Source organism: Streptomyces sp. A0642 (assembly GCF_004795105.1).
In the GTDB taxonomy this organism is placed as follows: domain Bacteria; phylum Actinomycetota; class Actinomycetes; order Streptomycetales; family Streptomycetaceae; genus Streptomyces.
Map to the genome: position 1 here is coordinate 1 of NZ_SSBL01000028.1, position 57,671 is coordinate 57,671.

Sequence of the window (57,671 nt, forward strand, 5' to 3'; positions counted from 1 at the left end):
TTCGCACCTCTTCGGCGCAGAATACGAATTACCACTGTTCAACGTGCTTGTGTGACTTGTCCGTTCCCGCCGGTGGGCGCTTTCCCCGGGATTCCCGCGGGAGGGGGAAGCCGTCCGGACGGGGCCGCCGCCGCGGTCCCGGGGACCGTGGCGGCGGCAACCCGACGGGTCCGGACTCACACGTTCGGGGGTGTTCCCTCCTTCGGGCGCCCGAGGACCCCGGGGCGCCGCTGCGAGGGCAACGGGCCGCCCGGCGGCCGGTACTCGACGCCGAGCGCGTCAAGTCGCGCGTAGTGCGCGGCCATCCGGCGCTCGAAGTCCGCGAAGTCCCGTTCCCCGGAGGCCGGCAGGGCGGACCAGGCGACCTCGGCGAACGCCGCGAGGCGGGGGAAGGTCTGGTAGTCGACCCGGGACCGGTTCTGCATGACCTCGGTCCAGACGTTGGCCTGGGTGCCGAGGACGTGCCGGACCGCGTCCTCGGAGAGGGCCGGCGGCACGGGCTCGAAGCGGTAGACGTCCTCCAGGGTGCGGACGTACCCGATGGGCATCGGCTCGTCGGGGCCCCCGTCCTGACGGTGGTCCAGATACACCTGCTGCTGCGGGCACATCACGACGTCGTGCCCCGCTTCGGCGGCCGCGATGCCGCCCGCGTACCCCCGCCACGAGGAGACGGCCGCGCCCTCGGCCAGTCCGCCCTCCAGGATCTCGTCCCAGCCGATGAGGCGCCGGCCCCGCGCGGTGAGCCAGGTGTCGAAGTGCCGGATGAACCAGGACTGCAGCTCGTCCTCGTCGGCGAGGCCGAGTTCCCTGATGCGGGCCTGGGCCGCCGGCGACTGCTTCCACTGGTCCTTGGGGCACTCGTCGCCGCCGATGTGGATGAACGGCGAGGTCTGCGCGGGGAACAGCTCCAGCAGTTCCTCGAAGACGCCCTCGAAGAAGCGCAGGGTGTGGTCGGAGGGTGCGAGCACGTTGGGGTTGACGCCCCAGTCGTCCCAGACGGACAGCGCGGCGGTGTCGACGACGTCGGTGTTGCCCAGCTCCGGATAGGCGCTGATGGCGGCCTGCGAGTGGCCCGGGATGTCGATCTCGGGGACGACCCGGATGTGCCGCTCCGCCGCGTACGCCACGATCTCGCGGATGTCGTCCTGCGTGTAGTAACCGCCGTGCGGGGTCTCGTCCCAGAGCTCGGACGCCCCGTGGCCGTACCTGCTCCGCGCACGCCACGCGCCGACCTCGGTCAGGCGCGGGTGGCGCTTGATCTCGATGCGCCATCCCTGGTCGTCGGTGAGGTGGAAGTGGAAGACGTTCAGCTTGTGGGCGGCGAGGAGGTCGAGGTAGCGCAGGACCTCGTCCTTCGGCAGGAAGTGCCGTGACACGTCGAGCATCAGACCGCGCCAGCCGAAGCGGGGGCGGTCCTCGATGTCCGTGGCCGCCAGCGCGGTCCCGGTGCGGCCGCCGACGGGCGCCCGGCGGAATGCCTCGGGCCCCAGCAGCTGACGCAGCGTCTGCGCGCCCCAGAAGACCCCGGCGGGGCTGCCGCCCGTGATCACGGCGCTCTCGTCGGGCTCCGTGGTCAGCCGGTAGCCCTCGGACGCCAGGGACGGGTCGACGCGCAGCCGGATGGCGCGCGCGGCGCCCTCACCGCCCGGGGCGAGCGGCAGGCCGAAGGCGGCGCCGAGCGTGGCGCGCAGCCACCGTTCGGTGCTCTCGGTACCGGGGGCCGCGTCGATGGTGGTGGACGGGTCCAGGACGAATCCGCCCCGCCCCTGGTCACCGGCGCTCACGGGCGCCGGGATCAGTTCCATGTCCATGTGGTCAGTCCTTAACCGCTCCGCCCGGCTCCGGCACCGGCGTCGCTGTACGGGTTACGAGGAAGGCACGCTCCGCAGGGAGGCTAGGTCCGGACCAGGGAACCGACAAGTGGCCCGAACTCCTCCCCGCCGGAGGCGGCGCACGAACGGCGGCCGCACAGCAGAGCCCCCGGGGCGCGCGACTGCGCACCCCGGGGGCTCTCCCGGGCTGTTCTTCCGTACGGCAGGGGCTACTTGTCCTTGCCGCCCTTGCCCTTGTCCTTGTCGCCGCCGGCGCCCATGGACTCGTAGATCTCCTTGCACATGGGGCAGACCGGGTACTTCTTGGGGTCGCGCCCCGGTACCCAGACCTTGCCGCACAGTGCGACCACGGGGGTGCCCTCCAGGGCACTCGCCATGATCTTGTCCTTCTGGACGTAGTGGGCGTAGCGCTCGTGGTCGCCGTCGCCGTTCGACACCTGTGGTGTCGGCTCCACGAGGGTTCCGGTGCCTGACCCGCGCTCGGGCTCAAGAGTGCTCATAACCGCCAAGCGTACTGAAAGCCCGGGCATCAGTTCAGCGAAGGGTCGTCCGGATACGTGGCGATCATGGCCAGTTCGCTGCGCTGGCGGCGCAGGACCGCCCGCCACAGACGCTCCGGGCGGGGCGAGGAGACGTCGCCGGGCTCCGACTCGACGACGTACCACGCGCCCTCGGACAGCTCCGTCTCCAGCTGGCCGGGGCCCCAGCCCGCGTAACCGGCGAAGATCCGCAGCGAGCCGAGGGCCGCGGCCAGCAGCTCCGGGGGCGCCTCCAGGTCCACCAGGCCGATCGCCCCGTACACCCGGCGCCAGCCCAGGGGCCCCTCGTCGCCGGGGATCACCGCCACGCCGAGCGCCGAGTCCAGCGAGACGGGGCCGCCCTGGAAGACGACCTCGGGTTCGCCGGTCAGTTCCGCCCAGGACTCGAGGATGTCGGCGACCCCGACCGGGGTCGGGCGGTTCAGGACCACGCCGAGCGAGCCCTCCTCGTCGTGGTCGAGGAGCAGCACCACCGCGCGGTCGAAATTCGGGTCCGCCAGGGCGGGCGCGGCCACGAGCAGCCGCCCTGTGAGCGAGGACACCTCGGTCATGGCAGAAATGATCCCGCATCCAGGCCCTCCGCGGGGGCCAAGTCACCCTCTCGTCGCGCAACGTGCCCGAGCGCAGCTCAGGGCGTACAGGGGCACGAGGAGCGCACGCCGGGAGCGCCTATCCGGACGGTCACGCTCCGCAAGATCGGGGATGCACAGCGTGTTGTGGCGGATCCAGGACGTTCGCACACCCCCCGCGCCCTTACGGAAGGGGGGTGCCGGGCCATTACCCTTTCGGTTGGCCCCCTGCCCGACCACTCCGGAACGCGAGATTCATGACCGGCACAGACGATGTCCTGCTTGTCCACGGCGGAACCCCGCTGGAGGGCGAGATCCGCGTCCGAGGCGCCAAGAACCTGGTGCCGAAGGCGATGGTCGCCGCGCTGCTCGGCAGCGGGCCCAGCCGGCTGCGCAACGTCCCCGACATCCGCGACGTGCGGGTGGTGCGCGGGCTGCTGCAGCTGCACGGCGTGACGGTCCGTCCGGGTGACGAACCGGGTGAGCTGATCCTCGACCCCACTCATGTCGAGAGTGCGAACGTCGCCGACATCGACGCCCACGCGGGCTCGTCGCGCATCCCGATCCTCTTCTGCGGCCCGCTGCTGCACCGGCTGGGCCACGCGTTCATCCCGGGGCTCGGCGGCTGCGACATCGGCGGACGGCCGATCGACTTCCACTTCGACGTGCTGCGCCAGTTCGGCGCGACGATCGAGAAGCGCGCGGACGGCCAGTACCTGGAGGCCCCGCAGCGGCTGCGCGGCACCAAGATCCGGCTGCCGTACCCGTCGGTCGGCTCCACCGAGCAGGTGCTGCTGACGGCGGTGCTCGCCGAGGGCGTCACCGAGCTGTCCAACGCGGCCGTGGAGCCGGAGATCGAGGACCTCATCTGCGTCCTGCAGAAGATGGGCGCGATCATCTCCATGGACACCGACCGGACCATCCGGATCACGGGTGTCGACCGGCTCGACGGATACACCCACCGGGCGATCCCGGACCGCCTGGAGGCCGCCTCCTGGGCTTCCGCGGCGCTGGCGACCGAGGGCAACATCTACGTCCGCGGCGCCCAGCAGCGCTCGATGATGACGTTCCTGAACACCTTCCGCCGGGTCGGCGGCGCCTTCGAGATCGATGACGAGGGCATCCGCTTCTGGCACCCGGGCGGCGCGCTGAACGCCATCGCCCTGGAGACGGACGTGCACCCCGGCTTCCAGACCGACTGGCAGCAGCCGCTGGTCGTGGCGCTGACGCAGGCCGCCGGCCTGTCGATCGTCCACGAGACGGTGTACGAGTCGCGGCTCGGCTTCACCTCGGCGCTCAACCAGATGGGCGCGCACATCCAGCTCTACCGCGAGTGCCTGGGCGGCAGCGACTGCCGCTTCGGCCAGCGCAACTTCCTGCACTCCGCGGTCGTCTCCGGGCCGACGAAGCTGCAGGGCGCGGATCTGGTCATCCCGGACCTGCGCGGCGGTTTCTCGTACCTGATCGCCGCCCTGGCGGCGCAGGGGACGTCCCGGGTGCACGGGATCGACCTGATCAACCGCGGCTACGAGAACTTCATGGAGAAGCTGGAGAAGCTCGGCGCGAAGGTGGAACTGCCGGGCGGTTCGCTGGTCTGAGGAGGGGTTCCCGGGGGCCCGCCCCCGGGAACCCGCCTCGCGGGCCCGCAGCGGCGTTCTGCGGCCCGCACGCCGAAGGGCGGCCACCCTGGTCGGGGTGACCGCCCTTCGGCGTGCTCAGGGGTGTTACTTACCCTTGGCGGCTTCCTTGAGCTTCGAGCCCGCGGAGACCTTCACGCTGTAGCCGGCCGGGATGTTGATCGGGTCGCCGGTCTGCGGGTTACGAGCGGTGCGAGCGGCACGGTGGGTGCGCTCGAAGGTCAGGAAACCGGGGATGGTGACCTTCTCGTCGCCCTTGGCGACGATCTCACCGACGGTCTCGGCGAGCGCGGCCAGCACGGCGTCGGCGTCCTTACGAGTCACCTCGGCACGGTCGGCCAGGGCGGCCACCAGCTCACTGCGGTTCATGTTGTTACTCCCGTGTTCTTCTTGCCTGTGAGGCGTGAGATCGAAGCCGATGCTGCCAGGGCCCTCGGACAGTCCCCGGACCCGGGTCCGTTTTTCAGACCTTCGCGCCCCGTGGGGTCTCCCCCGGACGAAGTCCTTGGGAAAGCATCCTGCCCCCACCTGCGGCGGGAAAGCCAATCCGGCACCCTCCGGAGCCGGACGAAAAGCACCACTGCCTCGTCGTGGTGACGTTCCGTCGACTCCCCAAAAGCGGTCCGCACCTGCTGCGGGGCTCTGCGGGACGCGTCGCCCGCCCACCCTAAAGGGGCGTTTGGGGCGCCGCGACCCGCGACGCGCCGGTTCTCAGATCGACGTGGGGCCCGTCACAGCCGCACCGGCCGCCTTCGCGGCGTCCCGGACGGCTCCCGCGACGGCTCCGGCGACCTTGTCGTTGAAGACCGAGGGGATGATGTAGTTCGCGTTCACCTCGTCCTCGGCGACCACCCCGGCGAGGGCGCGCGCGGCGGCGAGCATCATCTCCGTGTTGACGGTGCGGGACTGAGCGTCCAGCAGACCGCGGAAGACGCCGGGGAAGACCAGGACGTTGTTGATCTGGTTGGGGAAGTCCGAGCGGCCGGTGGCCACGACCGCCGCCGTCCGGCGCGCGATCGCCGGGTCGACCTCGGGGTCCGGGTTCGCAAGCGCGAACACGATGGCACCGTCGGCCATGGCCGCGACGTCGTCGCCGTCCAGGACGTTCGGGGCCGAGACGCCGATGAAGACGTCGGCGCCCACGACGGCCTGCTTGAGGGTGCCGGTGACGGACTCCGGGTTGGTGTTGTCGGCGATCCAGCGCAGCGGCGAGTCGGGCTGCGCGGAGACCAGGTCCTCGCGGCCCGCGTGCACCACGCCGTGGATGTCGGCGACGACCGCGTGCTTGACGCCCGCGGCGATGAGCAGCTTCAGGATGGCCGTGCCGGCCGCTCCGGCACCGGACATGACGACCCGTACGTCCCCGATTCCCTTGCCCACCACGCGCAGGGCGTTGGTCAGGGAGGCCAGGACGACGATGGCGGTGCCGTGCTGGTCGTCGTGGAAGACGGGGATGTCGAGGGCCTCGCGCAGCCGGGCCTCGATCTCGAAGCAGCGCGGCGCGGAGATGTCCTCCAGGTTGATGCCCGCGAAGCCCGGGGCGATCGCCTTGACGATCTCGACGATGGCGTCGGTGTCCTGGGTGTCCAGGCAGATCGGCCAGGCGTCGATGCCGGCGAAGCGCTTGAAGAGGGCCGCCTTGCCCTCCATGACGGGGAGGGCGGCCATCGGGCCGATGTTGCCGAGGCCGAGCACCGCGGAGCCGTCCGTCACGACTGCGACGGAGTTGCGCTTGATGGTGAGGCGCCGGGCGTCCTCGGGGTTCTCGGCGATCGCCATGCAGACCCGGGCGACACCGGGGGTGTAGATCATCGAGAGGTCGTCACGGTTGCGGATGGGATGCTTCGAGGCCATCTCGATCTTGCCGCCGAGGTGCATCAGGAACGTACGGTCGGAGACCTTGCCGAGGACGACGCCCTCGATGTCCCGGAGGCCTTCGACGATCTCGTCCGCGTGCGCGGTGGAGGAGGCGGCGATCGTGACGTCGATCCGCAGCTTCTCGTGACCGGAAGCGGTCACGTCGAGGCCGGTGACCGAGCCACCGGAGGACTCGACGGCCGTGGTGAGCTGGGAGACCGCTGTGCCGCTCGCGGGCACCTCCAGCCTGACCGTCATCGAGTACGAGACGCTGGGCGCCGTTGCCATGGCCGAGTCCTTCGCTTTCCCTAGCTTCATTGCTATGCGTGGCCGGAACTTCTCCCCCGGACACGCCTGACCGATATTCGCACCTACCGACGGGTAGCCGGTAATGACTGCCACGCTTCGGAAAGTTTTTTCCACCATACGAGATATGGAGGGCGGGACGGAACCCCCGCCGGGTCCGTGAACGAAAACAGACCCGCGCCACCGGAGGGTGACGCGGGTCTGTCTTCTTCAGTTGACGGCACCGACCCGCCATGCTCGCCTCGCGGCAAGTGGTCGCTCGAAGCGACGAAGGTTGGGCCCGGGGGCTTGGATCGAGCCGGTGCCGTACACCAGGCTAACAAAGACCCCGGAGAAGTGATTCCCCCAGCGCGGGTTGACCTGAAAAAGGCTCCCCCGGCCGTGCCCCGTCAGTCCCTGAGCAGGTCCGGCACCCCGTCCTCGTCCGGCAGGTCCCGCTCCCCCGAGACGACCGTGAGCTGCTGGGTCGCCCGGGTCAGCGCCACGTACAGCACCCGCAGCCCCGCCGGGGACTCGTCCGCGATCTCCGCGGGCGAGACGACCACCGTGGCGTCGTACTCCAGGCCCTTCGCCTCCAGGCTGCCCAGCGCCACCACACGCTCGCCGAGCTCCGCCAGCCAGCTGCGGGCCTGCGCCCGCCGGTTCATCGCGACGACGACGCCGACCGTGCCGTCCACCTCGCCCAGCAGCCGCCGGGCCTCCTCCCGCACGGTGCCGGCCAGATCTCCGTCCCGCACGGTCTCGAAGCGCGGCTTCACACCGGTGGAGCGGACCGCCGCCGGGGATTCCATGCCCGGCATGGCGAGCGCGAGGACCTTCGCGGCGAGCTCGGCGATCTCCGCCGGGTTGCGGTAGTTGACGGTCAGCGTGAAATTGCGGCGCGGGCGGCTGCCCAGCGCCTCGTCACGGGCCGCCGCCGCCTCGTCCGGATCGGACCAGGAGGACTGCGCCGGGTCGCCGACGATCGTCCAGGTGGCGTGCCGGCCGCGGCGGCCGACCATCCGCCACTGCATGGGCGTGAGGTCCTGCGCCTCGTCGACGATGACGTGGGCGTACTCCGTGCGCTCCGCCGCGAGCCGCTCGGCACGCTCCCACTGGGTCTCCTCCCGCTGCGGCATCAGCTCCTCCAGACCGGTGAGCTGGTCCAGCGGATCGAACTCGCGCTTGCGCTTGGGCCGGTTCGGGGTGCCCAGCAGCGTCTGGAGCTCGTCGAGGATCGCCACGTCGTGGACGGAGAGCGGTCCCCGGCCCTGCGCGTCCAGCCGCTTCAGGGAGCGCGCGAGCCGGCGCACCTCACCCTGGTTGAGGGTGCGGCGCGCCCAGCGGGCGAGGCGCTTCTCGTCGGCCATGGCCGCGAGCACCCCGCGCGGGGTGAGCTCGGGCCACCAGGCGTTCAGGAATTCGATGAACGGCGTCTCGGTCGAGACGTCCTCGTCGAACGACGAGCGCATTTCGGCCGCGAGCTCCTGATCGGTGTAGCGGCCCCGGCCCGACGACCTGTTCCACAGCGCGTCGAGCAGCAGCTTGCGGGCGCGCGGACGCAGCAGGTTGACCGGTGCGGTGCCGCTGAGCACGTTGTTGCGGATGCGCCGGAGCTCGTCCTCCTGCAGCTCGACGCGGGCGCCGAAGGCCACCACCCTGAGCCGGGTGGGCGGGCCGGCCTGCTGAGGAGCCTCGCCCTCCTCCCCGAAGGCCAGCTGGCCCTCCTCCTGGGCGGCCGGGCGGGCGGGCGGCTGCTCCAGCGCCCCGCGGGCCGCCTTGCGCAGCACGTGGAGCATCCGGGAGGAGCCCTTGATCCGGGCGACGGCGGGCTCGTCGTAGGTGGTGGCGCCCTCGGTGCCGGCCGCCTCGTCGGACAGCGAGCCGACCGCACGGATCGCGACCTGGCCCTCCTCGCCGAGCGAGGGCAGCACGCCTTCGGTGTACGCGACCAGCAGCGGCGTCGGCGAGACGACGAGGATGCCGCCCGCGTACCGCCGCCGGTCCTGGTAGAGCAGGTACGCGGCACGGTGCAGGGCGACCGCGGTCTTGCCGGTTCCGGGGCCGCCGGACACCTCGGTGACCGAGGCCGCGGGGGCCCTGATCACCATGTCCTGCTCGGCCTGGATGGAGGAGACGATGTCCCGCATGGTGTGGCTGCGGGCCTGCCCCAGGGCCGCCATCAGCGCGCCGTCCCCGATGACGGGGAGCGTGTCGCCGCCCAGGTACGCGGTCAGCTCGGGGCGCATCAGGTCGTCCTCGACCCCGAGGACCCGGCGGCCCTTGGAGCGGATGACCCGGCGGCGCACGACCCGGCCCGGTTCCTTCGGCGTCGAACGGTAGAACGGTGCGGCGGCCGGGGCGCGCCAGTCGATGACCAGCGGCGCGTAGTCGGAGTCGAGGACCCCGATCCGGCCGATGTGCAGCGTCTCGGCGATATCGGCGGTGCCGTCCTCCCGCACGGCGTCGTCGGCCGGTTCGACGGAGGTGAACGCGCCGTCGGGGCCGCGCTCACCGTCCTTGCCGAGCAGCAGGTCGATCCTCCCGAAGAGGAAGTCCTCGAACTCGCTGTTCAGCCGGTTGAGGTGGATTCCGGCGCGGAACACCTGGGCGTCACGTTCCGCCAGCGCTCCCGGTGTACCCACCTGGCCGCGCTTGACGGCGTCGTTCATAAGAAATTCCGCCTCGTGGATCTTCTCCTCGAGGCGGTGGTACACACGGTCGAGGTGTTCCTGCTCGACACTGATTTCCCGGTCCCGCAACGAATCGACAGCGGCATCCTGCGCGGCCACCGAGGCCCCCTTCTGACGTGCATTGAGCAGCCGTCCAGCGTATGCGAAGGGGGGCCGTCGCGCACCTGCCGCGCGCATCGATCTTGGCGCGCCGGGATATCGATTGCGTGTCGGCGGTGCGGGGAGTGGCCCGGTGGGCTGCGTGTCGGCGGTCCGGGGAGGGGCCCGGCGGACGCCACGGACGGCCTCAGACGCCGACGCTCACCAGCCGTTCGCCGTCGAACGTACGGACCTCGAAGTGGTCGATGTCGGCCCGGTCCATGGCGGCTCCGCCGTGGACGTACAGCGGGTACCTGGCGGTGGGATGGGTGGAGTCCGCGATGCCGTAGCCCCATTTCGGGACGGACCAGGAGGTGACGACCTCCTCCTCGCCGGTCTTCGAGACGGCGACCAGCCGGCACTTCTGCGGACCCTTCACGTTCTTCAGTTCCAGCACGGTGTGCGTGCCCCACGCCTTGGGCTCCATGCCGACCGTGGCGTCGACCGCGGTGACGGGATCGGTCGCCCGCGCCTTCTCCTTCATGTGGTGGAAGAAGGCGTCCTCGGCGGGGCTGGTGGGGTGCGGGTCGGCCGCCTCGACACTGCTCGTGCCGCCTCCGGTGGCCATGACCGCGACGACCGGCCCGCCGATGATCAGCGCCGCCGCCGCCGCGACCAGGTACCTCCCGCGCCGGGTGCGCCGGGCGCGCTTGGCCGCGACCTCGTCGACCAGGGAGTCGAGCACCCGGGGCGCGGGCGGTGCCGGGACGTGCGGGACCGGGCGGGCGCCGGGCACGGCGGCCGGGGACTCGGCGAGCATCGCGAGCATCGGCTCCAGGCCCGCGAACTCGTCGAGGTGGGCGGCGCAGCGGGCGCACCCTGCCAGGTGCGCCTCGAACGCGGCGGCCTCGGCGCCGTCCAGGAGGCCGAGGACGTAGGCGCCCGCCGCGTCGTGTCCGGCCTCGTCCATGGGACCGCCGGGCGAGGGTACGAAGGGGCCGGAGGGACCGCCGGACGACGGTGCGAAGGGGCCGGAGGGGCCACCGGGGGGTGCGAAGGGGCCGGAGGGACCGGCCGGCCGGGGCCCGAAAGGCTCCCAATCCTGGTCGCTCATGCCGTGATCCCCCTCTCTTCGAGTGCGAGCTTCATCGAACGCAGTGCGTAGAAGACCCGGGACCGCACCGTGCCGCTGGGTATCCCGAGCACCTCGGCCGCCTCGTTGACCGTACGGCCCTTGAAGTAGGTCTCGACCAATGCTTCCCGGTGCGCCGGGGTCAAATCTTCGAGCGCGTCCGAGAGCGTCATCAGCCACAGCGCCTTGTCGATCTCGTCCTCCGCGGGAATGACCTCCAGTGGCGACGGGTCGACCTCGTGCGGCCGGGCCTGCCGGCTGCGGTGGCCATCGATGACGATGCGCCGGGCGACCGTCACCAGCCAGGGCCGGACGGAACCGGTGGCCCTGTTGAGCGAACCGGCGTTCTTCCAGGCACGGATGAGTGTTTCCTGCACCACGTCCTCGGCGCGCTGTCGGTCGCCGGCGACGAGGCGGAGTACGTACGCGAGCAGAGGTCCGGCATGTTCGCGGTAGAGCGCCCGCATCAACTCCTCGTCGGGGACGGCGGAGGGTGACGGGGGCGGCCCACCGCGATGCCGGGCCCTGTGCGGACGGTCATCGGCCACGGCCGCATCCTTGCGCACCCGAACCTCCCGGTCGAGACCCTGTCGAGCTCCTTGGTCATCGAATACGGGGCTGCGGGGCGATTCATTCAACGCGCGTCCAAGATTCTTTACGTCTCCGCGCCCCCCGGCCGTTCCGGGGAGGCGCCGGCCGGGTCCGTGTGGCGGCGCCGGTGCCGGGCGACCCGTTCGCGGTTGCCGCAGACCTCGCTGGAGCACCAGCGGCGGCGCCGGCCGCGCGAGGTGTCCAGGTAGACGCGGCGGCAGTGGTCGCCCTCACAGCGGCGCAGCCCGGCCAGGGCGACCGGATCGGTGAGGAGTTCGACGGCGTCCCGGGCCACGGCGGCCAGCAGCGCGGTGCAGCCGGGCGCGGCGCTCAGGCCGCGCACCAGGGCGCCGTTCCGGGCGCGCACGGCGCACAGGCCGGGCGGTGCGCCGGCGGCGAGCGCGTTGACGCGCTCCAGGGCGCCGTCCGCCGGCCGCCCGCCGAGCTGCGCGGTCAGCAGCCGGTCCACGGCGCTCCTCAGCTGCCGGAACCGCAGGAGCCAGTGGTCGTCCACGACGTCCAGCGGGGTGCCCGGCGGGACGGCTCCGGCGGCCACCAGCCAGTCGGCGAGCCCCTCGGGCCGGTCCAGCGGGTCGGCCGCGCCCGGGCTGCCGGCTCCCGTCGCGACCAGGTCCAGGCAGAGCCGGCCGGTGTCGAACCGCCAGTCGTACGAGCCCCTGCGCGTCGCCATGCCCATGCCACCGCCTCGGGTCCGGTCGCCGTCCCCACCAGAGTGCCCGGCGCGGCCCCGGGCCGTAACCCCTGCCGCGCGGGCCGCGCCAACCCGCCTCGTACGATGGGCCGGTGAACGGCCTCCCGCGCGACGCCCGGCTCCGGACCGGGTCCCTGGTGCTCCGCCCCTGGCTGCCGGGCGACCTCGCCGTCCTGCTGGACGCCTACCGCGACCCGGCGATCCAGGCCGGATCGCGCGCCCCGGTGGCGGACGAGGAGGCCGCGGCGCGCTGGCTGCGGGGCCAGGAGGAGGGCCGGGCGTCCGGGCTGCGCCACAGCTTCGCCGTGGTGGACACGGCCCTCGGGGACGGGCCGGTCGGCAACGTGGTCCTCGTGCTGCCCGCGCCGGGCTCGGCCACGGCCGAGGTCGGCTACTGGACGACGGCGTCCGCGCGCGGCCGCGGCATCGCCCCGCAGGCCCTCGGCGCGCTCACCGACTGGGCGTTCGCGGAGTGCGCCGGTCACGGACTCGTCAGGCTGGACCTGCTGCACCAGGTGGACAACACGGCGTCGTGCCGGGTGGCGGAGAAGGCCGGGTACGGTTTCGCTGAGGTGCTGCCCGCCTGCCCCCCGTGGCCGCTCGACGGCCACCGCCATGAGCGCCGGGCCACCGGGCACGGCGGCTGACCCGCGTCCTCAGACCCCCGTCACCGGGCCGTCGTGCAGCAGGCGCTGGAAGAGCCGGTGGTCGCGCCACTCGCCGTCGATGTGGAGGTAGCCCGGGGCCAGGCCGATCTGCTCGAAGCCGCACTTGGCGAGCACCCGCTGGGAGGCCAGGTTGTACGGCAGCGTCCCGGCCTCGATCCGGTGCAACCGGAGCTCGTCCCTGGCCAGTTCGCAGATCCGCCGCACCGTGGCCGTGGCCAGCCCGCGCCCCGCGAAGTCCACGTCGACCCAGTAGCCGAGGGCGGCGCTGCGAAACGGCCCGAGCACCACGCCGTTGAGGGTGAACGCGCCGATCGCCCGGTCGTCCCCGTCGCAGAGCACCCACGGCATCGCGCGCCCCGCGTCCCGGTCCGCCAGCGCGCCGGCCAGCCGCTCGCGCTGCCCCTCCTCGGTGTAGAAGGCGTCGGGCCGCTCGGGCTCCCAGGGCTTCATGTACGTGCGGCTGCGGGTCAGCGACGCGGCGAGCGCGCCCGCGTCGGCCAGGACGACGGGCCGGAGCCGTATCTCCGCGTCGATCCGGTGTGCTTCCTCGATCATCCCGGCACGGTATCCCGGCGCGGCGCGGAGCCCGCACGGAACCCGGTCCGGTGCCGGGTCCGCTCCGTTGGACGTACGCGAAGGCAGCTGCGCGCCTGAGCCATGGAGCGGGCCGGGCGGCACGACTTGACTGAGCACATGACAACCAACGGGCCCGACCGGCCGACCTCCGTCCTCCCCCGCCTCGTCCTCGGTGGCGCCGCCCTCACCACCGGCCTGATGGCGGGCACGTTCTACGTCTTCTCCTGCGCGGTCATGCCGGCGCTCGGCCGGAGCGACGACCGGACGTTCATCGAGGTGATGCAGAACATCAACGACGTCATCGAGAACCCGCTCTTCTTCGCCGGATTCTTCGGCGCGCTGCTCCTCACCGCGGCCGCCGCCTGGCAGCAGCGCCGCTGTCCGGGCCCGCGCCGGTGGATCCTGGCCGCCCTGGCCGTGTACGCCCTCGCCTTCCTGCTCACCTCGGGCGTCAACGTCCCGCTGAACAACGCCCTCGCGGACGCCGGAGACCCCGCGCGGATCGCCGACCCCGCCGCCGTCCGGGACAGGTTCGAGGACGTCTGGGTCGCCTGGAACGCCGTCCGTGCGGTCCTGTGCACCGCCGCCCTCGCCCTTCTGCTGCGGGCGTCGTTCCACGGGGGCGGACGGCGCTCTCAGGAGTCGGCGTACTTGGCGTCGGACGCCGGGTCCAGGGCCAGCCGGTAACCGCGTTTGACGACGGTCTGGATCAGCCGGGGAACCCCGAGCGCGGTGCGCAGCCGGGCCATCGCCGTCTCCACCGCGTGCTCGTCCGTACCGCTGCCGGGCAGGGCGCGCAGCAGGTCGGCCCGGGCCACCACCCAGCCCGGCCTGCGGGCCAGGGTGTGCAGAAGGGCCATGCCGGCGGGCGGCACCGCGCGCAGTTCGTCGTCGACCAGGACGGCGTGGCCGCGGATCTCGACCCGGTGGCCGGCGACCGGCAGGGTCCGTGCCCGGGCGGGCAGTTCGCGGCAGATCAGCTGGACGAGCGGGCCGAGCCGGAAGCGTTCCGGCTGGGCCGTGTCGATGCCGCGGTCCTGGAGCGGGAGTGCGGTGACCGGTCCGACGCAGGCCGAGAGGACCTCGCCCTGCAACGCGTCCAGCAGCTCCGCCAGCAGCCCGCGTTCCTCGGCCCGGCGCAGCAGGGAGACCGCCGCCGGGGCGCTGGTGAAGGTGAGCGCGTCCAGGCCGCGGGCGACCGTGATGTCGATGAGCCGGTCGAGGGGGGCGATGTCCTCGGGCGGCATCCAGCGGTAGACGGGGACGCCGATGACCTCGCCGCCGGCCGCGCGCAGCGACTCCACGAAGCCGGGGAGGGGCTCGCCGTGCAGCTGGAGGGCGATGCGGCGGCCCTCGACGCCCTCCTCCAGGAGCCGCTCCAGCACCTCCGCCATGGATTCGGACGCCGGGGACCAGGTCTCGGTCAGCCCGGCGGCGCGGACGGCGCCCTTGACCTTGGGGCCGCGGGCGAGCAGTTCGACGCCGCGCAGGGTGTCGAGCAGCTGTTCCCCGATGCCCCAGCCGTCGGCGGCCTCGATCCAGCCGCGGAAGCCGATCGCCGTGGTCGCGAGGACCACGTCGGGGACGGTGTCGATGAGTTCCTTGGTGGCGGCGAGCAGTTCGCTGTCGTCGGCGAGCGGCACGATCCGCAGGGCGGGCGCGTGCACCACGGTGGCGCCGCGCCGCCGCAGCAGGGTCGCGAGCTCGTCCGCCCGGCGCGCGGCGGTGACACCGACCGTGAAGCCCGCGAGGGGCCCGTGCTGTTCGTCGTCGTGCATATGGTCTACCCGGCTCTCGTCCCGCTGCTGCTCAGTGATGCGGAGGTCCGAGCCTGCCAACGAAGCGTGACAGGCTCGGTTCACCCGTATTTCCCCCCCGTTACGTCACCCGACATCCCGAGGCCGTCGTCACACCTCGGCGTAGTTGAGCTGGGGCTTCGCCGGGACTTCCGCGGTGCGGCGAAGGTATACCGCCCAGGTGAGCGCGAAGCACACCCCGTAGAAGACGAGGAAGGACCAGAAGGCCGCCGTCCCCGTGCCGGAGGTCTGGAAGGACTGCCGGAAGGCGAGGTTGATGGCGAGGCCGCCGAGCGCCCCGACCGCGCCGATGAGGCCCATCGCCGCCCCGGACAGCCGCCTGCCCTGGGCCGCCGCCTCCTCGCCGCGCAGGCCCTGGGCGATCGCCTTGGCGTGGAAGATGCCCGGGATCATCTTGAAGGTCGATCCGTTGCCGAGCCCCGTGAGGACGAAGAGGGCGGTGAAGCCGATGAGGAACACGGTGAGCGATTCGATGCCGGAGGCGTAGACGACGACGCCGGTCGCGGCCGCCATGGCCGCGTAGTTCCCCAGCGTGATCCGGGCGCCGCCGTACCGGTCGGCCAGCCAGCCCCCGACGGGCCTGATGAGCGAACCCAGCAGCGGGCCGATGAAGGTGAGCGAGGCGGCCTGCAGCGGCGTCCGGCCGAACTGGGTCTGCAGGACGAGACCGAAGGCGAAGCTGTAGCCGATGAACGAGCCGAAGGTGCCGATGTAGAGCACCGCCATGATCCACGTGTGCGGGTCGCGTGCGGCGTCCTTCGCGGCCCCGGTGTCGTTCTGCACGGGCGCCAGGTTGTCCATGAAGCGCGCCGCGCACAGGCCGGCGACGACGATCAGCGGGATGTACACGCCGAGGACGATCCGCGGGTGCATGGCGCCCGCGGTCCCGATGACCAGCAGCCCGACGAGCTGCACGACCGGCACCCCGATGTTGCCACCGCCCGCGTTCAGCCCGAGCGCCCAGCCCTTCTTGCGCAGCGGGAAGAACGCGTTGATGTTCGTCATCGAGGAGGCGAAGTTGCCGCCGCCGATGCCGGTCAGGGCCGCCACGGCCACGAAGGTCGGGTACGAGGTCCCCGGCTCCATCACGAGGAAGGCGGCGACCGTCGGCACCAGCAGCGTGAACGCGCTGAACACCGTCCAGTTCCGGCCGCCGAACCGGGCGACGGCGAAGGTGTACGGAATCCTCACGAGGGCCCCGACCAGGGTGGCGGTGGAGATCAGGAAGAACTTCCCGGCCGGGTCCACCCCGTACTCCGGCCCCATGAACAGGACCATCACCGACCACAGGGTCCAGATCGAGAAACCGATGTGCTCGGAGAGTACGGAGAACCACAGGTTCCGGCGGGCGATGGGCTCGCCCTTCTCCCGCCAGAACGTCTCGTTCTCGGGATCCCAGTGCTCGATCCAACGGCCAGCCATCACGCGCCTCCACGGGTGGTCGGGGTGTTGTCCCCGACGCTAGGCAGCGCGCGTTTCGGTGCGGTGCCGCGAGGTGACCGGTGCGCAACCTTGCTCTCACCGGGCCGCGGACGGCCCGGTGAGACGGCGGCTCAGCGCCGGCGCGCGCCCCTGGACACGGCGTCCGCGCGGCTCCCGGCGGCGTCCTTGGACCTCTGCCCGTTGGGCCAGAGTCTCGGGCGGCGCTTGGCGGCCACGTCCTCGATCCATCCGACGGCGAGGATCATCAGCCCGATCAGCGGCCAGACGACGATCAGCGCCAGGGCGTTGTCCGAGGCGTCGATGTAGGTGCCGAGGTGGTCGCCGACCCACGGCACGTTCCACAGCTGGTCGATGAGCAGGAATCCGGCCATCAGCAGCAGGTTGTGCCAGAGGTAGATGGTCACGGCCCGGTTGTTGGCCAGAGTCACCAGGCTGTCCCAGCCCGCCAGCCGGCCCGGCAGCTGCCGCCAGGAGGGCGCGTACTGCAGGAGGATCACACAGAAGCCGAGCGACCAGGCGGCCTGGGCGAGGGGGATCTCGTCGAGGTTCCACCCCTCCTCGCTGAGGTGCCCGGAGGCCCACCAGAGCGCGAAGGCCATGAGGAACGCCGCCATCGAGACGGTGAGGTAGCGCGGAACGGTCCGCAGCAGCCCCTCGTGGTGCGCGAAGCCGAGGATCCAGCAGGAGCCGAACACGGCGAAGTCGACCAGGCCCTCGCCCGCGGTGCCCGGCACGGTGACCAGGCCGGTGCCGATGACGGCGGTGAGACCGATCGGGGCCAGCAGGGTCACCCAGGGGAGCTTGCGGAAGGCCTTCAGCAGAAGCGGTGAGGCCAGCACGAACCACAGGTAGGCGCGGATGTACCAGAGCGGTCCCATGGCCTGCTCGGCCCAGGACGTCTCCAGGTAGCCGCCCTCGGAGCCGTTCTCCCACGGGAAGGGCGGCGTACCGACCGGGAGCAGGTAGCAGCCCAGCTTGAGGAACCACCAGACGCCCTCCTCCCGGACCGGCTTCCAGCCGAGCCAGAAGATCACGGGCACGACGACCGCGAGGAACGCCCACATCGGCGGGAGCAGCCGCCGCAGCCGGCCGCGGACGACGCTCCACGCGGGCCGCGCCAGGGACCGGGCCATCAGTGAACCCGCCAGGGCGAACATGACGCCCATGGACGGGAAGGCGATGGTCAGCCAGGCCCAGCCGAAGAGGTGGAAGACGACGACGCGGACGAGCGCCACCGCACGCAGCAGGTCGAGATAGCGGTCCCGGCCCGATGCCGTCGCGGCGGGCGGCGCGGCGTCCGGCTCCGGCGCGGGCGCCACGGGAGCGGCGGCCTGGCTCCAGGGCGCCGGCCCGGGCTGCCGGGCCCCCGCCCCCGGGCGGGGCGGCCGCGTCCCGCCCGGCGTCTGTACCGGGAACGGCATCGTGTCCTGATCCAGCGGCGGCTGCTGCGGGCGGGCCGAGGGGTGGGTCATGCGACGGGCCTCCGGTCATTGCTGCGCCGGCTCTGGCTCGGCATCGAACCGGGTGCCTCCACGACCCCGGTACGCCGCAGCTTCTGCCAGCGGAGCCGGCCGCCGGTGAGAGCGGTGATCCAGGACTGGAGCAGCACCACGTACATGAGCTGCCGGTAGAGGATCTGCTGGAGGGGCAGCGAGAACAGATGGGTCATGCGCTCCCGGTCCAGCCGGAAGGCGTACGCGGCGCAGATGCCCTGCACCGCGAGGACACCGAACCAGGCGACGATCGTCTGCTCGGTGGGGCCGAAGACGAGCCCGTACAGCAGGAAGACGTCGATGAGGGGGGCGAGCAGCGGCGCGACGACCATGAACAGGGCGACGAACGGCAGTCCGACGCGTCCGAAACGGCCGGACGGGCCGCGCTCGATCACCGCGCGGCGGTGCTTCCAGATGGCCTGCATCGTGCCGTACGACCACCGGTAGCGCTGCGACCAGAGCTGCTGCACGGACTCCGGCGCCTCGGTCCAGGCGCGGGCGTTCTCCGCGTACACGACGCGCCACCCGTCCCGGTGCAGGCCCATCGTGACGTCGGTGTCCTCGGCGAGGGTGTCCTCGCTCATGCCGCCGATCCGGTTCAGCGCCTCTCGGCGGAACGCCCCCACCGCGCCGGGGATGGTGGGCATGCAGCCCAGCATGTCGTACATCCGGCGGTCGAGGTTGAAGCCCATCACGTACTCGATGTGCTGCCAGGCGCCGATCAGCGAGTCGCGGTTGCCGACCTTGGCGTTGCCCGCGACGGCCCCGACCCGGGGGTCGGCGAAGGGCTGCACCAGTTCACGGATGGTGGACGGTTCGAAGACCGTGTCGCCGTCCATCATCACGATGATGTCGTAGCGGGCGTGCGCGATGCCGTTGTTCAGGGCGGCGGGCTTGCCCGCGTTGCGCTGGCGCACCACCCGGACGCCCCGCAGCCGCATCCGGTCGACGAGGTCCGCGGTGCCGTCCGTGGAGCCGTCGTCGATGACGATGACCTCCAGCGGGTAGTCGCTCGCCATCAGCGAACGGACCGTGTTGGCGATGCACTTGCTCTCGTTGTACGCGGGCACCAGGACGGACACCGGGCGGGTGAGGGGCTCGCCCCATGTGAAGTCCCGCTTGCGGACCCGGCGGGCGTGCGCGAAGGACAGCAGCAGCATCAGGCCGAACCGGGCCAGGACCAGCACCCCGATGACGGCGAGGCCCACCACCAGTACATCGGTGATGTGCTCCGAGACCTCCACGGCGTAGACGAACGCCTTGCCCTTCCAGAGCGCGTAGCCGGTGACCGGGGTGTGCGCGCTGGGGGCGCCGAGGGCGTCGGTGAGGTTGGTGAACTCATAGCCCTGGGCCTGCATCTTGGGCAGGAAGTGGCCGAGCGCGGCCACGGTCTGGGACCGGTCCCCGCCGGAGTCGTGCATCAGGACGACGGCGCCCTTGCCGTGCTTCGGCGTGGCGTTCCTGGAGATGACCCCGACGCCGGGCCGCTTCCAGTCCTCGCTGTCGGTGTTGTTGACGACGGTGAGGTAGCCGCGGCTGCCGATGTACTGGGTGACCGGCCAGGACTTGTCGTCCATGGCGTCGGCGAACGACGAGTAGGGCGGCCGGAACAGGGAGGTGCGGATGCCGGCCGCGCCCGCGAGCGCCAGCTGGTTCTGCGACAGCTCCCAGTCGATGCGGCTGGTGGACTGGTAGGAGAGGTCCGGGTGGTTGAACGTGTGCAGCCCGACCTCGTGCCCCTCCTCGACCATGCGCTCGACGAGACCGGGGTAGCGCGAGGCCATGGTGCCGGTGACGAAGAAGACGCCGTGCGCGTCGTACTCCTTGAGCTTGTCGAGCACGCGCGGGGTCCACACCGGGTCGGGACCGTCGTCGAAGGTCAGCACGATCCGGTGGTCGGGTATCCGGAGGGTCTTGGCGGGCTCGGTGGCGCTGCGCGCGTCGATGACCGGGCCGCCCTCCAGCACCTGCTCGGGCACCTGGTCGGTGGCCGCCGGTGGCTGGATCCGGTGGTCGGCGAGGATTTCGCTGTGCACGTAGCCGCGCAGCATCAACATCGCGAGCAGGGCAACGAGGAACAGGAACGGCAGCATGTAGCGCATGGGGAGCCTGCGCCGCCGGGTCTGCTTCTTACGGTGGTGCCTGCCCCGCGGGGCGGGGTTGGTCATCTAGCTGGCGCCTTCTTGCTCGTGCACAGGAGGGTCCGGAGTTCCGGTGGGTGAGGTCGCGTGGCCCGGGGGCGTCCTCGACGGATCGGCGCTCGGCATCCCGGGGCCGTCCGCGACAGGTGCGGAGGGAGTCGTCGTATCGGCCGGCGTACCGCTGCTGGTGCTGGACCCGGGGGCGGCGTCCGGCGCGGACGGCGGGACGGTGGCCGGGGCGGTGGCCCCGGTACGTGTCGCCGGAGAGCTGCCGGAGCCGGTGGCGCCACTGGGAACGGCCACGTGCCGGCCGCCGGTCTGCGGGGTGACGGACGGCGTCTCGACGACCCCCGTGGCACCGGATGAGACCTGGGCGTCCGGGCTCGCCGCGGGCGTGGCGGGCGTCTGCACCTCTTCCGCCTTCTGGTGCCCCTCCTGGCCGGAAAGCGGCAGGAAGGGCGCGCTGGAGTTGCCGCCGAGCAGGGCGATGACGAGCGTCACCGCGTACCCGACGAAGAGCGCGGCCAGTACCCAGCCGAGACGCCGGAGCGTCTTGCTGCGGCGACCGCTCTCGTCGACGAAGACGGGACCGTCGGAGCCCTCCGGAACGCCGGGTTCCGGGAGCAGCTCGGAGAGCTGCCGTCCCAGTCCGTCGAGCTGGATGGTGACTTCGTTGGGTTCGTGGGTGTGTCCCGAACGGGCACCTTCACGCCAAGTTTCCACTGATGTACGCACTTCCCCCACTCAGGATCCGGCGCGCACACCTACGTTCGTGCGTCGTCGGACCGGGGCCCCCACCTGGTCCGCGCGCCCCTCCCACCGTGCACCCGGGCCATGAATGTAGCGCACGCCGAGGCTGCTCCGACCCCTCGGTGAGGTGTTGTACATCATGAGAGATACATCCGTTTTCGAACCGTGGTGCGGGGCCTGCCCCGGGCGGGTGAGCGGCGGGAGCGCGGCGTGTGAGCGCACGCCGGTGCACACGCCCCGCACGCCCCGCACGCCGGACGCGGCCGGCCGTGCGCGGCACGCCGGCCGGGGCTCGCGAGGACCGGACAGCAAAAACGAGGACCCCGCTGCCGGTGGCAGCGGGGTCCTCGTTCACATGGGAATTGTGGAGATGGCGGGAATCGAACCCGCGTCCAACGGTGCGGAACCAGGGCTTCTCCGAGTGCAGTTCGCTGCGCTTTTCTCGGCCCCGGAGGTCACGCGAACAAGCCTCCGACAGGCCCAGTCACTGTTTGATTTCCTTCCAAGCCCCGTGACCGGGCTTAGAAGTTTAGATCCCTAGTTGATGCCAGGATCCGGGTCGGGATCACCCCCGGGCTGACACTCCGCAGAGTCTTCGCTCAGCTGCTAATTAGGCAGCGAGGGCGAAGGCGGAGGAATCGCGCTTAGAAGTGGCGATTATTGTTTGCGACATATGGTTTACGAGATCATTGTCGCTTCCTCGACTCGCTTCCCCTGCTTCGACATCCGCTGTCGAAACCGATCATCCCCATGTTGATTTTTCAAGGTGGTGCCTCACCCCGTGGGGTGCAGTGCCATCGTACGTGACCAACGTACGACGATGCCAGCGTATTCCCGCCGCACCGGCCGGCAGCCCCGGGCGAAGGCCTCCAACGCGCTCCGCCGACGGCGGTGGGCCCGGGCGCGCGGACCGCTCACGCGCTCCGCTGACGGCGGCGGGCCGCCGAGATCGCCCGGTTCGTCTCCCTCGTGTCCTGCTTCTCGCGCAGCGTCTGCCGCTTGTCGTACTCCTTCTTGCCCTTCGCCAGCGCGATCTCGACCTTGACCCGGCCACCGGTGAAGTACAGGGCGAGCGGCACGATCGTGTGCCCGGTCTCCTGGGACTTCGACTCCAGCTTGTCGATCTCGGCCCGGTGCATCAGCAGCTTGCGCTTGCGCTTGGCGGAGTGGTTGGTCCAGGTCCCCTGGACGTACTCCGGGACATGGACGTTGTGCAGCCACGCCTCGCCGCCGTCGATCTGGACGAAGCCGTCCACCAGGGAGGCCCGTCCCATGCGCAGGGATTTGACCTCGGTGCCCATGAGGACGAGACCGCACTCGTAGGTGTCGAGGATGGTGTAGTCGTGGCGCGCCTTCTTGTTCTGCGCGACCATCTTGCGCCCGGTGTCTTTTTCCTTAGCCATAGTGCGGCCATTTTCGCACTACGACCCACCCCCGAGGCCACTCAATACCGTCTCGGCCCGCTGCTGGGCCCGCGCGCTCACCTCGAGGTCGGGGGTGATGCCCCGGCCGTCGACGCTCCGGCCCGCCGGAGTGCGGTAGTGCCCCACGGTCAGCTCGGCCACGGAACCGCCCGCGAGCCTGCTCGGCATCTGGACGGATCCCTTGCCGAAGGTGCGTGAACCGACGGTGACCGCCCGGCCCCGGTCCTGCAGGGCGCCGGTGAGGAGCTCAGCCGCGCTCATGGTGCCCCCGTCGATGAGGACGACGACGGGGCGCTCGGTGTCGCCCCCGGCCTCGGCGTACAGCGCGCGCTGCTCCCCGTGCACGTCGTACGTGGCGACCAGGCCGCCGTCCAGGAACGCGGAGGCGGCGGTGACGGCCTCGGTGACCAGTCCCCCGGAGTTGCCGCGCAGGTCCAGCAGGACGCCGGCGCCCGCGGGCGCCCCGTCGACCGCGTCGCGCACGGCGGCGCCCGATCCCCTGGTGAACGAGTCGACCTGGATCAGCACAGCTGCGGAGGAATCGGAACGGTGCGGTCCGAGCCGCCGCACGGAGACGGCCTCGGTGGCCAGGCGCGCCCGCCGCAGCGTCTCGGTCCGGGTGACGGAGCCCCGCTGGACGCCCAGCACCACGGTGGTACCGGCGGCGGCGCCGGTGCGGTCACCGCGCAGCAGCGCCACCACGTCGGAGACCGGGCGCCGGTCGACCCGCCGGCCGTCGATGGTGCGCAACAGATCGCCGGCGCGGATCCCCGCCCGCCCGGCGGGGCTTCCCGGCTGGACCCGGGTGACGGTGACCAGCCCGTCCGCGGACCGTCTGGCGGCGATCCCGACGCCCGTGTACGAGCCGTCGAGGGCCTGCTCGAACTCCTGGTACTCCCGCTCGTCGTAGACCGCGCCCCAGCGGTCCCCGCTGCGGCTGACGGCCTCCTCGGCCGCCTCCGTACCGGACTTGCCGTCGGCCACGGCCTCGGCGGCGGCGTCGGCCACCGCATCGCGGTCGGCGGCGGAGGCGACGGACCGGGTCTCTATCTCGGTGCTCCGCCCCTCCCCGTACGGCAGCGCGCCGATGGCGGCGGCCGTGGCGAGGACACTCGCGAAGACCAATGTCAGGGCCGCCCCGCGGCGGACGCCGCGGGGCCCGAAACGGTTCTCAGGGCCCGGCATGGCGCCGAGTCTAGGACAACGCCCCGACGGCGCACGGCCCGTTGGCCGCGCGCCCCACGGGGCGCATGTCACACCTTGAGGTACTTGCGGAGCGCGAAGAGAGCGGCAACCGCGGGCATCAGCAGGCCGATCGCCAGGACCAGCGGGAGCTTGGTGAGCACGGCCTCCCAGCCGATGAAGTCGATCAGGTTCAGCTTGTCCTGGAGGGCGAGTCCGCCGTCGATCAGGAAGTAGCGCCCGGCCAGCAGCATCACGCAGGCCAGTACGCCGCCGATCAGGCCGGCGAACGCGGCCTCCATGATGAAGGGCATCTGGATGTAGAAGCCCGAGGCGCCGACGAGCCGCATGATGCCCGTCTCGCGCCTCCGGCTGAACGCGGACACCCTGACCGTGTTCACGATCAGCATCAGGGCGATGACGAGCATCAGCGCCATCACGAAGAGCGCGGCGACGTTCATGCCGTTCATCAGCCCGAAGAGGTTGTCCAGGATGCTTCTCTGGTCCTGGACGGACTGCACCCCGTCACGCCCGGCGAAGGCCGTGGCGACGACCTTGTACTTCGTGGGGTCGTGCAGCTTCACCCGGTAGGACTCCGGCATCTGGTCGGGCGTGATGTTGCCCGCCATCGGGGAGTCGCCGAACTCCTCCTGGTAGTGCTTGTACGCCTGGTCGGACGACTCGTAGATCACCGTGTCGACGACGTCCATCTTCTTGAGATCGGCCAGGATCTCCTTCTTCTGCGGCTCGGTGACCGCACCCTTGGCGCACTGGACCACCGTCTCCGCGTCACCCTTGCCGCAGAGGTAGATGGAGACGTTGACCTTGTCGTACCAGTAGTCCTTCATCGTGCTGACCTGCTCGCGCATGAGCAGCGCGCCACCGAACAGGGCGAGCGAGAGGGCGACGGAGACGACGACGGCGAAGGTCATCGTGAGGTTGCGACGGAGGCCGACGCCGATCTCCGACAGGACGAACTGGGCGCGCATGGCGTCCTTTCAGTGCTGGGTGCTCAGTGCTGGTAGCCGTAGACGCCGCGCGCCTGGTCGCGTACGAGACGGCCCTGCTCGAGCTCGATGACGCGTTTGCGCATCTGGTCGACGATGTTCTGGTCGTGGGTCGCCATGATCACGGTGGTCCCGGTCCGGTTGATCCGGTCCAGCAGCTTCATGATCCCGACCGAGGTCTGGGGGTCGAGGTTGCCGGTCGGCTCGTCCGCGATCAGCAGCATGGGCCGGTTGACGAAGGCCCGCGCGATCGCCACGCGCTGCTGCTCACCACCGGAGAGCTCGCCGGGCATCCGGTCCTCCTTGCCGCCGAGACCGACGAGGTCGAGGACCTGCGGGACCGCCTTGCGGATCTCGCCGCGCGGCTTGCCGATCACTTCCTGCGCGAACGCCACGTTCTCCGCGACGGTCTTGTTGGGAAGGAGGCGGAAGTCCTGGAACACCGTGCCCAGCTGGCGGCGCATGTGCGGCACCTTCCAGTTGGACATGCGCGCGAGGTCCTTGCCGAGGACGTGGACCATGCCCTGGCTGGCGCGCTCCTCGCGGAGGATGAGACGCATGAAGGTGGACTTGCCGGAGCCGGAGGAGCCCACCAGGAAGACGAACTCGCCCTTCTCGATATCGAGAGACACATCCCGTAGAGCGGGACGGCTCTGCTTCGGGTAGGTCTTGGAGACGTTGTCGAATCGGATCACGGATGCACCACGGTCGGCCGGGAGTAGGTGAGCGTGACCATACGCGAACCGGGCTCACGCGTGCAGGCACGCGTGCCGGGATGGGTGATTTACGGTGAAACGGCAGCGGCTCGGACGCGCACCGAACGGGGACGGACCGGGACGTATCCGGCGGGCCGTGCCGAATCCCGCGCGAGCTGGCACAGTGGTAGGGGGAACGGTTGCGTTTCCCTGAGCGTTGTGCGGAGAGACAGCTTGTGCGGCTCCGCCGCGCGGGAGGAGGAAAGCGCATGACCTATGACCGACTGGTGTGCGCGAACTGCGCGGCGCCCGTGAACGAGGGGCGCTGCCCCGTATGCCGGGCCAGCCGCGCGCGACTGGAGCAGCAGGAACAGGAGCAGGGCCCCTTCGCGGGGCTCAGCCCGGCGATGCTGGTGGCCCTGATGGTGGTGCTGCTGGCCGCGCTGGCCCTGCTGGCGCACCAGACGGTGTAGCCGGCCCTCCTCGTACGCCTTACGCGGAGACGCGGACAGGGGCCCCGGACGCCGATCGGCGTCCGGGGCCCCTGTCCGCGTACGTGGATGTACCGCTGCTGCCGTCAGGCGGCGGTGCGGCCGTTCACCAGGCGCGGGAGGATCCGGAAGCCGATGCCTCCGGCGATCATCGTCGCGGCGCCGACCAGCAGGAACGTGGTCTCGGCGGCACCGGTCTCGGCGAGCTCGTCCTTGCCCTTGCCCTGCTCGACCGGCTGGTTGCCGAGCGAGTCGGTGTCGGTGTTGTCCGAGTCGACGCACTCGGCGCCGTCGAGGGAGACGGTGCAGGTGCCGGTGTCGCCGGTGGAACCGCCGTTCGTCGCGGAACCGGTGGTCCCGTCGCCGCCACCAGCAGCGTTACCGCCACCACCGGCAGTGTTACCGCCGCCACCAGCGGCCGCGTCACCACCACCGGCAGCCGCGTCACCACCACCAGCGGCCGCATCGCCACCACCGGCAGCCGCGTCACCACCACCAGCGGCCGCATCGCCACCACCGGCAGCCGCGTCACCACCACCAGCGGCCGCGTCACCACCACCGGCAGCCGCGTCACCACCACCAGCGGCCGCGTCACCACCACCGGCAGCCGCGTCACCACCACCAGCGGCCGCGTCACCACCACCGGCAGCCGCATCGCCACCACCAGCGGCCGCATCGCCACCACCGGCAGCCGCATCGCCACCACCAGCGGCCGCATCGCCGCCACCAGCAGCCGCGTCACCGTCATCAGTAGTGATGCCGACGTTCAAACCGTCCTCGTTGGCCTCGGCGTTGACACCGATTCCGGCAACATCGACGCCGATGCCGACGGCCTGCGCCGCGCCCGCGACGGTCAGCGAGGCGCCCGCGGCAATGACCGCGCCCGCGGCTATCCGCGCGACGCGGACTCGCGTCTTCTTCGTCATGTGCTGCTACCCCCAGTAGCTGTTCTCGTCAATGGAGCAGCCATATGCGGGGCATGGCCCGGCGGGGTTTGCTCCGAACGTCGGCCCACGTCGTGCCGTGGCCATACCGCCCGCCCCCGATCACACCCGTCCCAGACATACGCATGCTGCCCCAGCACCCTGTCCAGAGTTAAGGACTACGTCAAGGCCGTTCTGCGCAATGTGCACCTCTTTGGGCAGAGTTGACCCTCATTCAGCGCCACGACTGTGACGCACTCAGCACGCCATCCACGCAACTCGCCGCGCCAACTCCCCTTGGGGCGAAGCCGGTTTCGGACCCCCGCCCGACTCCCTGCGGCCATGTCCGGTTCATCCGCAAGGATCATGATGCGGGCGTCCGACCGAACCGTCTCGTCCCGAACCCCGGTGAACCCATGCACAAGCGCACCGCCGCCCTCTCCCTGACGCTCGCTGTCTCCGCCCTGCTGCCGGCAACGCTGCCGGCGCAGGCCGCGTCGGGCTCCTCCGGCTCCTACGCCACCAAGACCCCGTACGCCCCTCAGCAGAACCCCCGGTCGTACGAGAAGGCCCCCCAGGGCTTCGTGCCGGTGTTCACCGAGAACGTCTCCCGCCACGGCTCCCGCGCGGCGTCGGACAGCGAGGACGGCGACCTGATCCTGGCCCTGTGGGAGAAGGCGCGGGCCGAGGGGCAGCTGACCCGTGCCGGTCAGCGGTTCGGCGGCGACACCAAGGCGCTGCTCGCCGCCATGGACAAGGTCGGTTACGGACAGCTCAGCGGGCGCGGCGTCCGCGAGATCCAGGACACCGCCGCCCGGCTGGAGAAGCGGCTCCCCGGGCTCTTCGAGCGGATCGCCGAGAAGTCCGAGCCGATCAACGTCACCAACTCCGGCAAGGACCGCGCCGTCGACAGCGGGACCCTGTTCGCCGCTGCCCTCGCCGAGAGCGACCCGGCCCTGGCACCGCTGATCACACCGGCCAGGACCGATGCGGACCTGCTCTACTTCCACAAGTCGGCCGGCGGGGCGGAGTACCGGGACTACATCAAGAACGACAAGCGGCTCGCCGCCACGCTCGACGCCCTCACCGACCAGCCGGCCTCGCACGCGGCGGCCCGCAGCGTACTGAAGAAGATCTTCAAGCCGGCCTTCGTCGAACGGATCACGGCGGGCGAGTTCTCCGCGATCGGCACCGAGATCGAGGCCGCGCAGGCGGTGTACGCCCTCTACAGCATCGCCCCGGCGATGGCCGACGAGGGCGACTGGCACATGAAGCGCTACATCGCGCCCCGTGACGCACGGTGGTTCGCGTACCTCAGCGACGCCGAGGACTTCTACGAGAAGGGGCCGGGCTTCGCCGACAGCGACATCACGTACAGGATGGCGAACGTCCTGCTCGACGACTTCTTCACGAAGATCGACGCCAAGCGGGACGGGACCAGCGACGCGGGTGCGGAACTGCGGTTCACGCACGCGGAGGAGATCATCCCGCTGGCCGCCCTGATGGGCCTGCCCGGCAGCACGAAGCCCGTGTCGGAGGCCCGGCCCTACACGTACGGCGACAACCCGTGGCGTGGTGAGTCGGTGGCGCCCATGGCCACGAACATCCAGTGGGACCTGTTCCGGAACGGGAACACGTACCTGGTGCGGATGCTCTACAACGAGAAGCAGACCGCCTTCAAGAAGGGCTGCGAGCCGGTGGCGAAGGGCAGCTACTACTACGAGGTCGACGAACTGAAGCGGTGCCTGGGCCGTACCGCTTCCTGACCCAGCCGGGTACGAAAACGGGCGTGGGAGCCGCGGCTCCCACGCCCGTCCTTGCTTGCGCCCCGTTCGCGGGACTACTTCTCGCTCTGCTTGCGCCAGCGGATGCCGGCCTCGATGAAGCCGTCGATCTCGCCGTTGAAGACGGCTTCGGGGTTGCCCATCTCGAAGTCCGTACGCAGGTCCTTGACCATCTGGTACGGGTGCAGGACGTACGAGCGCATCTGGTTGCCCCAGGAGTTGCCGCCGTCGCCCTTGAGCGCGTTCATCTTCGCCTGCTCCTCCTGCCGGCGGCGCTCAAGGAGCTTCGCCTGGAGGACGTTCATCGCGGACGCCTTGTTCTGGATCTGCGAGCGCTCGTTCTGGCAGGAGACGACGATGCCGGTCGCCAGGTGGGTCAGGCGCACCGCGGAGTCCGTGGTGTTGACGCCCTGGCCGCCGGGGCCCGAGGAGCGGTACACGTCGACGCGCAGCTCGGACTCGTCGATCTCGATGTGGTCGGTCTGCTCGACCACCGGCAGCACCTCGACGCCCGCGAAGGACGTCTGGCGGCGGCCCTGGTTGTCGAAGGGCGAGATCCGCACGAGGCGGTGTGTGCCCTGCTCGACGGAGAGCGTGCCGTAGGCGTACGGCACCTCGACGGCGAAGGTGGTCGACTTGATGCCGGCCTCTTCGGCGTACGCCGTCTCGTAGACCTCGGTCTTGTAGTTGTGCCGCTCGGCCCAGCGGAGGTACATGCGCTGGAGCTTCTCGGCGAAGTCCGCGGCGTCCACGCCGCCGGCCTCGGCCCGGATGGTGACGAGCGCCTCGCGCGCGTCGTACTCACCCGAGAGGAGCGTGCGGACCTCCATCTCGTCCAGCGCCTTGCGGACGGACACCAGCTCGGCCTCGGCCTCGGCGAGCGCGTCGGCGTCGGCCTCGTCCTCGGCGAGCTCGAACATGACCCCGAGGTCGTCGATCCGGCCGCGGAGGGCCTCGGTCTTGCGGACCTCGGCCTGGAGGTGCGAAAGCTTGCTGGTGATCTTCTGCGCCGCGTCCGGGTCGTCCCAGAGGGACGGCGCCGCCGCCTGCTCCTCGAGTACGGCGATGTCACCCCTCAGCGCATCCAGGTCCAGGACGGCCTCGATCGACCCCATGGTCGAGGAGAGGGACTTCAGCTCTTCGGAAATATCGACGACTGCCACGGGTCCAGCGTAACGGCTGTCGGCGCGGGCGTTCCTCGGACGTCTTGATCACGATCGTGTGCGGCCCGGCGCCACCCCTATCCGGACCCGCGCTACGGGGCCGTCGGCGCCGAGTTCTTCGTGTCGTGGGGGGACGCGGGGCCCGTGTCGCCGTCGCTCAGGGCGAACCAGCCGCCGACGCCGAGGCCCGCGACCAGGATCAGGGCCGCGGCGCCGAGGGTGAGGCGCCGTTTACGGATGGCGGCGGACTTGTTGCGGGCCGAGCCGGGGCGGGGTCTGCCCGGGGCGCGGGGGGCGCGGGCGGTGCCGCGGGGGCCGCCGGAGAGTTCGTCGGGTGCCGGGACGCGCATGCTCGTGTGGGTGTCCCGGTTGGAGTCGGGGGACGAGCCGGGGACCAGCGGGACCGCGCCGCGGCGGCGGGGCTCCTCGCCGGCCGGGGTGTACTGCTGCTCGTCGTAGGCCTGGGCGTGGGAATCGGACTCGGACTCGTCGTCCGGTTCGTCCACGTCCAGCGGCGGTATGCCGGCCAGGTGCGGGAGCTGCTCGCGCAGCCGGGCCGCCAGCTCGGAGGCGCGCAGCCGGGAGGCCGGGGCCTTGGCCAGGCACTGGACCAGCAGCTGCCAGAGCTCCTCGGGGATGCCGGGCAGCGGGACGACGGTCTCGGTGACGTGACGGCGCAGGACGGCGCCGGGGTGGCCGCCGCCGAAGGGCGTGAAGCCCGCGAGGAGCTCGTACAGCACCGTCGCCAGGGCGTAGATGTCGACGGCGGCGCGGGGCGGGAGTCCCTCGACGATCTCGGGGGCCAGATAGTCCGGCGTGCCGATGATCTTGGTGGCCTTGGTGCGGCGGGGGGTGTCGATCAGCTTGGCCACGCCGAAGTCGGTGAGCAGCGCGGGGTGGGAGTTGCCGGGGCCGAGCGGGCCCTCCATGTCGAGCAGGATGTTCTCCGGCTTGACGTCGCGGTGGACCACCCCGGCGGCGTGCGCCGCGGCGAGGCCGTCGGCGACGTCCGCGACGATCGCGACGGCGGCCTCGGGGGCCAGCCGGCGCTCGCGGTCGAGCCGGGTGCGCAGGTCCGTGCCCCGGACCAGGTTCATCACCAGGGCCAGGTCGTTGCCGTCCACCACGAGGTCGCGGACAGCGACGACGTGCGGATGGTCGAGCCCGAGCAGGGCGGTGCGCTCCTGGACGAAGCGGCCCACCAGTTCCTGGTCGGACGCGAGGTCCTCGCGCAGCAGCTTGATGGCGACGGGCCCCTCGGGGCCGTCGCCGAGCCACACCGTGCCGGCGCTGCCGCGCCCCAGAATCTGGTGGGCGGTGTACCGGCTGCCGATATTCCGTGCCAAGACTGCTCCCTCAGCGGCTGGCGATGGACCGTCGCACAACAACCCCCGGTCGACAAAGCTACGCGGCCATCGGGGGGTCGCGTGCCCTGGATGGCGCCAACCTTCACTTCTGCGGGCGAATTGCCGCGGAATTGGCCCCCGGAAGTCGACATAGCTACAGAGTCCGGTCGGCGCCCGGTATCCGGGGCGGGTGTCCGGTCAGCCGGCCGGGGCGCGGCCGGTCGGTCGTCCGGGCCGGTGACCGGTCCGTCGTCCGGTCAGTTCCCGCTGCCGCCGCTGCCGCCGCTGTCGCCGATCTTCGAGATCCAGCCGGTGACGGTGTCGAAGGCGTCGGTGATCGCGTGCCAGTAGCTCTGCCCCTGGCCGATCCAGTCCTTCAGCGGGGTCAGCTCCCAGATCAGCCAGCTCGCGACGAAGAGCAGAACCAGCGTGAACAGACAGCCCTTCAGACAGCCGAGGCCGGGGATCTTCATCGGGTTGGCGCTGCGCTGCCTCGGCTCCCTGGGCGGGCGCTGAGCCGGCTGCTGGGGCTGCTGCGGCGGCGCGTACTGCTGACGCTGCGGCTGGTACTGCTGTTGCTGAGGGTGGGGCTGGTACTGCTGGGGCTGCTGGCGGTACTGCGGCTGCTGTTGCTGCTGCTGCGGGTACTGCTGCTGGCGGCGCGGCGGCTGCTGCGGCTGCTGGCGCTGGGGGCGGCGGCGCAGCGGGTCCTGGCTCGGGTCGAGGTACTGGACCTGCGTCTGCTCGTTGCGGTCGCGGGCGGCCTGGAGCTGGGACTGCCACGGGTGCGGTCCGTCGGGCTGCGGTTCCCCCTCGGGGCGCGGCGGGACGGGCGGCATGACGGCGGTCGGGTCGGCGTGACCGCCACCCGGCCCGGCGTTGTGCTGCAGCACGCTGGTGGCCGCGTTCGGGTCGTACGAGCCGGCGTTGCTCGGCAGCACCTGCGTCGGGTCGGCCGCTCCGGGCGTCTCCGGCACGGCGGTGGGCGCCGGGTCGGGCGCGAGCAGGGCGCCCACTCCGTCGGCGGCCGCGATCTGCGCGGAGTTCGCGTGCACGCCGATCCCGGCGGCGACGGTACGCAGCGCACGGGCGAGGTTCTCGGCGCTGGGCCGGCGGTCCGGGTCCTTGCTCAGGCAGCGCTCTATCACCGTCCACAGCGGGGCGGGGACGGTGCTGGGGCGGCGGGGCTCCTCGCTGAGGTGCCGGTGCAGGACCTCGAGCGCGGTGCCGCCGGCGAACGGCGGACGGCCGGTGACCAGCTCGTACAGCAGGATTCCGGCGCCGTAGATGTCCACGGCGGAGGTCTGCGGGCGGCCCTCGGCCGACTCGGGCGCCACATAGGCCGGTGTCCCCACGAACTCATGGGTGCGGGTCAGGCCCGGGGAGTCGGCGAGACGGGCGATGCCGAAGTCGGTGAGCATGGGATGCATCTGGCCGTCGCGCTCGTCGAGCAGCACGTTGGCGGGCTTCAGGTCGCGGTGGACGACGCCGTCGGCATGGCTGGCGGCGAGCGCGTCCGCGATCTGCGCGGTGAGCAGCGAGGCGGCGACCGGCGTGAGCGGGCCGTTGTCGCGGAGGTAGCGGTGCAGGTCGGGGCCGTCGACCAGGTCCATGACGAGGGCGAGGAGATCACCCTCCACGACCAGGTCGCGGGTGCGCACGATGTTCTCGTGCCTCAGCCGCAGAAGGACGGAGCGCTCGCGCAGGAACCGCATCACGACGTCCGCGTCGTTGGCGAGCTCCTCCTTGAGGACCTTGATCGCCACGGTCTCGCCGGGCTGGCCGGCGACGGCCGCCTCGGCGCCCGCGGTCTCACGCTGGCGGGCGCGCCAGACGGTGCCCGTGGCGCCGCGTCCGAGCGGCTCCTCGAGCAGGTACTTGCTGCCTACCGGCCGCACGTCATGCGCTCCCTGCTGGTCGTGGTGCTTGCGGTCCCCGGGATCCGCCCGGAGTTTCCGGCCCACTCTAGTGGGGCGGACGGGGTGGACGGCCGGGTCGGGCAGGTTACCTTTTTGTGCGCATTCCCCGTAATTTCCCCGAGGTGTACGGTCTGCCCGCCGCGATCCCCGGAGGATGCGGTCCGGTCGGCCGCGATCCCCGGAGGGTCACGGCCTGTCCACCGTCGGCCGCGCTCCCCGGCTGCGGAGGAAGACGCTCCTCCTGCGCGGATGGTTGCCGCGCCGGGATCAGGCGGCGCGGTTCCGGACCTCGCTCCCGAGCACGGTCCCTCGCGAGGTCCGGAGCGCTTCGGACGCGGGACGGACTTCTTCCGGGCGCCCGGGGAAACGGCCAAGCAGGCACTTTTGGGCGCACAGCAGACCTTTCAAGATCACTGAGCGGTGACCCCCGGGCGTGTTGTCAGTGGCAGGTGCGAGGATGCCTCCAGCACGGAACTGTGGGGTCGGGAGCTCTGCGGTACGTGACGAACCTGTACCGGACGACGCGTCCGTGCCGGGTGGGGGGAATCACAGGGCGTTCCCCCTGCCGGGCACCGCGCGCAGAAGGGACCGCTGACGGCGATGCAGATCCGGCTGACCGTCCTCGCGCCGCCCAGCGGCCAGACCCCGGCGCGCCCCTGCGACGTGCTGGTGACCGCCCCCGCGGGGACGGCTCTGGCCGCCGTGGCGTCCCATCTGGCCGCCTCCGTCTCCGGGCCCGAGGGCTCCCTGGGCAGCGGTGCGGTGGTGCTGTTCGCCGGACGGGAACGGCTCGACGCGCAGCGGTGCGCGCTCGGTGAGCCGCCCCTGGTGGACGGGGCGGTGCTCTCGCTCCAGGTGCCGGGCGAGGACGAGGCGCCGGACGACGCCGTCCCGGCCCAGCTGCACGTGATCGCGGGACCGGACGCGGGCGGGGTCCACCTGCTGCACGGCGGGCAGATCCGGATCGGCCGCTCGGCCGACGCCGACGTCCCGCTCGACGACCCGGACGTGTCCCGGCTGCACTGCGCGGTGACGGTCTCTCCGGAGGGCCGGGTCTCCGTGGCCGACCTCGGCTCCACCAACGGCACGTCACTGGACGGCGCGGACGTCCGCGACCGCCCGGTCCGGCTGAACCCCGGCGCACTCCTCCGGCTCGGCGAGTCCACGCTCCGGCTCACGTCCGGCGCCCGGACGCCGACCCTCGAGACGGCGCCGGACGGCGAGGGCCACCTGCGGGTGGCCAGGGCCCCGGCCGCCGACCCGGTGGCCCCCGACCACGGCTACGGACCCGCGTACGGCGAACCGGAGGAGTACGCCGGGCCGGACGCCGCCCAGGAACACGAGCGCTCGGCGGACCCCGATGGAGGGCACCCCGCACGGCCGCACACGGGGTACGGGCGTACCGGCCGGCCGGCGGACGACGGCGCGCCCCGGCGCGGCGGCATAGGCGCCTGGGCCCGACGGCTCGCGGGCGGCAAGGCCGATCCCGTTCACGAGAGCGCGCCCGTCGAGCCCGGCCCCCCGGCCCCCGCCCCGACGTTCACCGCGCTGCCGACCGCCCCCGAGGGCACCTGGCCGGATCCGGCCTCCGTCCTGCTGACCGCGCTCGGCCCCGGCCCCCGGCTGTGGGAACGCGACACCGCGCACCCGGAGGCGCTGGTGGTCCGGCTGGGCACCACCGAGCGGGCCGACCTGCCCGCCGTGCCGGTGACGGTGGGGCTGCGGGAGGCCGGTTCGCTCGGCCTGGCCGGCCCGAGGGAGCGGCTGGTGGGACTCGCCCGCTCCGCCGTGGCCCAGCTGGCCGCGCTGCACTCCCCCGCCGACCTGGAGATCGTGCTGATCAGCGCGGACCGGGCGCGCGGGACGGACGAGCGGCGCCGCGCATGGGCCTGGCTCGGCTGGCTGCCGCACCTGCGGCCGATGCACGGCCAGGACTGCCGGCTCCTCCTGGCGTACGACCGCGAGCAGGCCCTCGCCCGGACGACGGAGCTGGTGCGCCGCCTGGACGAGGGCCCGCTCGGCCCCGGCTGGGCGAGCGTCGATCCCGCTACGGTCGCCGAGGCCGCCCGTGCGTACGAGGGGCCGTTCACCGTGGTGGTCCTCGACGGGGACCCCGGCTCCGCGGTGCTGCGCGAGAACACCGCCCGGCTGGCCGCGGCCGGTGCGGCGGCGGGCATCCATCTGATCTGTCTGGCGGAGACCCCGGCCGCCACCCCCACCTCGCCGGTCGCCGCGACGTACGAGGCGGCCTGCCACGCCTCGATCGCGTTCCGGGAGTGCGGGGCCGTGGCCATGCTCAGCGGTGACGTGGCGACCGCCCTGCGGCTGCTGCGGACCGCGGGCGGCCGTGCGGCCGGACACGGCACGGTGGCGACGGCGGACGCGGTGTCGGCGCCCTGGGCGGAGCGGTTCGCCCGGTCCCTGGCGCCGCTGCGCGCCGAGGGATCGGCCGCGCTGCCGAGCCACCGCGCGGTGGTGGCGCTCCCGCCGTCCGCCCGGCTCCTGGACGAGCTGGGCCTGGCCCGTGCCACGCCGGCCTCGCTGATGGCCCGCTGGGCCTCGGCCGCGGACGCCCAGCCGGGGGCGACGGTCCGCGGCGTGGGCAGTTGGACAGGCGGTACGGGAACGGCCGCCGACGACGCCCGCGGTTCGGCCCGCACCGCCCACCCGGGCGTTCCCGGCCCCCGCGTGGGCACCCAGCGCACCCCCGCCGACCCGCCGCGGCCCACGGACGACGACCGCGCCCAGGGCTCCGGCCGCACGCCGTACCCGGAACCCGCCGGTTCCGGCCGCACCCCATACCCCCGCACGGCGGACGACCGCGACTCCGGCCGCACCCCGTACCCGGAAACCACCGGTTCCGGCCGCACCCCGTACCCCCGCACGGCGGACGACCGCGACTCCGGCCGCACCCCGTACCCCGAACCCGCCGGTTCCGGCCGCACGCCGTACCCCCGCAACAGCAACGAGACCCACGCGGGTGTGCCGCGCAGGGGCTCCGGCCGCGGTGACGCGTACGACGGCGCCGGTTCGGGCCGCACGCCCTACTCGGAGGCCCCGGGCTCGGGCCGCACGCCCTACCCCGACAGCAGGGGCTCGGGCCGCACGCCCTACCCGGACGCCGCCGACGCCCCGCGCTCGGCCCGCACCCCTCACCCGCGCACGGGGGCGCAGCGTTACGACGCAGCGGCAGGGGACACGCGCAGTTCCCGCACCCTGCCGGGTTCCGACACCCGTTCCTGGGACGGGGCCGCAGACGTTCAGGGCGCCGAGAGTCTGCGTACCGCCGGATCGGGGCGCTCCGCGAACCGGGTCAGCGGCCCGCGCCAGGGTGACGCCCCCCAGGTCGCCGCGCGCGGCGCCGAGTCCGCGGCCGGCACGCCGGCCGGAACGGCCGCGATGGCCGCCCCGGCCGCATCGGCCGGTGCCGCCGGGCGGCCCGTCATCGTGCTCGGGGCCGGGCCCCGGGGCCCGGTGAGTGTGGATCTCGCCGAGGAGGGGCCGCACCTGCTCATCGAGGGACCGGCCGGCAGTGGCCGTACGGAACTGCTGCGCGCGCTCGCCGCCTCGCTGGCCGCCGCCGACCGGCCGGACCGGCTCGGCCTCCTGCTGGTCGACGGGGCGGGCGGGGAGCGCGGCGAGAGTCTGGGCCCCTGCACCGAGCTCCCGCACGCGTTCACGCACCTGGTGGCCTCCGATCCGGTCCGGATGCGGGAGTTCGCCCAGGCGCTGGGCGCCGAGCTGAAGCGGCGGGCCGAGCTGCTGGGCGGGCTGGACTTCGCCGACTGGCACAGCCGGTACGCGGTGGCGCAGCGGATGGTCGCGCAGCGTCCCCCCGGCCCGTCCGAGCAGCGCGGTGACATCGACTCCACGATGAGCGGCACCCTGCGACTGCGGCCCGCCGCCGCGCGGGCGGCGGACCCGGGTCCCTCGCCACTGCCCCGGCTCGTCGTGCTCGTGGACGACTTCGACGCGCTGATCGCCCCGGCGCTGGGCAGTCCGGGGCGGCCCGCCGCCGGTTCCGTCGTACGGGCGCTGGAGGCCGTCGCCCGGGACGGCGGCCGGCTCGGTGTCCACCTCGTCGCGGCGTCCGCCCGCCCGGACCGCACGGAGGACACCGAACTGGCCCGCGGGGCGCGGCTGCGCGTCGTTCTGGACCCGCCCGCGGTGCCGCCCTCGCCGGACGAGCCCGCGCCGGGCCGTGGGCGGCTGGGCCATCCCGACGGGAGGGTGACGCCGTTCCAGGGCGGCCGGGTGACCGGCCGCATCCCGCGTACGGCGACGCTGCGTCCGACGGTCGTCCCGCTGGAGTGGGAGCGGATGGGCGATCCGCCCACCCGTCGCCCGGTCCGCGAGCTGGGCAACGGGCCGACGGACCTGGCGCTGCTGGCCAGCGCGCTGGAGCGGGCGGCCCGTTCGGTCAACGCCCAACCGCTGCCTCCGCTGGCGCCCGCGCACCACTGAGGGACGGTGGGCCCCTCAGCCGGCCCCCCGCCTTCCCGCTGCCCCTACCCACGATGACCACACGTCACGAGCCCATCACGATCACGGAGTTGAGCCCGGCGGCGGTATTGCGGCACCCGGACGCCGGGCGTAGGACTGTGCGCACAGGACGACGTGACAGGGAGCGGCACCGTCGGAAGTCCGGCCGGCGCCGCTCCGTGCACGCGCACAGCAGAGACGGGGCAGGAATGCGCACAACTCTTCGGATTCGCCGGGCCGCCTTGGTGCTCACCGCCATCGGCGCACTGGCCCTCACGGGCTGCGGCGACGACGGTGACGGCGGAAAGAAGTCGACGGACGGGGGCGGCCCGTCCAAGGGAACGGACACCACGCCGAGCGTCGCCTTACCGAAACTGGACGGCGAGAAGATCTCGGTCGCCGCGGTGTGGACCGGGCCCGAGCAGGCCAACTTCGTCAAGGTCCTCAAGGAGTTCGAGAAGCGTACGGGCGCGACGGTGACGTTCGTCCCGGCGCAGGACCCGATCGTCAACTTCCTCGGTACGAAGATCGCGGGCGGCCAGCCGCCGGACGTCGCGATGATCCCGCAGGTCGGCGCCATCAAGCAGGCCGTCGAGAAGAAGTGGGCCAAGCCGGTCGGAGCCGAGGCGAAGGCCCAGCTCGCCAAGAACTACTCCCAGGTCTGGCAGGACCTCGGCGCGGTGGACGGCACGCAGTACGGCGTGTACTTCAAGGCCGCCAACAAGTCCCTGATCTGGTACAACACCGAGGCGTTCGAAAACGCGGGCGCGAGCGAGCCGAAGACCTGGAAGGACTTCCTGGCGACCGCGGAGACCGTGTCCGCGTCCGGCGTCACCCCGGTCTCGGTCGGCGGCGCGGACGGCTGGACGCTCACCGACTGGTTCGAGAACGTCTACCTCTCCCAGGCGGGCCCGGAGAAGTACGACCAGCTGGCCCAGCACAAGATCAAGTGGACGGACCCGTCCGTCAAGGACGCCCTGACCACGCTGGCGCAGCTGTTCGGGAAGCCGTCCCTGATCGCCGGCGGCGCCGACGGCGCGCTGCAGACGGAGTTCCCCGCGTCGGTCACCCAGACCTTCACCGGCGGTGCCCAGCCCAAGGGGGCCATGGTCTTCGAAGGTGACTTCGTCGGCGTCAACATCGCGCAGACCAAGGCCAAGATCGGTACGGACGCCAAGGTGTTCCCGTTCCCCGCAGTCGGCGCCGAGTCGCCCGTGGTGACCGGCGGCGACGCGGCGGTGGCGCTGAAGGACAGCAAGGGCGCCCAGGCCCTGCTGACCTGGCTGGCCTCCACCGACGCGGCGAAGATCGCGGCCGAGCAGGGCGGGTTCATCTCGCCGAACAAGGGCCTGGACCCGGCCGCGTATCCGAACGAGGTGCAGCGCACGATGGCGAAGGCGCTGGTCGCGGCCGGTGACGCCGTCCGGTTCGACATGTCGGACCAGGCTCCGCAGTCGTTCGGCGGGACGCCCGGCAAGGGCGAGTGGAAGACCCTCCAGGACTTCCTGAAGAACCCGAAGGACATCGCGGGGACCCAGGCGAAACTGGAGTCCGACGCGGCCAAGGCGTACAAGAGCTGACGCGATGACGACAGCCGCAGCGGGGGGCGCCGACGAGGCGCTCCCCGCCGACAACCAGCAGCCCGGCGGGGCGTCCGCACCCGCCGGCACGCAACGGTCCGGCGGGGCTCCCGTCCCCGCCCCCAGGGGGCCGGCTTCCGGCAGGCCGTCCCTCGGCCGAGGGCCCGGCCGCGGAAGCGTGACCGGCACCCGCAGGGTCATCGCGGCGCTGTTCCTGCTGCCCGCGCTGGTCCTGCTCGGCGCGCTCGTGGTGTATCCGATCGTGTACTCCGTCTACCGGTCGTTCTTCGACCAGGCGGGCACCGGATTCGCCGGCTTCGACAACTACAAGGCGCTGTTCACGGACGACACGATCCGCACGGCGGTCAAGAACAACGCGGTCTGGGTGGTCTTCGCGCCGACCATATCGACCGCGCTCGGGCTGATCTTCGCGGTGCTGACGGAACGGATCCGCTGGGGCACGGCGTTCAAGCTGATCGTCTTCATGCCGATGGCGATCTCGATGCTCGCCGCCGGCATCATCTTCCGGCTGGTGTACGACCAGGCACCGGAGCGCGGGGTCGCCAACGCCGTCTGGGTGGGCGTGCACGACACGTTCGCCGAGTCGGCGGGCTTCCCCAAGGCGCATCCGCTGCCCGTCGCTCCGCTCAAGGCGGCGGGCGGCGGCTCCTTCGTGACGAAGACGCCGGTACGGGCCGGGGAGCCGGTCCAGTTGCCGCTGGTCGGCGTGCTGCCCGCGAAGATGCCCACCGACGCGGAGCCGGCCCGGCCCCCCGCGCCGGCCGGTGACGGGAAGATCACCGGCACCGCGTGGCTGGACTTCACCAAGGGCGGCGGGGGAAAACCCAACGTCATCGACGCCAAGGAGCTCGGGCTCAAGGGCATCAAGGTGGAAGCCGTCAAGGACGGTGAGGTGGTCGCGTCCGCAACGGCGGGCGCCGACGGGGTGTTCACCCTGCCCGCCTCGGCGGAGGGCGCCGAACTGCGGCTTCCCGCGTCGAACTTCAAGGAGCCGTACAACGGGGTGGACTGGCTCGGCCCGTCGTTCGTGACGCCCGGCATCATCGGGAGTTACGTCTGGATGTGGGCGGGCTTCGCCATGGTGCTGATCGCGGCCGGCCTGGCGGGCCTGCCGCGCGAACTCCTGGAGGCGGCCCGGGTGGACGGGGCCAACGAGTGGCAGGTGTTCCGCCGGATCACCGTGCCGCTGCTCGCCCCGGTCCTCGCGGTGGTGCTGGTGACGCTGATGATCAACGTGCTGAAGATCTTCGACCTGGTGTTCATCATCGCTCCCGGTTCCTCTCAGGACGACGCGAACGTGCTGGCGCTCCAGCTCTACCGGTCCTCGTTCGGCACCGACGCGGACCTGGGGATCGGCAGCGCCATCGCCGTGCTCCTGCTGCTGCTGGTGATCCCGGTGATGCTCTTCAACATCAGGCGGATACGGAAGGAGGGGCGCCGATGACGACGCCCTCGGCCACGGCCGCCCCCGCCGGACGGGGCGACGCCCCGGGCACCGGTGCGGTGAAGGCGCGGCGTTCGCTCGGCGCGCGGCTCGCGGCCGCGGCCGGTGGCGGCGCGATGCGGGTCTTCCTCGTCCTGGTGGCCCTGTTCTGGCTGATGCCGACCATCGGTCTGATGCTGTCCTCGCTGCGCAGCGCGGACCGGATCGCGGCCACCGGCTGGTGGAAGGTCTTCACCGTCCCCTCGGAGCTGACCTTCGACAACTACTCGCGGCTGCTGGACAATTCGACGATCACCGATTCCCTGTTCAGCACCGTCATGATCACCGTGCCCTCGACGGTCCTGGTCGTGGTGATCGGCTCGCTCGCCGGATACGCCTTCGCCTGGATGGAGTTCCCGGGCCGCGACTGGTGGTTCCTGCTGGTCGTGGGGCTGCTGGTGGTCCCGGTGCAGGTCGCCCTGATCCCGGTCTCCAAGCTCTTCGGCGCGGTCGGGATCTTCGAGACGACGTTCGGGGTGATCATCTTCCACACGGCCTTCGGGCTGCCGTTCGCCATCTTCCTGCTGCGCAACTTCTTCGCGGAGATCCCGCGGGAGCTGCTGGAGGCGGCACGGCTCGACGGGGCGGGCGAGATCCGGCTCTTCACCCGGGTCGTGATGCCCCTGGGCGGCCCGGCGATCGCCTCGCTCGGGATCTTCCAGTTCCTCTGGGTGTGGAACGACATGCTGGTCGCGCTGATCTTCGCCGACTCCGGTTCGCCGCCGATCACCGTGGCCCTCCAGCAGCAGGTACGGCAGTTCGGCAACAACATCGACGTCCTGGCGCCCGGCGCCTTCGTGTCGATGGTGATTCCGCTCGCGGTGTTCTTCGCCTTCCAGCGCCAGTTCGTGTCCGGCGTGATGGCGGGCGCGGTCAAGTAACCCGAGGCCGGCACCGTGAAGTGACCGGCGCCTCGCGCGATCGCACACCCGCGCGTCAAGCAGGGGCAGTTCTGTTCACTCGAACAGGGCTGCCCCTGCCCGGCGTTTCGCGTGGTCCGCGTGGTCCGGCGTAACTCCGTCACTCCATCGGACGTTTACGCAGGTACCCGCCCTCACCGTCGGCGCGCGCGTCCCGACGCGCCGCGCCCGGTGCTGCTGCTCCGCACGCCGAGTCCGAGGAAGAGTCCGTATGCCCCGCCTGAGTGTCATCATCCCCGTCCGCCGCGCCCGGGGAAGTCTGCGCGCATGCCTGGAATCGGTGCTCTCCCAGTCGTTCACGGACATCGAGGTGATCGGCGTCGACGACGGGGCGCCGGACGGTTCGGGGCTGCTGCTCGACGAGTTCGCCGCCCGGGACGACCGGGTACAGGTCATCCACCTCCCGGACGGCGCCGGTCCGGACGGCTGCCGCAACGCCGGGGCCGAGCGGGCCCTCGGGGACTATCTGCTCTTCCTGGAGGCGCACTTCATCCTCCTGCCGGACGCGCTGGAAGCCGTCGCGGACCGGCTCGGGGCCGCGGGCGACCCCGATCTGCTGCTGTTCGGCCACCACAAGCGGCCGTTCCGCGGGCGCACCCGGCCCAGCAGGTCGCTGGAGCGGCTGGGCGAGCTCTCCGACGGCCCCCTGGCGGCGCCGGGACAGTCCGCGCTCCTCGACATCGCCCCGGTGCCCTGGAACCGGGCCGTACGCCGCGCCCTTCACGAGGGCGAGAAGCTGACCTTCGGACCCGGGCGGCACGGGGAGCGGATCTACGCCCTCCAGACCGTCGCCGCCGCCGAGTCCGTGGCCGTCCTGCCCCTCGCCTGCGTCGAGCACCGCCAGCAGCGCTACCTGCCGGGCCTCGACGACGACGCCACGCCGGAGGCGTCGCCCGCCGGACTCGTCGAGGCGTACGCGGGTCTGATGGAGTTCCTCCGCGAACGCCCCCGCCTGCTTCCGGTACAGCCGATGCTCTTCGAACGGGCCGTCCAGGAGCTGCTGTCCGGCTATCCGGCGGTGACGCGCCGGCGCAGGCGGTACGTACGCTCCGTCGCCGCCTTCCACCGGGCGTACCGGCCCGCCGGCCACCGCTTCCCGGGCGGCGCGCGCGGCCTGCGCCCCCGGCTGATCGGCGGCGGCCGGTACGCCGCGCTCGGCGCCCTGGACACGGCTCTGGCCGTGCGCCGCGGACTGCGGGCGGCGCCGGACGCGGTGCGGGACCGGGCCAAGCGCAGCCTGAGCAAGCGCTACTACTGGTGGCAGCGCAAACTCCCGCTGGACCGCGGGCTCGCCGTCTACGCCGCGTACTGGAACCGCGGGGTCAGCTGCAATCCCGAGGCCGTCTTCCGCAAGGCCCGGGAGCTGGCGCCGGGGGTGCGCGGGGTGTGGGTGGTCTCGAAGAACCAGGTGGACTCCGTGCCGGAGGGCATCGACTACGTGGTGCCCGGAACCCGCCGCTACTGGGCGACGATGGCCCGGGCCACGTACTTCTTCAACAACGTCAACTTCCCCGACCACGTGGTCAAGCGGCCCGGCCAGGTCCATGTGATGACGCACCACGGCACCCCGCTGAAGATCATGGGCATGGACCAGCAGGACTATCCGGCGGCGGCCCAGGGGCTCAACTTCGACCGCCTGCTCAAGCGGATCGACCGGTGGGACTGGAGCGTCTCCGCCAATCCGCACTCCACCGAGGTCTGGGCCCGCGCCTACCCGGGCGCCGCGCGGAGCCTGGAGACGGGGTACCCGCGCAACGACGTCCTCGCGTCGGCCACCGCCGAGCAGGTCCGGGCGGTCCGCGAGGGTCTCGGCATCCGGCCCGGGCAGCGCGCCCTGCTGTACGCGCCCACGCACCGCGACTACGAGTCCGCCTTCACCAGCCGCCTGGACCTGGAGCGGTTCTGCGAGGCGGTCGGCCCGGACACCGTGGTGCTGGTGCGGGCGCACTACTTCTACGGTGGCGCGGGGCTGCCCGCGAGCCCGTCGGTCATCGACGTCAGCGACCACCCGCGGATCGAGGACCTCTGCCTGGCGGCCGACGCGCTGATCACGGACTACTCGTCGGTGATGTTCGACTACGCGCACCTGAACCGCCCGATCGTGGTGCACGCCCCGGACTGGGAGACGTACCGCACGGTCCGCGGTGTCGTCTTCGACCTGCTGTCCGGCAGGCCCGGCGAGACCCCGGGGGCCGTGGCGACCACCACGGACGAGCTGGCACGGATCTTCGCTGACGGCAGCTGGGACAGCCCGGCCAGCAGGGAGCTCCTGGCGGCGTTCCGGGCCCGCTTCTGCCCGTACGACGACGGCCGGGCCGCCGAGCGCGTGGTGCGGCGGGTACTGCTGGGCGAGGAGCCGGAGACGGTCTGACCCGCACGTGCCGAGGGGCCCGCCGTGGCGGGCCCCTCGGCGTGCGGGCTCAGCGTTGCTGGCCCGCCATGACCGTGGCGAGGCCGATCACCACGAGCAGCGAGCCGCCCCAGGTCCACATCGAGGTCCGCTCGTGCAGCACCGTCGCCCCGGCGCCCACGATCAGCAGGTAGCCGAGGGCGTTGAACGGGTAGGCGATGGAGAGCGGCACCTTGGCCAGCGTCGACATCCAGGCGAGTGCCGACACGGCGAAGACCACCAGGCCGAGCACGACCCAGGGACTGGTGGCGGCGCGCATCGCGACGGAGCCGCCGTCCCGGCCCGCGGTGGCCGCGGCGCCCTTCATCCCGTGCTTGAGCATGATCTGACCGCCCGCCGACGAGAAGACGGCGAACAGCAGCAGGATCAGACTGGGGAGGGTCAAGGCCTTGCTCCTGTCTGCGGCGGCCCGTGGCTCGGCCGCCGGGGCGGGGGTGGGTTCGGGGATCGTCGCCTCAGACCGCGACGTTGTCGGCGGGGGCGTACGGTCGGTTGAGGATGTCCTGTACATCGACGTGCTCTCCAGCGATGATCGTCTCGGCCGCATGCGGGGTGAGCAGTGCGACGTGCTGATAGCCGAACAGCGTCGGCCGGATCCGGGTCAGCAGCCTCGACATCCCGCCGAGAACGGCGGCGAGCGGCCCGCGGCCCAGGAGCGACCAGAACGGCGCCCCGGTCGAGGCGATGTCCAGGACGTCGTAGCCCGCGGCGCGCACGGTGCGGCGCAGGCTGGCCCGGGTGAAGAAGCGAAGATGCGTTTCGTCGAGGATGCCGCGGCGGTCGTAGTCGAAGGCGCCGAGCGCGACCCGCAGCCGTGAGTACCAGTGGCTGAAGTTCGGTACGGAGAGCAGCACTTCGCCGCCCGGCCGCAGCACGGTGGCGACCTCGGAGAGCACCCGTTCGGGGCGGGAGAGGTGCTCGATGACGTCCCCGGCCACGACGTAGTCGAAGCCGGTGCCGATCCCGGCGGGGAGACCCTCCTCCAGGTTGGCGAGGTGGAAGTGGGTGCACTTGTCCCGCACCCCGGGCACCTCGACGTAGTCCACCCCGGTCACCTCGTGGCCGAGGGCTTCGAGGCGCTGCGCGAACAGCCCGCCGGAACAGCCGAGGTCCAGGACCCGGCCGGGCGGCATCTTCCGCATCTTCTCCAGGATGACGGCGTGCGAGGAGCCGTCGCCCTCCTTGAAGGCGTACTCCACGGGCTTGGGGATCCAGGCGCAGGTGCCGAACCCCTTCACCGCCAGCCGGTATTCGAGGACGTCCTTGATGACGTCCTTGGCGTACTTCATGCCGTTGACATAGCAGATCTCGTCGCCGTAGTACGTGGGGACCGGGATCTCCTTGATCCGCATTCCCGCGTTCAGCAGCTGGACGATGATCTGGGTGTCGAAGTCGAAGGCGTCCGTGTTCCGGTCGATGGGAAGCTTCTTCAGCGCCTCGACGCTGTAGGCGCGGTAGCCGGAGTGGAATTCGGTGAGCTCCGATCCGAGCAAACCATTCTCCAGCCGGGTGAGAATGCGGTTCCCCAGCCACTTGTACATCGGCATTCCGCCCTTGAGGGCGCTGCCGGACTTCATCATCCGCGATCCGAACACGGCTTCGCATTCGCCGCGTTCGATCGGCTCGACCATCTCGGGGAGGAATTCGGGGGCGTACTGTCCGTCGCCGTGCAGCAGCACGATGATGTCGAGTCCGTGCGCGGCGGCCAGCGCGTATCCGGCCTTCTGGTTGCCGCCGTATCCGAGGTTCTTGGTGTGCCGCATCACCACGGTCCGCGGCATTCCCTCGGCCTGCGACCAGCGGCAGCCCGCGGTGAAGGTCGCGTCGTGACTCGCGTCGTCGAGGATGAGGATCTCGTCGACCCGGGGCCGGAAGTCCTCCGGAATGCGGTCGAGGGTGTTCTCCAGCGTGGTCTCGGCGTTGTACGCGACCACCAGGATGCCGATCCTGGGGCTCGGGCTTTCCTTCACGGGCGTTCTCCAGTTGCGGTCGGTGCTGGGGTCGGGGAGAGGACGGGGGCGGGCGCCGCGGTCAGGTGACGGCGGACCCGGAGGGCTGGGAGGCGGGAGGGGCGGAGAGCCGCGCCTGCCCGGTGCGGCCGGCCGGGTCCCCGTCCGGCCGCGTGACGAGGAGGCGGTGGACGCCGGTGGCCAGTCCGGCCGCGAGGACGATCCAGCCGGCGGCGCCGATGTACAGCAACGGCTCGCTCCAGCGCACGGAGGAGCGTCCGCTGTAGCCGAGGACGGCGGTCAGGCCGAGCACGACGCTGTACGCGAGCCCCTCCGGGAGCCCGAGGACGAACATTCCGGCCGCCGCCCAGGTCAGGTACTGCAGGCCCGAGGCGGTCGACAGGAGCAGCAGCAGGCCGAGCGTGAAGGCGACCACGCCCGGGAGCTGCGCGGGCCTCAGCCAGGCGAGCCAGGCTCCGGCGGCCACGCACGGCAGGACGAAGAGGAGGTGGCCGTCGCCCTGCATGAAGGCGATGGCGGACTCCGGCAGGCCGAAGACGTCGGCGAAGCGGATCAGCCCCCAGAAGCGGTAGCTGCCGCCCGCGTACTCCAGCACGTTCCGCTGGAGGTCCTGCGGAACGGTCACCAGGACCGGCCCCCACACGAGCGCGAACACGGCGGCGAACCCGGCGGCGAAGCGGACCAGGACCGGCCGGCCGCCCCGCAGCGCGGCGACGAGCAGGGCCGGGATCACCACGACCGGGATGAACTTGACGCTGATCGAGAGCGCCGCGGCGGCTCCCGCGGCCAGCGGTGCCTTCCGGTCGGCCAGCAGATGGGCGGCGGCCAACGCGAACATGACGGCGACCGCGTCGGTGTTGCCGTGGTAGCCGGACGTGGCGATCAGCACCGGGCTGACGGCCACGCCCACCGCGCACAGCACCGCGGTGCGCGGCGAGGCGCGCCTGCGGACGATTTCGAACACCAGCAGGACACAGAAGAAGTCGGCGACCGACGCGGGCCACCTCATCAGCGTGGCGAACGAGATTCCCCAGTCCGAGAGGCTGTTCAGTCCGAGCAGCATCCAGCCGGCCAGCGGCGGGTGGTTGTAGACGGGAAGGCTGGGCAGCTGCTGCTCATAGATGCGAAGGGGTCCGTGTACGGCGATGGCCTCGGCGAATCCCTGGAAGAAGCGCACATCGGCGGGTCCCGGCACATTCGCCGCGATGAGCGTGCGCGTGAGAAGGCCGACCGCCGCGGCCACGAGTACAACGGCTCGGGCCCGTCGCACATCCCAGGTTTCGCACCACATTCGGATACCCATGAAAACAGAACGTAGCAACCCGGCGACGCCACGTAACGCACCGATGAACATACTTATCCGGTCCATGGCTCGGATTTCCTGCGCATCCGTGCGAGCGCCGCATTCCCCGAATCACTCGAACGGTTCACGCAGTGCGGACAGTTCGTGCGTCAATCCGCGTCCACCACCACGTCACCCCGCGGTTCACCCCGGACCGGCATCCGGCCCCGGGGATGTCCGGCGCCGGATGCGGACCGGAGGCGGACTCAGGGCTGTCCCGACAGCCCTGAGAGCATCCGGTCGGCGACCCGGGCGGCCGCCCGGCCGTCGTCGAGGTCGCAGAAGTCCCGCTGGAACGCCTCGTACGCCTCCGCGTGCCCCGCGGTCGCCAGGACCGGGTCGCGCAGCGCCTCGATGAGCTCGCCCGAGTCCGCGATCAACGGGCCGGGGGCCCGCGACTCGAAGTCGAAGGCGAATCCGCGCAGCGTGTCGCGGTAGTGCGCGAGGTCGTAGGTGTGGAAGAGCATCGGGCGGCCGGTCTGCGCGAAGTCGAACATCATCGAGGAGTAGTCGGTCACCAGCGCGTCACTGATCAGCATCAGCTCACCGGCCTCCGGGTACCGCGAGACGTCGCGGACGAATCCCGTGCCGCTGTCGGGGAGCCGGTCGCTGACCAGGTAGTGACGGCGCACCAGCAGGACGGTGTCCGGCCCCAGTTCGCGCTCGGAGGCCGCGAGATCCAGCCGCAGGTCCATGGTGTAGCGGCCGCGGTTCGCCGGCCGGTCCTCGCGCCAGGTCGGCGCGTACAGCACGACCCGCTTGCCCTCGGGGATCTGGAGCGTCTCCCGTACCGCGGCGGCGACCTTGGTCCTGTCGGGGGCGTGGAAGAGGTCGTTGCGGGGATAGCCGCACTCCAGGACCTCGCCCTCGAACCCGAAGGAGCGGCGCAGCACGGGCGTCGCGTACGTGCTCGGGGAGACCAGGAAGCTCCACTGGCGGGCGCGTTGTTCGAGGGTGGCGATGTAGGCGTGGTTCGCCTGGGCTGTGCCGGCGAGGTCGAGGCCGATGCGCTTGAGCGGGGTGCCGTGCCAGGTCTGGACGACGGTCTGTCCCTCGCGCCGTTCGAACCATTCGGGCAGCTGGGTGTTGGTGACGATGTGCCGGCTGCGGGCCAGTGCCTCGTGCCAGGCGGCCGAACCGTGCTCGACGGCGGTGGCTCCGGCCGGGACGCGGGCCTGCCCGTCGCGCACGACCCACAGGTGTTCCAGGCCGGCCCCCCGCCGGGTCAGCTCCTCGTGGACCGCGCGGGGCGAGTCCGAGTACTGGCGTCCGTCGAAGCTGCTGAACAGCACGGTGTCGCGCAAGGCGGCGGTGCGCTGCGCCACGTAGGCCTCGCTGAGCAGCCGCCGGGCCCGCGGGCCGCGCTGGGCGGCAGGGAGCGGGGGCGCGCAGCTCAGCAGCAGCTGGTCGTGGAAGCGCCGCTCGATGACGTACGCACGTCCTGCGAGGGTGCGGGCCGCGGGCAGGGTGTGGTGCACGGCGGCCGGGAGGCGCAGGGCGGCGTCACGGGTCTCGTCGGTGGCGCCCTTCTCGCGGAGGAAGAAGTACCAGTTGCCCTCCCCCAGCGGCAGTTCGCCGCCGCCGGTCTCCACGGCGTCCGGCCGCAGTTCGGCCCTGAACCGCCGCTCGTCCCGTGGCCCGGAGAAGGCGACGGGCACGACGGCCTCCTCGTGATGGCCGCTGTGGCGGGCCACCAGTTCGACCGTGCGCCCGGGGTCCCCCGGGAAGGTGCCTTCCAGCAGCAGCATCCCGTCCTGCGTCCAGGCAGCGAGTTCCACGGCCGGCTGGAGGGGGCGGTCACTGATCAGCAGATTGCCGCGCGCGCTCACGGTGAGGCCCAGTTCGCGTGGCTCGTCGCCGGCCGGGGCGAGCGGATAGCGGCCCTGCGGCACGGGCCCGGGCACGTCGATGGGGGTCCGGCGGCCGCCGGGGCCGAGGAGATGGACGCTGTACGGGATGCCCGACCGCCCCTCGGCGGCGGCCGGCCGGACGTCCGGGAGGGCGGTGAGCGGGAGCGTGGCCGTGAAGCGCCGCCAGCCCGTCGCCGAGGACACGGCGTCCTCCTGGAGCGTCACCGGGTACTCGAGGACGGTCCCGGAGGGGCGGTGGGTGAGGCCGAGCCGCAGGTCCTGGCCGGCGAGCCGGTTCCGGAGCATGCCGTCGACGACGACGGCTGCCGTCCCGTCGGCCGTCTCGCCCGCGCGGTGCGTCTCGAAGCGTGCGTCGATCCGTTCGGCGTGCACGACCAGCCGGTCGGCGTCGAAGACCGGCACGATCCGGTGGTCACCGTCCGGGCGGTGCACGGGCGGTGCGACGGGGGCCTCCGCGGTGCTGGGCGTGGCGCGTCGCAGGAGCCCGTTCCTCGCGACGCCGAGCTCCAGGCGCCAGGTGACGTGACCGGCCGGGCCGTCCGCGGGGATGCGGAGCCTGGCGGGGTCGAGCAGCATCTCGAAGCCCGAGCGGTCGTAGTCGTGCAGGCTCTGCCGGGAGCGGGCGGTGGCCTCGGGCTCGGCGGTCCTGCGCAGCCGGAGCGGCACCACTCGGCGCCGGCCCGCCCGCAGCCAGCCGGCCCGGAATTCGGAGGCGCCCGAGGAAGTGGGCAGGTTGCGGATGTAGGCGTACCCCTTCAGGCGCAGCTTGCCGTCCTGCCAGCTGACCTCGCGCAGCCGGGCGACCAGCGGAAGATCGCGGTCGCCGACCCGCAGCACCCGTGCCGGCACCGGCCGGGTCAGCGGGGGGTAGGCGGCCCGTCGGCGGCGCACGCCGCGTACGGCGAACGCGCCGGGCTCCCGCTTGTCGAAGGCCAGCAGGGCCAGCAGCTCCTCCGTGCGGCGCTCGCGCACCAGGTGCCACATCAGCCGCAGCCGCAGCGGGAGCCCGTCGAGCACCGCCGGGCCGACCTGGTCGAGGAACGCGTTGGTGTGCGTCAGGAAGGCGTTGCGGTAGGCGTCGTCGCCCTCGGGCAGGACCTCCATGAAGTACCAGAGGTCGTTGGCGAGGGCGTGTGCCTCGTAGTGGTGCTTGTCGGCGGCCGTGCGGCTCTCCTCCAGGAACGCGCAGACGCCCTGGACGTGCGCGACCCGGTCGCGGATGCCTCGGGCGACGGCCCGGCCGGCGGTGATCGAGCCGGGGCGGTCGCGCCAGTGGTAGACGGGGTCCTTGACGATGTCGACGGAGCCGGCCAGGAAGTGGGCGGGCAGCACGACCGGGATGTCCTCGTAGAGCACACCGACGGGGAAGGCGAACGCGTGCTCGTCCCAGAAGGAGCGGCGGAAGACCTTGTTGCAGGCGATCCGGTCGGCGGTGAGTTCCCGGTCGCGGGAGATGTGGGTCCGCAGTCGCGTGGTGGCCATGGGCGCCCGGAACATGGGCGACTGCTGGAGCCTGCCGTCGGCCCGCAGCCGCAGCACGTTGCCCGACGCGAGGTCCGAACCGGTCTCCTCCAGGGCGCCGACCAGCAGTTCGTACGCCCGCGGCGGGACGATGTCGTCACTGTCGACGAAGGCGAGGTAGCGGCTGCGCGGGTCACAGGTGCGGACGCCGGTGTTGCGGGCGTGCCCCAGTCCGCCGTTCTTCTGGCTGACCAGCCGGAAGCGCTCGTCCTGCGCGGCGAACGCGGCGGCCAGGGCCGCGCTGCCGTCCGTGGACCCGTCGTCGACCATCACCACTTCGAGGTCGGTGAGGGTCTGCTCCGCGAGGGACTTCAGGCAGTCCGTCAGGAAGGTTTCCACGTTGTGGACGGGGACAACGACACTGAGCCGTGGCGGCATGGTGAGCACGTCCGTTCATCGGGGGCCTGGCTATCCGTATGGCTCAACCCCGTGAACGGCCGGGGGTCACCGGTTACGGTCCCCAACGAGTGATGTCGCCGTCTTCGTGCTGACGCCGGGTCCGGCGCGCCGCGCCCCGCCCGGTGCCCCCGCGCCCGGATCAGCGGGTGAGCGCGGCCACGGCCGAGGCCGCCAGGTCGTCCAGATAGCCGGCGGGCAGCTCACCCCTGACGACGGCGAGCCGCCAGTAGAGGGGCCCGACGATCAGGTCGAGGGCGCGGTCCGGGTCGCTGTCCCGCGGCAGTTCCCCGCGGGCGACGGCGTCCCGTACGACCACGGCGGCGATGCCCTGCTGCGGGTCGAGCAGGGCGGCCTTGATGGTGTCGGAGATCTCCGGGCTGCGGGCGGCCTCGACGAGCAGGTCCGGGATGACCTGGGAGGCGAGCGGGTGGCGCAGAGCGTACGCGGCCAGTTCGAGCACGGCGCGGACGTCCCCGTACAGCGAACCGGTGGCGGGGGCCGGCATGCCCTGGGCCGCGACGGCGGAGACCAGGTCCAGGACGAGGTGCAGCTTGGACTTCCAGCGGCGGTAGACCGCCGTCTTGCCGACGCCGGCCCGCCGGGCGATGCCCTCGATCGACATCCGGGCGAATCCGACGGCGGCCAGCTCCTCGAAGACCGCGCTGCGGATCGCGTCGGTCACGTCCTCGCGCAGCACGGCGGCTCCGGCGGGGACACGGCGGCGGCTTCCGGGGTCGGTGGTCATGGCCGAATCATAGTGCGCGACGACGAGACGGTTGCGTAGCGACGTCGCTCGTCCTACCCTCGGCGTTGCGACGAAACGGTCCCGTCCCGTCGCGTTCCGATGCGTTTCCGCCCTCCCTCGCCCCCTCCCCCGCCTTTCCGCCTTCCCTCGAAAGCGATCGTGGTGAGCCAGACAACAGCACCGGCCCCGGCGGACACTCCGCCGGCCGTCTCCCCGCCCCTCCTCCCGCCCCTCCACGCCCCGGGCGAGCTCGCCGCGCTCGCCGCCCGCCACGGGCTGACCGTGAGCGGGGCGCGTCCCGCACTGCCGGCGTACGTACGGCAGCTGTGGGGGCGACGGCACTTCATCACGGCGTTCGCCACCGCCAAGCTCACCGCCCAGTACAGCCAGGCGAAGCTCGGCCAGATCTGGCAGATCATGACCCCGCTGCTCAACGCGACGGTCTACTACTTCATCTTCGGCGTCCTGATGAGGACCAAGCAGGGCGTCAGCGACTTCGTCCCGTTCCTGGTCACCGGCGTCTTCATCTGGACCTTCACCAGCAACTCGATCACCGCCGGCACCCGCGCCATCAGCGGCAACATCGGCCTCGTGCGGGCCCTGCACTTCCCGAGGGCCTCGCTGCCGATCGCCCTGGCCCTCCAACAGCTCCAACAGCTGCTCTTCTCCCTCGGCGCCCTGGTGCTGATCATGCTGGCGTTCGGCCAGTTCCCGCACCCCTCCTGGCTCCTCGCGGTGCCCGCCCTGGCCCTGCAGGCGGTCTTCAACACCGGCGTCTCGATGGTCTTCGCCCGGCTGGCGGCCCGGACTCCGGACATCGCCCAGCTGATGCCGTTCATCCTGCGCACCTGGATGTACGCCTCCGGTGTCATGTGGAGCCTCGACGCGAGCCTGGCGGGCGACCGGGTGCCGTACCTGGCGAAGCTGGCGCTGGAGATCAATCCGGCCGCCGTCTACATCGATCTGATGCGATTCGCCCTCATCGACAGCTTCCACAGCGCGCAGCTCCCACCGCACGTGTGGGCGGTCGCCACCGGCTGGGCGCTGGTGTGCGGAGTGGGCGGGTTCCTCTACTTCTGGCAGGCCGAGGAGAGTTACGGACGTGGCTGAGCACACGGATTCCGCGGTACCGACGGTCGTCGTCGACGACGTCCACATCACGTACACGGTCCATGGCGCCCGCACCGGCAAGGGCAGCGCCACCTCGGCCCTGAGCCGGATCGTCTCGCGGCGGCAGACCCCCGGGGTGCGCGAGGTGCACGCCGTGAAGGGTGTCAGCTTCGCCGCGTACAAGGGGGAGGCGATCGGGCTGATCGGCTCCAACGGTTCGGGGAAGTCGACCCTGCTCAAGGCGATCGCGGGCCTGCTGCCCGCCACGAAGGGCCGCGTCCACACCCAGGGCCAGCCGTCGCTGCTCGGGGTGAACGCGGCCCTGATGAGCGATCTGACCGGCGAGCGCAACGTCGTACTCGGCGGGCTCGCGATGGGCATGAGCCGTGAGGAGATCCGCGCACGCTACGACGGCATCGTCGACTTCTCCGGGATCAACGAGAAGGGCGACTTCATCACCCTGCCGATGCGCACGTACTCCTCCGGCATGGGCGCCCGGCTCCGCTTCTCCATCGCCGCCGCCAAGGACCACGACGTCCTTCTGATCGACGAGGCGCTCTCCACGGGCGACGCCCGCTTCCAGCGGCGCAGCAAGGAACGGATCATCGAACTCCGCGAACAGGCCGGCACGGTCTTCCTGGTCAGCCACCACAACAAGTCGATCACCGAGACCTGCGACCGAGCGCTGTGGCTGGAGGCGGGAACCCTGCGCATGGACGGCCCGGCGAAGGAAGTCGTAGCAGCCTACGAGAAGTTCACCGGCAAGAAGTAACACCCAGCCGCCCCACGACGGCCCCTCAAGCCCGTACGCAACTCAAGCCCGTCCGGCGATTGAGGACAAGGCCCCAGCCCGGACACGGCCGCACCCCACGCCGGCGAACCGCACGCACCGAGCCCGCCCGGCGATTGAGGGCAAAGCGAGGCGGCCACCCGAACGCACCGGCAGCCGCCTCACCCCGCACCCCTACCCGTGCGTCCGCAACAACGTCCGCATCGTCCGCATGGCCACGGACAGATTCGCCAGATCGAACGCGTCCGACCCCTGGATCTCCTCCAGCGTGGAGCGCGAGCGCGACAGGATCGCCGCGTTCTTCTCCTCCCACGCCTCGAACCGCTCCTGCGGCGACGACGACCCGTTGCCCACGCTCAGCACGTCGGCCGTCAGCGCCGCATGCGCTGCGTACAGGTCCTCACGGATCGAGGCACGGGCCATCGACTGCCAGCGGTCGGCCCGCGGCAGCTCGATGATGCGGTCCATCAGCTGGGTGATGCCCAGCCGGTCCCCGAGGTCGTAGTACACCTCGGCGACGGACAGCGGGTCCTTGCCCGTCCGGTCGGCGATCGCCACGATGTCGAGCGCCGGGAAGGCCGACGAGAACCCGGCGACGCGCTGCGCGAGCGCGTCCGGGACACCCGCCGCGGTGAGCTCGTCCAGGATCGACCGGTACCAGTCCTGGTCGGCGCCCCGCAGCATCTTGGGCAGGTCGGCCCAGACCTGCTCGACGCGGTCGCGGAAGAAGTCGATCGTCTCCGCGATCTCCAGCGGCTGCGGCCGGTTGCCGAGCAGCCAGCGCGAGCCGCGCTCGACGAGCCGGCGTGAGTGCAGCCGGATCCGGGTCTGCACATCGGCGGCGACCTTGTTGTCGAGTGCCTCGACCGCGTCCCACACCTCGCCGAGGCCGAAGATCTCCCGGGCCGCGAACTGGGCCCGCACGATCTCGGCGATCGAGGCGCCGGTCTCTTCCCGCAGCCGGTGCAGGAAGGTCGAACCACCGGTGTTGACCGTGTCGTTCACCAGGACCGTGGTGATGATCTCGCGCCGCAGCGCGTGCCCGTCGACCGCGTCCGGGTAGCGCTCGCGCAGCTGAGTCGGGAAGTAGGCGTGCAGCAGCTTCTGGAGGTGCGGGTCGTCCGGCAGGCTCGTCCCGATCAGCTCCTGCGCCGCCGTGATCTTCGTGTAGGCGAGCAGCACGGCCAGCTCGGGCTGGCTGAGCCCCTTGCCGGCGTTCAGCAGCTCGCGGATCTGACGGTCGGTGGGCAGGAACTCCAGGGCCCGGTCGAGGTGCCCGTCGCGGCCCAGCCGGCGCATGAAGCGCTGGTGGGCGTGGAGCAGCGAGGGCGCCTGGGCGCAGGCGTTGGCGAGCGCGGTGTTCTGCGCGTAGTTGTTGCGCAGTACCAGGTGGCCGATCTCATCGGTCATCTCGGCGAGCAGCTTGTTGCGCTGCTTGACCGTCATGTCGCCGTCGCGCACCAGGCCGTTGAGCAGGATCTTGATGTTCACCTCGTGGTCGGAGGTGTCCACGCCGGCGCTGTTGTCGATCGCGTCGGTGTTGATCCGGCCACCGTTACGGGCGAACTCGATGCGGCCGAGCTGGGTGGCGCCGAGGTTGCCGCCCTCGCCGACGACCTTGGCGCGCAGGTCCTCGCCGTTGACGCGGATCGCGTCGTTGGCCTTGTCGCCGACGTCCGCGTTCGACTCGACGGAGGACTTGATGTACGTGCCGATGCCGCCGTTCCAGGCCAGGTCGACGGGGGCCTTGAGGATCGCCTGCATCAGGTCGGCGGGCGTCATCTTGGTGACCCCGGCCTCGATGCCGAGAGCCTCGCGCATGTGCGCGTTGACCGGAATCGACTTGGCGGTGCGCGGGTGGACGCCGCCGCCCGCGGAGATCAGCGCCTTGTCGTAGTCGGCCCAGGAGCTGCGCGGCAGGTCGTAGAGGCGGCGCCGCTCGGCGTAGGAGGTCGCGGCGTCCGGCTTCGGGTCGATGAAGATGTGACGGTGGTCGAAGGCCGCGACGAGCCGGATGTGCTCGGAGAGCAGCATCCCGTTGCCGAACACGTCGCCCGACATGTCGCCGACGCCGACGACGGTGAAGTCCTCGGTCTGCGTGTCGTGGCCGAGCTCCCGGAAGTGGCGCTTGACGGACTCCCAGGCGCCGCGGGCCGTGATGCCCATGCCCTTGTGGTCGTAACCGGCCGAGCCGCCGGAGGCGAACGCGTCACCGAGCCAGAAGCCGTAGGCGACGGCGACCTCGTTGGCGATGTCGGAGAACTTCGCGGTGCCCTTGTCGGCGGCGACGACGAGGTAGGTGTCGTCCTCGTCGTGCCGGACGACGTCCTTGGGCGGCACGACCTCGCCGGCCACCATGTTGTCGGTGATGTCGAGCAGCGCCGAGATGAAGGTGCGGTACGCGGCGATGCCCTCGGCCATCCAGGCGTCACGGTCGGCGGCCGGATCGGGGAGCTGCTTGGCGACGAAGCCGCCCTTCGCGCCGACCGGCACGATGACGGTGTTCTTCACCATCTGCGCCTTGACCAGGCCGAGGATCTCCGTACGGAAGTCCTCGCGCCGGTCCGACCAGCGCAGGCCGCCGCGGGCGACCTTGCCGAAGCGCAGGTGGACGCCCTCGACGCGCGGCGAGTACACCCAGATCTCGAACGCCGGGCGGGGCGCCGGAAGGTCCGGAATGGACTGCGGGTCGAACTTCATCGACACGTAGCCGTGCGGCTTGCCGTCCTCCGCACGCTGGAAGAAATTGGTGCGCAGGGTGGCCTTGATGACGGTGAGGAAGGAGCGCAGGATGCGGTCCTCGTCGAGCGAGGCGACCTGGTCCAGGGCCCCGTCGAGTTCTTCGAGGAGGCCGTCGGTGAGTTCCGTACCGGCGTTCTGGCGCTCCGGCGCCATCCGGGCCTCGAAGAGCGAGACCAGCAGCCGGGTGGTGTGGACGTTGTTCTGGAGGGTGCTCTCCATGTAGTCCTGACTGAACGTGGATCCGGCCTGCCGCAGGTACTTGGCGTAGGCGCGCAGCACCATGGCCTGCCGCCAGTTCAGTCCGGCGCTCAGCACCAGCGCGTTGAAGCCGTCGTTCTCCGCCGCGCCGGTCCACACGGCAGCGAAGGCCTCCTGGAACCGTTCGCGGGCGTCGTCGGCCAGGTATCCGCCGTTGGCCGTGGCCTGCGGGATACGGAGCCCGAAGTCGTAGATCCACGCGTGCGTACGGTCCGCGCAGCGCAGCTCGTACGGGCGCTCGTCGACGACCTCGACGCCGAGCCGCTGGAGTGCCGGGAGGACGGCGGACAGGGAGACCTGCTCGCCGGTCCGGTAGATCTTGAACCGCCGTTCGCCGGGCGCGGCGCCGACCGGCTCGTACAGGCTGAGGGCGAAGTCCTTCTCGTCGTGCTTGAGGGCCTCGAGGTGGACCAGGTCGGCGACGGCGGAGCGCGGCGAGTGGTCGGCCTTGTAGCCCTCGGGGAACGACTGGCCGTACTGGCGCAGCAGTTCGGCGGCGCGTTCCTCGCCGCACTCGGCGACCAGCGCCTCCTGGAAGCCGTCGGCCCAGGAGCGGGCGGCCTCGACGAGGCGGGCCTCGATCCGGTCGGCCTCGGCGTCGGTGAGGGCTGTCAGCTCGCTGCCGGGAGCGACCCGGACGACGAAGTGCAGCCGGGAGAGGATCGACTCGGTGTTCCAGGCGGTGAAGTCGACGCTGGTGCCGTTCAGCTCCTCCTTGAGGATGTCGATCAGCCGCAGGCGCACACCGGTGGTGTAGCGGTCGCGCGGCAGGTAGACGATCGCGGAGTAGTAGCGCCCGTACTCGTCCTGGCGCAGGTAGAGCCGGAGCCGGCGCCGCTCCTGGAGGTAGAGCACCGAGGTGACGACGGAGCGGAGCTGGTCGGGCGGCGTCTGGAAGAGCTCGTCGCGGGGGTACGTCTCCAGGATCTGCAGCAGGTCGCGGCCGTCATGGCTGTTGTACGAGAAGCCCGCGCCCTCCAGCACCTCGGCGACCTTGCGGCGGATGACGGGCACCCGGCGCACGGACTCGGTGTAGGCGGCGGACGAGAACAGGCCGAGGAAGCGGCGCTCGCCGATGACGTTGCCCTCGGCGTCGAACTTCTTCACGCCGACGTAGTCGAGGTAGCTGGGGCGGTGCACGGTCGCCCGGCTGTTGGCCTTGGTCAGGATGAGGAGCTTGTGCTCGCGGGCCTTGGCCCGGGCGTCGGCGGGCAGCCGGTCGAAGGAGGGGCTGACCGGGTGCGCCTCGTCCTCGCTGTGGTGCGGGTCGGAGCGCAGGA

General features: G+C 71.7%; 41 protein-coding genes and 1 other RNA gene (1 of these 42 running past the window's edge). 12 read left to right on the forward strand and 30 right to left on the reverse strand.

The annotated features are described in order from the left end of the window. Positions 1-176 precede the first annotated feature (176 nt). From E6R60_RS30945 to E6R60_RS30955, 3 genes are all read right to left on the reverse strand, one after another. Positions 177-1,811 carry a beta-N-acetylhexosaminidase gene (locus E6R60_RS30945; RefSeq protein WP_136330019.1) on the reverse strand — a complete coding sequence of 545 codons (1,635 nt, stop codon included), beginning with the start codon at positions 1,809-1,811 and terminating at the stop codon, positions 177-179. A 230-nt stretch (positions 1,812-2,041) separates the two neighbouring features. Then, positions 2,042-2,332 (reverse strand): DUF3039 domain-containing protein, encoded by a 291-nt coding sequence (locus E6R60_RS30950; protein ID WP_136330020.1) that lies wholly within the window; start codon positions 2,330-2,332, stop codon positions 2,042-2,044. A 29-nt stretch (positions 2,333-2,361) separates the two neighbouring features. Then, positions 2,362-2,922 carry a YqgE/AlgH family protein gene (locus tag E6R60_RS30955; protein ID WP_136330021.1) on the reverse strand — a complete coding sequence of 187 codons (561 nt, stop codon included), beginning with the start codon at positions 2,920-2,922 and terminating at the stop codon, positions 2,362-2,364. A gap of 275 nt (positions 2,923-3,197) precedes the next feature. Between E6R60_RS30955 and murA the strand changes: the two genes are divergently transcribed. Then, positions 3,198-4,538: a UDP-N-acetylglucosamine 1-carboxyvinyltransferase gene (murA, locus tag E6R60_RS30960; RefSeq protein WP_136330022.1), complete on the forward strand. Its 1,341-nt coding sequence runs from the start codon at positions 3,198-3,200 to the stop codon at positions 4,536-4,538. A 126-nt stretch (positions 4,539-4,664) separates the two neighbouring features. Here the strand turns inward: murA and E6R60_RS30965 are convergent, their stop codons facing one another. The 6 genes from E6R60_RS30965 to E6R60_RS30990 all read right to left on the reverse strand — a co-directional run bounded on the left by E6R60_RS30965 (position 4,665) and on the right by E6R60_RS30990 (position 11,904). Beyond that, positions 4,665-4,946 (reverse strand): HU family DNA-binding protein, encoded by a 282-nt coding sequence (locus E6R60_RS30965; protein ID WP_003968811.1) that lies wholly within the window; start codon positions 4,944-4,946, stop codon positions 4,665-4,667. A gap of 342 nt (positions 4,947-5,288) precedes the next feature. Further along, positions 5,289-6,722: an NAD-dependent malic enzyme gene (locus tag E6R60_RS30970; protein WP_136330023.1), complete on the reverse strand. Its 1,434-nt coding sequence runs from the start codon at positions 6,720-6,722 to the stop codon at positions 5,289-5,291. 407 nt (positions 6,723-7,129) lie between these two features. After that, positions 7,130-9,511 carry a UvrD-helicase domain-containing protein gene (locus E6R60_RS30975; protein ID WP_136330024.1) on the reverse strand — a complete coding sequence of 794 codons (2,382 nt, stop codon included), beginning with the start codon at positions 9,509-9,511 and terminating at the stop codon, positions 7,130-7,132. A 187-nt stretch (positions 9,512-9,698) separates the two neighbouring features. Then, on the reverse strand, positions 9,699-10,604 hold the full coding sequence (locus E6R60_RS30980) for a zf-HC2 domain-containing protein (protein WP_136330025.1): 906 nt from the start codon (positions 10,602-10,604) through the stop codon (positions 9,699-9,701). Further along, positions 10,601-11,188 (reverse strand): sigma-70 family RNA polymerase sigma factor, encoded by a 588-nt coding sequence (locus E6R60_RS30985; protein ID WP_136330026.1) that lies wholly within the window; start codon positions 11,186-11,188, stop codon positions 10,601-10,603. Before E6R60_RS30985 ends, E6R60_RS30980 begins: the two co-directional genes overlap by 4 nt. Before the next feature lie 89 nt (positions 11,189-11,277). After that, complete coding sequence (locus E6R60_RS30990; RefSeq protein WP_136330027.1) at positions 11,278-11,904, reverse strand: ABATE domain-containing protein; 627 nt, start codon at positions 11,902-11,904, stop codon at positions 11,278-11,280. A 113-nt stretch (positions 11,905-12,017) separates the two neighbouring features. Between E6R60_RS30990 and E6R60_RS30995 the strand changes: the two genes are divergently transcribed. Next, positions 12,018-12,572, forward strand: a complete 555-nt coding sequence (locus E6R60_RS30995) for a GNAT family N-acetyltransferase (RefSeq protein ID WP_136330028.1) — start codon at positions 12,018-12,020, stop codon at positions 12,570-12,572. 9 nt (positions 12,573-12,581) lie between these two features. Here the strand turns inward: E6R60_RS30995 and E6R60_RS31000 are convergent, their stop codons facing one another. After that, the gene (locus E6R60_RS31000) at positions 12,582-13,148 is read right to left on the reverse strand and encodes a GNAT family protein (RefSeq protein WP_136330029.1); all 567 of its coding nucleotides are present in this window, start codon (positions 13,146-13,148) and stop codon (positions 12,582-12,584) included. Between the two features lie 138 nt (positions 13,149-13,286). Here E6R60_RS31000 and E6R60_RS31005 point away from each other — a divergent pair, with 138 nt between their 5' ends. Beyond that, positions 13,287-13,856, forward strand: a complete 570-nt coding sequence (locus E6R60_RS31005) for an anthrone oxygenase family protein (RefSeq protein WP_136330030.1) — start codon at positions 13,287-13,289, stop codon at positions 13,854-13,856. Here E6R60_RS31005 and E6R60_RS31010 read toward each other — a convergent pair. The 10 genes from E6R60_RS31010 to ftsE all read right to left on the reverse strand — a co-directional run bounded on the left by E6R60_RS31010 (position 13,805) and on the right by ftsE (position 25,121). Continuing rightward, positions 13,805-14,947 (reverse strand): uroporphyrinogen-III synthase, encoded by a 1,143-nt coding sequence (locus E6R60_RS31010; protein ID WP_136330031.1) that lies wholly within the window; start codon positions 14,945-14,947, stop codon positions 13,805-13,807. The genes E6R60_RS31005 and E6R60_RS31010 overlap by 52 nt on opposite strands. 129 nt (positions 14,948-15,076) lie before the next feature. Next, entirely contained in the window at positions 15,077-16,408 is a 1,332-nt protein-coding gene (locus E6R60_RS31015; protein ID WP_136330032.1) for a nitrate/nitrite transporter, read from the reverse strand. A gap of 131 nt (positions 16,409-16,539) precedes the next feature. Then, on the reverse strand, positions 16,540-17,901 hold the full coding sequence (locus E6R60_RS31020) for an acyltransferase (RefSeq protein ID WP_240802751.1): 1,362 nt from the start codon (positions 17,899-17,901) through the stop codon (positions 16,540-16,542). Then, a complete protein-coding gene (locus E6R60_RS31025; protein WP_136330033.1) occupies positions 17,898-20,090 on the reverse strand; it encodes a glycosyltransferase in 2,193 nt (730 codons plus the stop codon). The genes E6R60_RS31020 and E6R60_RS31025 overlap by 4 nt, the downstream gene beginning before the upstream one ends. Then, on the reverse strand, positions 20,091-20,798 hold the full coding sequence (locus E6R60_RS31030) for a hypothetical protein (RefSeq protein WP_240802752.1): 708 nt from the start codon (positions 20,796-20,798) through the stop codon (positions 20,091-20,093). A 377-nt stretch (positions 20,799-21,175) separates the two neighbouring features. Beyond that, positions 21,176-21,563: a transfer-messenger RNA gene (gene ssrA, locus E6R60_RS31035) on the reverse strand. A gap of 164 nt (positions 21,564-21,727) precedes the next feature. Beyond that, positions 21,728-22,216 carry an SsrA-binding protein SmpB gene (smpB, locus tag E6R60_RS31040; RefSeq protein WP_136330034.1) on the reverse strand — a complete coding sequence of 163 codons (489 nt, stop codon included), beginning with the start codon at positions 22,214-22,216 and terminating at the stop codon, positions 21,728-21,730. Between the two features lie 18 nt (positions 22,217-22,234). Continuing rightward, complete coding sequence (locus E6R60_RS31045) at positions 22,235-23,422, reverse strand: S41 family peptidase (protein WP_136330035.1); 1,188 nt, start codon at positions 23,420-23,422, stop codon at positions 22,235-22,237. 68 nt (positions 23,423-23,490) lie between these two features. Next, entirely contained in the window at positions 23,491-24,408 is a 918-nt protein-coding gene (ftsX, locus tag E6R60_RS31050) for a permease-like cell division protein FtsX (RefSeq protein WP_136330036.1), read from the reverse strand. Positions 24,409-24,431: 23 nt separating this feature from the next. Beyond that, positions 24,432-25,121 carry a cell division ATP-binding protein FtsE gene (gene ftsE / locus E6R60_RS31055; RefSeq protein ID WP_024489199.1) on the reverse strand — a complete coding sequence of 230 codons (690 nt, stop codon included), beginning with the start codon at positions 25,119-25,121 and terminating at the stop codon, positions 24,432-24,434. A 269-nt stretch (positions 25,122-25,390) separates the two neighbouring features. Between ftsE and E6R60_RS31060 the strand changes: the two genes are divergently transcribed. Continuing rightward, positions 25,391-25,594 carry a hypothetical protein gene (locus E6R60_RS31060; RefSeq protein ID WP_136330037.1) on the forward strand — a complete coding sequence of 68 codons (204 nt, stop codon included), beginning with the start codon at positions 25,391-25,393 and terminating at the stop codon, positions 25,592-25,594. 104 nt (positions 25,595-25,698) lie between these two features. Here E6R60_RS31060 and E6R60_RS31065 read toward each other — a convergent pair whose 3' ends face one another. After that, on the reverse strand, positions 25,699-26,538 hold the full coding sequence (locus tag E6R60_RS31065; RefSeq protein WP_136330038.1) for a hypothetical protein: 840 nt from the start codon (positions 26,536-26,538) through the stop codon (positions 25,699-25,701). 413 nt (positions 26,539-26,951) lie between these two features. On the opposite strand from E6R60_RS31065, the gene E6R60_RS31070 reads away from it, so the two are divergent. Next, positions 26,952-28,301 carry a histidine-type phosphatase gene (locus E6R60_RS31070; protein WP_136330039.1) on the forward strand — a complete coding sequence of 450 codons (1,350 nt, stop codon included), beginning with the start codon at positions 26,952-26,954 and terminating at the stop codon, positions 28,299-28,301. Positions 28,302-28,375: 74 nt separating this feature from the next. On the opposite strand, the gene prfB is transcribed toward E6R60_RS31070, so the two are convergent. The 3 genes from prfB to E6R60_RS31085 form a co-directional block, all read right to left on the reverse strand. After that, entirely contained in the window at positions 28,376-29,482 is a 1,107-nt protein-coding gene (gene prfB / locus E6R60_RS31075) for a peptide chain release factor 2 (protein WP_136330040.1), read from the reverse strand. A gap of 92 nt (positions 29,483-29,574) precedes the next feature. Next, entirely contained in the window at positions 29,575-30,828 is a 1,254-nt protein-coding gene (locus E6R60_RS31080; protein WP_136330041.1) for a serine/threonine-protein kinase, read from the reverse strand. Positions 30,829-31,085: 257 nt separating this feature from the next. After that, on the reverse strand, positions 31,086-32,726 hold the full coding sequence (locus E6R60_RS31085) for a serine/threonine-protein kinase (RefSeq protein ID WP_136330042.1): 1,641 nt from the start codon (positions 32,724-32,726) through the stop codon (positions 31,086-31,088). A gap of 621 nt (positions 32,727-33,347) precedes the next feature. Between E6R60_RS31085 and E6R60_RS31090 the strand changes: the two genes are divergently transcribed. From E6R60_RS31090 to E6R60_RS31110, 5 genes are all read left to right on the forward strand, one after another. Continuing rightward, on the forward strand, positions 33,348-37,211 hold the full coding sequence (locus E6R60_RS31090) for an FtsK/SpoIIIE domain-containing protein (RefSeq protein WP_136330043.1): 3,864 nt from the start codon (positions 33,348-33,350) through the stop codon (positions 37,209-37,211). A 227-nt stretch (positions 37,212-37,438) separates the two neighbouring features. Next, positions 37,439-38,809: an ABC transporter substrate-binding protein gene (locus tag E6R60_RS31095; RefSeq protein ID WP_206309561.1), complete on the forward strand. Its 1,371-nt coding sequence runs from the start codon at positions 37,439-37,441 to the stop codon at positions 38,807-38,809. A 4-nt stretch (positions 38,810-38,813) separates the two neighbouring features. Next, positions 38,814-40,274, forward strand: a complete 1,461-nt coding sequence (locus E6R60_RS31100; RefSeq protein ID WP_136330044.1) for a sugar ABC transporter permease — start codon at positions 38,814-38,816, stop codon at positions 40,272-40,274. Beyond that, positions 40,271-41,194, forward strand: a complete 924-nt coding sequence (locus E6R60_RS31105) for a carbohydrate ABC transporter permease (protein ID WP_206309562.1) — start codon at positions 40,271-40,273, stop codon at positions 41,192-41,194. The genes E6R60_RS31100 and E6R60_RS31105 overlap by 4 nt, the downstream gene beginning before the upstream one ends. A gap of 250 nt (positions 41,195-41,444) precedes the next feature. Beyond that, positions 41,445-43,604, forward strand: a complete 2,160-nt coding sequence (locus E6R60_RS31110; RefSeq protein ID WP_136330045.1) for a bifunctional glycosyltransferase family 2 protein/CDP-glycerol:glycerophosphate glycerophosphotransferase — start codon at positions 41,445-41,447, stop codon at positions 43,602-43,604. 49 nt (positions 43,605-43,653) lie between these two features. On the opposite strand, the gene E6R60_RS31115 is transcribed toward E6R60_RS31110, so the two are convergent. From E6R60_RS31115 to E6R60_RS31135, 5 genes are all read right to left on the reverse strand, one after another. Continuing rightward, positions 43,654-44,028 carry a hypothetical protein gene (locus tag E6R60_RS31115; RefSeq protein ID WP_240802753.1) on the reverse strand — a complete coding sequence of 125 codons (375 nt, stop codon included), beginning with the start codon at positions 44,026-44,028 and terminating at the stop codon, positions 43,654-43,656. Positions 44,029-44,098: 70 nt separating this feature from the next. After that, entirely contained in the window at positions 44,099-45,613 is a 1,515-nt protein-coding gene (locus E6R60_RS31120; RefSeq protein WP_136330046.1) for a bifunctional glycosyltransferase/class I SAM-dependent methyltransferase, read from the reverse strand. Between the two features lie 61 nt (positions 45,614-45,674). Next, entirely contained in the window at positions 45,675-46,916 is a 1,242-nt protein-coding gene (locus tag E6R60_RS31125) for a glycosyltransferase family 39 protein (protein ID WP_240802754.1), read from the reverse strand. A 245-nt stretch (positions 46,917-47,161) separates the two neighbouring features. Next, positions 47,162-50,725 (reverse strand): bifunctional glycosyltransferase family 2 protein/CDP-glycerol:glycerophosphate glycerophosphotransferase, encoded by a 3,564-nt coding sequence (locus E6R60_RS31130; RefSeq protein ID WP_168713707.1) that lies wholly within the window; start codon positions 50,723-50,725, stop codon positions 47,162-47,164. A gap of 160 nt (positions 50,726-50,885) precedes the next feature. Then, entirely contained in the window at positions 50,886-51,491 is a 606-nt protein-coding gene (locus E6R60_RS31135; RefSeq protein ID WP_136330048.1) for a TetR/AcrR family transcriptional regulator, read from the reverse strand. A gap of 159 nt (positions 51,492-51,650) precedes the next feature. On the opposite strand from E6R60_RS31135, the gene E6R60_RS31140 reads away from it, so the two are divergent. Together E6R60_RS31140 and E6R60_RS31145 are read left to right on the forward strand one after the other, a co-directional pair. Beyond that, positions 51,651-52,601: an ABC transporter permease gene (locus tag E6R60_RS31140; RefSeq protein WP_136330049.1), complete on the forward strand. Its 951-nt coding sequence runs from the start codon at positions 51,651-51,653 to the stop codon at positions 52,599-52,601. Then, positions 52,594-53,373, forward strand: coding sequence for an ABC transporter ATP-binding protein (locus E6R60_RS31145; RefSeq protein ID WP_136330050.1), 780 nt, complete (start codon positions 52,594-52,596; stop codon positions 53,371-53,373). Before E6R60_RS31140 ends, E6R60_RS31145 begins: the two co-directional genes overlap by 8 nt. 192 nt (positions 53,374-53,565) lie before the next feature. On the opposite strand, the gene E6R60_RS31150 is transcribed toward E6R60_RS31145, so the two are convergent. After that, a protein-coding gene (locus tag E6R60_RS31150; protein ID WP_136330051.1) for an NAD-glutamate dehydrogenase crosses the window boundary here: on the reverse strand, positions 53,566-57,671 show its 3' portion. The gene runs 928 nt beyond the window's last position; the window shows 4,106 of its 5,034 coding nt (coding positions 929-5,034); the start codon falls outside the window, past its right edge — the gene reads right to left on this strand; the stop codon is at positions 53,566-53,568.

Coding starts and splice junctions, on each gene's coding strand:
- E6R60_RS30990 (WP_136330027.1), bottom strand. CDS start 11,904: ATGGCGACGCGCAGGGGCTCGTACGACTGGCGGTTCGACACCGGCCGG.
- E6R60_RS31020 (WP_240802751.1), bottom strand. CDS start 17,901: ATGACCCACCCCTCGGCCCGCCCGCAGCAGCCGCCGCTGGATCAGGAC.
- E6R60_RS31110 (WP_136330045.1), top strand. CDS start 41,445: ATGCCCCGCCTGAGTGTCATCATCCCCGTCCGCCGCGCCCGGGGAAGT.
- E6R60_RS31130 (WP_168713707.1), bottom strand. CDS start 50,725: ATGCCGCCACGGCTCAGTGTCGTTGTCCCCGTCCACAACGTGGAAACC.
- E6R60_RS30950 (WP_136330020.1), bottom strand. CDS start 2,332: ATGAGCACTCTTGAGCCCGAGCGCGGGTCAGGCACCGGAACCCTCGTG.
- E6R60_RS31105 (WP_206309562.1), top strand. CDS start 40,271: ATGACGACGCCCTCGGCCACGGCCGCCCCCGCCGGACGGGGCGACGCC.
- E6R60_RS31070 (WP_136330039.1), top strand. CDS start 26,952: ATGCACAAGCGCACCGCCGCCCTCTCCCTGACGCTCGCTGTCTCCGCC.
- E6R60_RS31005 (WP_136330030.1), top strand. CDS start 13,287: ATGACAACCAACGGGCCCGACCGGCCGACCTCCGTCCTCCCCCGCCTC.
- E6R60_RS31025 (WP_136330033.1), bottom strand. CDS start 20,090: ATGACCAACCCCGCCCCGCGGGGCAGGCACCACCGTAAGAAGCAGACC.
- E6R60_RS30955 (WP_136330021.1), bottom strand. CDS start 2,922: ATGACCGAGGTGTCCTCGCTCACAGGGCGGCTGCTCGTGGCCGCGCCC.
- ftsX (WP_136330036.1), bottom strand. CDS start 24,408: ATGCGCGCCCAGTTCGTCCTGTCGGAGATCGGCGTCGGCCTCCGTCGC.
- E6R60_RS31045 (WP_136330035.1), bottom strand. CDS start 23,422: ATGCCGGGCCCTGAGAACCGTTTCGGGCCCCGCGGCGTCCGCCGCGGG.
- E6R60_RS30970 (WP_136330023.1), bottom strand. CDS start 6,722: ATGGCAACGGCGCCCAGCGTCTCGTACTCGATGACGGTCAGGCTGGAG.
- E6R60_RS31090 (WP_136330043.1), top strand. CDS start 33,348: ATGCAGATCCGGCTGACCGTCCTCGCGCCGCCCAGCGGCCAGACCCCG.
- smpB (WP_136330034.1), bottom strand. CDS start 22,216: ATGGCTAAGGAAAAAGACACCGGGCGCAAGATGGTCGCGCAGAACAAG.
- E6R60_RS30965 (WP_003968811.1), bottom strand. CDS start 4,946: ATGAACCGCAGTGAGCTGGTGGCCGCCCTGGCCGACCGTGCCGAGGTG.
- E6R60_RS31065 (WP_136330038.1), bottom strand. CDS start 26,538: ATGACGAAGAAGACGCGAGTCCGCGTCGCGCGGATAGCCGCGGGCGCG.
- E6R60_RS31095 (WP_206309561.1), top strand. CDS start 37,439: ATGCGCACAACTCTTCGGATTCGCCGGGCCGCCTTGGTGCTCACCGCC.
- E6R60_RS31010 (WP_136330031.1), bottom strand. CDS start 14,947: ATGCACGACGACGAACAGCACGGGCCCCTCGCGGGCTTCACGGTCGGT.
- E6R60_RS31000 (WP_136330029.1), bottom strand. CDS start 13,148: ATGATCGAGGAAGCACACCGGATCGACGCGGAGATACGGCTCCGGCCC.
- E6R60_RS31060 (WP_136330037.1), top strand. CDS start 25,391: ATGACCTATGACCGACTGGTGTGCGCGAACTGCGCGGCGCCCGTGAAC.
- murA (WP_136330022.1), top strand. CDS start 3,198: ATGACCGGCACAGACGATGTCCTGCTTGTCCACGGCGGAACCCCGCTG.
- E6R60_RS30945 (WP_136330019.1), bottom strand. CDS start 1,811: ATGGACATGGAACTGATCCCGGCGCCCGTGAGCGCCGGTGACCAGGGG.
- E6R60_RS31015 (WP_136330032.1), bottom strand. CDS start 16,408: ATGGCTGGCCGTTGGATCGAGCACTGGGATCCCGAGAACGAGACGTTC.
- E6R60_RS31125 (WP_240802754.1), bottom strand. CDS start 46,916: ATGGGTATCCGAATGTGGTGCGAAACCTGGGATGTGCGACGGGCCCGA.
- E6R60_RS31135 (WP_136330048.1), bottom strand. CDS start 51,491: ATGACCACCGACCCCGGAAGCCGCCGCCGTGTCCCCGCCGGAGCCGCC.
- E6R60_RS30980 (WP_136330025.1), bottom strand. CDS start 10,604: ATGAGCGACCAGGATTGGGAGCCTTTCGGGCCCCGGCCGGCCGGTCCC.
- E6R60_RS31100 (WP_136330044.1), top strand. CDS start 38,814: ATGACGACAGCCGCAGCGGGGGGCGCCGACGAGGCGCTCCCCGCCGAC.